Annotated in this window: 46 protein-coding genes (2 of these 46 cut by a window edge); 40 read left to right on the top strand and 6 right to left on the bottom strand. The window is 35.5% G+C overall.

Features of this window, described 5'->3' with window-relative positions; genetic code table 11:
• The 11 genes from OEV98_RS03995 to OEV98_RS03945 form a co-directional block, all read left to right on the top strand.
• Positions 1 to 553 carry the 3' portion of a site-specific DNA-methyltransferase gene (locus OEV98_RS03995; RefSeq protein WP_263071909.1) on the top strand. 1,172 nt of this gene lie to the left of the window's left edge, so only the last 553 of its 1,725 coding nucleotides appear in the window; the start codon falls outside the window, past its left edge; its stop codon occupies positions 551 to 553.
• A complete protein-coding gene (locus tag OEV98_RS03990; RefSeq protein ID WP_263071908.1) occupies positions 550 to 3,222 on the top strand; it encodes a DEAD/DEAH box helicase in 2,673 nt (890 codons plus the stop codon). Before OEV98_RS03995 ends, OEV98_RS03990 begins: the two co-directional genes overlap by 4 nt.
• Before the next feature lie 160 nt (positions 3,223 to 3,382).
• On the top strand, positions 3,383 to 3,604 hold the full coding sequence (locus OEV98_RS03985; protein ID WP_263071907.1) for a DUF7695 domain-containing protein: 222 nt from the start codon (positions 3,383 to 3,385) through the stop codon (positions 3,602 to 3,604).
• Positions 3,605 to 4,247: 643 nt separating this feature from the next.
• The gene (locus OEV98_RS03980; RefSeq protein WP_263071906.1) at positions 4,248 to 4,643 is read left to right on the top strand and encodes a hypothetical protein; all 396 of its coding nucleotides are present in this window, start codon (positions 4,248 to 4,250) and stop codon (positions 4,641 to 4,643) included.
• Between the two features lie 1,018 nt (positions 4,644 to 5,661).
• A complete protein-coding gene (locus OEV98_RS03975; RefSeq protein WP_263071905.1) occupies positions 5,662 to 7,629 on the top strand; it encodes an ATP-dependent nuclease in 1,968 nt (655 codons plus the stop codon).
• 8 nt (positions 7,630 to 7,637) lie between these two features.
• On the top strand, positions 7,638 to 9,542 hold the full coding sequence (locus tag OEV98_RS03970) for a UvrD-helicase domain-containing protein (RefSeq protein WP_263071904.1): 1,905 nt from the start codon (positions 7,638 to 7,640) through the stop codon (positions 9,540 to 9,542).
• A gap of 33 nt (positions 9,543 to 9,575) precedes the next feature.
• Positions 9,576 to 10,391: an abortive infection family protein gene (locus OEV98_RS03965; protein ID WP_263071903.1), complete on the top strand. Its 816-nt coding sequence runs from the start codon at positions 9,576 to 9,578 to the stop codon at positions 10,389 to 10,391.
• Positions 10,378 to 11,667 carry an AbiJ-related protein gene (locus tag OEV98_RS03960; RefSeq protein WP_263071902.1) on the top strand — a complete coding sequence of 430 codons (1,290 nt, stop codon included), beginning with the start codon at positions 10,378 to 10,380 and terminating at the stop codon, positions 11,665 to 11,667. The genes OEV98_RS03965 and OEV98_RS03960 overlap by 14 nt, the downstream gene beginning before the upstream one ends.
• A gap of 746 nt (positions 11,668 to 12,413) precedes the next feature.
• Positions 12,414 to 12,734 (top strand): ArsR/SmtB family transcription factor, encoded by a 321-nt coding sequence (locus OEV98_RS03955; RefSeq protein ID WP_263071901.1) that lies wholly within the window; start codon positions 12,414 to 12,416, stop codon positions 12,732 to 12,734.
• Complete coding sequence (locus OEV98_RS03950; RefSeq protein ID WP_263071900.1) at positions 12,727 to 13,425, top strand: SRPBCC domain-containing protein; 699 nt, start codon at positions 12,727 to 12,729, stop codon at positions 13,423 to 13,425. Before OEV98_RS03955 ends, OEV98_RS03950 begins: the two co-directional genes overlap by 8 nt.
• A gap of 549 nt (positions 13,426 to 13,974) precedes the next feature.
• Positions 13,975 to 14,172 carry a hypothetical protein gene (locus tag OEV98_RS03945; RefSeq protein ID WP_263071899.1) on the top strand — a complete coding sequence of 66 codons (198 nt, stop codon included), beginning with the start codon at positions 13,975 to 13,977 and terminating at the stop codon, positions 14,170 to 14,172.
• A gap of 120 nt (positions 14,173 to 14,292) precedes the next feature.
• Here OEV98_RS03945 and OEV98_RS03940 read toward each other — a convergent pair whose 3' ends face one another.
• Positions 14,293 to 15,126 carry an alpha/beta fold hydrolase gene (locus OEV98_RS03940; RefSeq protein WP_263071898.1) on the bottom strand — a complete coding sequence of 278 codons (834 nt, stop codon included), beginning with the start codon at positions 15,124 to 15,126 and terminating at the stop codon, positions 14,293 to 14,295.
• A 202-nt stretch (positions 15,127 to 15,328) separates the two neighbouring features.
• Between OEV98_RS03940 and OEV98_RS03935 the strand changes: the two genes are divergently transcribed.
• From OEV98_RS03935 to OEV98_RS03905, 7 genes are all read left to right on the top strand, one after another.
• Positions 15,329 to 16,324 carry a sugar-binding protein gene (locus tag OEV98_RS03935; protein ID WP_263071897.1) on the top strand — a complete coding sequence of 332 codons (996 nt, stop codon included), beginning with the start codon at positions 15,329 to 15,331 and terminating at the stop codon, positions 16,322 to 16,324.
• The gene (locus OEV98_RS03930) at positions 16,308 to 17,738 is read left to right on the top strand and encodes a sensor histidine kinase (RefSeq protein ID WP_263071896.1); all 1,431 of its coding nucleotides are present in this window, start codon (positions 16,308 to 16,310) and stop codon (positions 17,736 to 17,738) included. Before OEV98_RS03935 ends, OEV98_RS03930 begins: the two co-directional genes overlap by 17 nt.
• A 27-nt stretch (positions 17,739 to 17,765) precedes the next feature.
• Positions 17,766 to 19,328, top strand: a complete 1,563-nt coding sequence (locus tag OEV98_RS03925) for a response regulator transcription factor (RefSeq protein ID WP_263071895.1) — start codon at positions 17,766 to 17,768, stop codon at positions 19,326 to 19,328.
• Positions 19,329 to 19,692: 364 nt separating this feature from the next.
• Positions 19,693 to 21,312: a sodium:solute symporter family protein gene (locus OEV98_RS03920; protein ID WP_263071894.1), complete on the top strand. Its 1,620-nt coding sequence runs from the start codon at positions 19,693 to 19,695 to the stop codon at positions 21,310 to 21,312.
• 14 nt (positions 21,313 to 21,326) lie between these two features.
• On the top strand, positions 21,327 to 21,539 hold the full coding sequence (locus tag OEV98_RS03915; protein ID WP_263071893.1) for a hypothetical protein: 213 nt from the start codon (positions 21,327 to 21,329) through the stop codon (positions 21,537 to 21,539).
• 203 nt (positions 21,540 to 21,742) lie between these two features.
• Entirely contained in the window at positions 21,743 to 23,173 is a 1,431-nt protein-coding gene (locus OEV98_RS03910; RefSeq protein WP_263071892.1) for a DHA2 family efflux MFS transporter permease subunit, read from the top strand.
• Positions 23,174 to 23,519: 346 nt separating this feature from the next.
• Positions 23,520 to 23,885, top strand: a complete 366-nt coding sequence (locus OEV98_RS03905) for a hypothetical protein (RefSeq protein ID WP_263071891.1) — start codon at positions 23,520 to 23,522, stop codon at positions 23,883 to 23,885.
• A gap of 57 nt (positions 23,886 to 23,942) precedes the next feature.
• Here the strand turns inward: OEV98_RS03905 and OEV98_RS03900 are convergent, their stop codons facing one another.
• Positions 23,943 to 24,725, bottom strand: coding sequence for a hypothetical protein (locus tag OEV98_RS03900; RefSeq protein ID WP_263071890.1), 783 nt, complete (start codon positions 24,723 to 24,725; stop codon positions 23,943 to 23,945).
• A gap of 404 nt (positions 24,726 to 25,129) precedes the next feature.
• On the opposite strand from OEV98_RS03900, the gene OEV98_RS03895 reads away from it, so the two are divergent.
• The 12 genes from OEV98_RS03895 to OEV98_RS03840 all read left to right on the top strand — a co-directional run bounded on the left by OEV98_RS03895 (position 25,130) and on the right by OEV98_RS03840 (position 36,750).
• A complete protein-coding gene (locus OEV98_RS03895; RefSeq protein WP_263071889.1) occupies positions 25,130 to 26,044 on the top strand; it encodes an ABC transporter ATP-binding protein in 915 nt (304 codons plus the stop codon).
• Positions 26,041 to 26,898 carry an ABC transporter permease gene (locus OEV98_RS03890; protein WP_263071888.1) on the top strand — a complete coding sequence of 286 codons (858 nt, stop codon included), beginning with the start codon at positions 26,041 to 26,043 and terminating at the stop codon, positions 26,896 to 26,898. Before OEV98_RS03895 ends, OEV98_RS03890 begins: the two co-directional genes overlap by 4 nt.
• Positions 26,899 to 27,172: 274 nt before the next feature.
• Positions 27,173 to 27,727: a glycerol-3-phosphate responsive antiterminator gene (locus OEV98_RS03885; protein WP_263071957.1), complete on the top strand. Its 555-nt coding sequence runs from the start codon at positions 27,173 to 27,175 to the stop codon at positions 27,725 to 27,727.
• A 231-nt stretch (positions 27,728 to 27,958) separates the two neighbouring features.
• Positions 27,959 to 29,629 carry a glycerol-3-phosphate dehydrogenase/oxidase gene (locus OEV98_RS03880; protein ID WP_263071887.1) on the top strand — a complete coding sequence of 557 codons (1,671 nt, stop codon included), beginning with the start codon at positions 27,959 to 27,961 and terminating at the stop codon, positions 29,627 to 29,629.
• Between the two features lie 238 nt (positions 29,630 to 29,867).
• Positions 29,868 to 30,863, top strand: a complete 996-nt coding sequence (dhaK, locus tag OEV98_RS03875; RefSeq protein ID WP_263071886.1) for a dihydroxyacetone kinase subunit DhaK — start codon at positions 29,868 to 29,870, stop codon at positions 30,861 to 30,863.
• Positions 30,864 to 31,046: 183 nt separating this feature from the next.
• Positions 31,047 to 31,670, top strand: coding sequence for a dihydroxyacetone kinase subunit DhaL (gene dhaL / locus OEV98_RS03870; protein ID WP_263071885.1), 624 nt, complete (start codon positions 31,047 to 31,049; stop codon positions 31,668 to 31,670).
• Between the two features lie 2 nt (positions 31,671 to 31,672).
• Positions 31,673 to 32,068 carry a dihydroxyacetone kinase phosphoryl donor subunit DhaM gene (dhaM, locus tag OEV98_RS03865; protein WP_263071884.1) on the top strand — a complete coding sequence of 132 codons (396 nt, stop codon included), beginning with the start codon at positions 31,673 to 31,675 and terminating at the stop codon, positions 32,066 to 32,068.
• Between the two features lie 417 nt (positions 32,069 to 32,485).
• Positions 32,486 to 33,304 (top strand): MIP/aquaporin family protein, encoded by an 819-nt coding sequence (locus tag OEV98_RS03860; protein WP_263071883.1) that lies wholly within the window; start codon positions 32,486 to 32,488, stop codon positions 33,302 to 33,304.
• A 24-nt stretch (positions 33,305 to 33,328) separates the two neighbouring features.
• Positions 33,329 to 34,819: a glycerol kinase GlpK gene (gene glpK, locus OEV98_RS03855; RefSeq protein WP_263071882.1), complete on the top strand. Its 1,491-nt coding sequence runs from the start codon at positions 33,329 to 33,331 to the stop codon at positions 34,817 to 34,819.
• Positions 34,820 to 34,910: 91 nt separating this feature from the next.
• Positions 34,911 to 35,456, top strand: a complete 546-nt coding sequence (locus OEV98_RS03850; RefSeq protein WP_263071881.1) for a GNAT family N-acetyltransferase — start codon at positions 34,911 to 34,913, stop codon at positions 35,454 to 35,456.
• A 237-nt stretch (positions 35,457 to 35,693) separates the two neighbouring features.
• A complete protein-coding gene (locus OEV98_RS03845; protein WP_263071880.1) occupies positions 35,694 to 36,209 on the top strand; it encodes a type 1 glutamine amidotransferase domain-containing protein in 516 nt (171 codons plus the stop codon).
• A gap of 169 nt (positions 36,210 to 36,378) precedes the next feature.
• The gene (locus OEV98_RS03840) at positions 36,379 to 36,750 is read left to right on the top strand and encodes an iron chaperone (RefSeq protein ID WP_263071879.1); all 372 of its coding nucleotides are present in this window, start codon (positions 36,379 to 36,381) and stop codon (positions 36,748 to 36,750) included.
• Positions 36,751 to 36,842: 92 nt separating this feature from the next.
• Here the strand turns inward: OEV98_RS03840 and OEV98_RS03835 are convergent, their stop codons facing one another.
• Positions 36,843 to 37,763: an MBL fold metallo-hydrolase gene (locus tag OEV98_RS03835; protein WP_263071878.1), complete on the bottom strand. Its 921-nt coding sequence runs from the start codon at positions 37,761 to 37,763 to the stop codon at positions 36,843 to 36,845.
• Between the two features lie 477 nt (positions 37,764 to 38,240).
• Here OEV98_RS03835 and OEV98_RS03830 point away from each other — a divergent pair, with 477 nt between their 5' ends.
• Positions 38,241 to 39,524: a histidine--tRNA ligase gene (locus OEV98_RS03830; RefSeq protein ID WP_263071877.1), complete on the top strand. Its 1,284-nt coding sequence runs from the start codon at positions 38,241 to 38,243 to the stop codon at positions 39,522 to 39,524.
• Between the two features lie 131 nt (positions 39,525 to 39,655).
• On the opposite strand, the gene OEV98_RS03825 is transcribed toward OEV98_RS03830, so the two are convergent.
• A complete protein-coding gene (locus OEV98_RS03825) occupies positions 39,656 to 42,364 on the bottom strand; it encodes a chitobiase/beta-hexosaminidase C-terminal domain-containing protein (RefSeq protein ID WP_263071876.1) in 2,709 nt (902 codons plus the stop codon).
• A gap of 722 nt (positions 42,365 to 43,086) precedes the next feature.
• On the opposite strand from OEV98_RS03825, the gene OEV98_RS03820 reads away from it, so the two are divergent.
• Genes OEV98_RS03820 through OEV98_RS03810 form a run of 3 tightly spaced genes read left to right on the top strand, consistent with a single transcriptional unit; the run spans position 43,087 to position 45,422 of the window.
• Entirely contained in the window at positions 43,087 to 43,647 is a 561-nt protein-coding gene (locus OEV98_RS03820; protein ID WP_263071875.1) for a tyrosine-type recombinase/integrase, read from the top strand.
• Between the two features lie 44 nt (positions 43,648 to 43,691).
• Positions 43,692 to 44,186 carry a cation:proton antiporter regulatory subunit gene (locus OEV98_RS03815; protein WP_263071874.1) on the top strand — a complete coding sequence of 165 codons (495 nt, stop codon included), beginning with the start codon at positions 43,692 to 43,694 and terminating at the stop codon, positions 44,184 to 44,186.
• A gap of 9 nt (positions 44,187 to 44,195) precedes the next feature.
• Positions 44,196 to 45,422: a cation:proton antiporter gene (locus tag OEV98_RS03810; RefSeq protein ID WP_263071873.1), complete on the top strand. Its 1,227-nt coding sequence runs from the start codon at positions 44,196 to 44,198 to the stop codon at positions 45,420 to 45,422.
• A 189-nt stretch (positions 45,423 to 45,611) separates the two neighbouring features.
• Here OEV98_RS03810 and OEV98_RS03805 read toward each other — a convergent pair whose 3' ends face one another.
• Positions 45,612 to 46,502, bottom strand: a complete 891-nt coding sequence (locus OEV98_RS03805) for a formylglycine-generating enzyme family protein (RefSeq protein ID WP_456107217.1) — start codon at positions 46,500 to 46,502, stop codon at positions 45,612 to 45,614.
• A 368-nt stretch (positions 46,503 to 46,870) separates the two neighbouring features.
• Here OEV98_RS03805 and OEV98_RS03800 point away from each other — a divergent pair, with 368 nt between their 5' ends.
• Entirely contained in the window at positions 46,871 to 48,235 is a 1,365-nt protein-coding gene (locus tag OEV98_RS03800; RefSeq protein ID WP_263071871.1) for a glucoamylase family protein, read from the top strand.
• Between the two features lie 261 nt (positions 48,236 to 48,496).
• Here OEV98_RS03800 and OEV98_RS03795 read toward each other — a convergent pair whose 3' ends face one another.
• Positions 48,497 to 49,960, bottom strand: coding sequence for a sulfatase family protein (locus tag OEV98_RS03795; RefSeq protein ID WP_263071870.1), 1,464 nt, complete (start codon positions 49,958 to 49,960; stop codon positions 48,497 to 48,499).
• A gap of 175 nt (positions 49,961 to 50,135) precedes the next feature.
• Here OEV98_RS03795 and OEV98_RS03790 point away from each other — a divergent pair, with 175 nt between their 5' ends.
• The 5 genes from OEV98_RS03790 to OEV98_RS03770 all read left to right on the top strand — a co-directional run.
• Entirely contained in the window at positions 50,136 to 50,930 is a 795-nt protein-coding gene (locus tag OEV98_RS03790; RefSeq protein ID WP_263071869.1) for an endonuclease/exonuclease/phosphatase family protein, read from the top strand.
• Positions 50,931 to 51,144: 214 nt separating this feature from the next.
• Positions 51,145 to 52,116: a LacI family DNA-binding transcriptional regulator gene (locus OEV98_RS03785; protein WP_263071868.1), complete on the top strand. Its 972-nt coding sequence runs from the start codon at positions 51,145 to 51,147 to the stop codon at positions 52,114 to 52,116.
• An 11-nt stretch (positions 52,117 to 52,127) separates the two neighbouring features.
• Entirely contained in the window at positions 52,128 to 54,497 is a 2,370-nt protein-coding gene (locus OEV98_RS03780) for a beta-galactosidase (protein ID WP_263071867.1), read from the top strand.
• 64 nt (positions 54,498 to 54,561) lie between these two features.
• The gene (locus tag OEV98_RS03775; RefSeq protein WP_263071866.1) at positions 54,562 to 55,938 is read left to right on the top strand and encodes an ABC transporter substrate-binding protein; all 1,377 of its coding nucleotides are present in this window, start codon (positions 54,562 to 54,564) and stop codon (positions 55,936 to 55,938) included.
• 25 nt (positions 55,939 to 55,963) lie between these two features.
• Positions 55,964 to 57,671: the 5' portion of an extracellular solute-binding protein gene (locus tag OEV98_RS03770; protein WP_263071865.1), read on the top strand. The gene runs 1,280 nt beyond the window's last position; 1,708 of the gene's 2,988 nt are visible here — the first part of the coding sequence; the start codon lies at positions 55,964 to 55,966; the stop codon falls past the right edge of the window.

The following is a 57,671-nucleotide window of genomic DNA, read 5'->3' as shown; positions in this document are numbered from 1 at the left end:
ACATTGTTTAACCCATATTGTACCAAGACTTAAAAATGTTATTAGTGGAAAAGACCAAACCGGAATTAGCCAAGAAGAAGGTTGGAAAGGTGGGGGTGGATTTAGATTTTATAATTTAGCTCCAAGTCTACTTCAGAAAGATAAGTACGGGAATTGGATAATTAGTAAGGAATATAATGCTGAAATGTTGGCAGAAGGAATGTGTAAATTAGAAGGATTTAATTATAACCCTAATAAAAACGTATTTTGGAAACATGGCCAATCTACTGAAACAGATTACATTTATGTAACAACACAATTAGTAAATCAACAAATTGTTGCTGATATTGTTGATCAAATGGAAGAAGATGAAACCCTTTTAATTTGTTGTAAGGCGTTTAATGTGAATATGGATGATTTTCCAAATGTTACATTAAAGAAAATTCCTCAAATGGTGTTAAATAAATGTGAGTTTGGAAGAGACGATTATAGTTTAAATGTAGAACAATTACCAGTTATTGAGAAAGAGGCTGAACAAATAGAGTTGTTTGATAATGGGGGTGTAGAAGAATGAATAGGTTCGTTAATCAAGTTTCAAACCGTTTAAGTCTTAGATATCCACAACGGGATTCGTTAGAAATATTGGCGGAGGTAGTTGAAAGTATCGGACTTGAAAAAATTAAGTCTCCGGATGAATTGCAACAAAAGCTAGACACGGTTAAAACTCTCTTTCCTTCAGTAGAGGATTTTGAAAGGGAGTTCCCCTCCATCTGTTTTGCTTTAGCAACTGGTGTCGGTAAAACACGGTTAATGGGGGCTTTCATTTCATATTTATATCTTGCTAAGGGAATTAAGAATTTCTTTGTTTTAGCACCAAATTTAACGATATATGAAAAACTTATTCAGGATTTTACACCAAATACAAAAAAATATGTGTTTACTGGTATTTCACAATTTGCTTCACAGCCCCCGTTTGTAATAACTGGTGATAACTATGAACAAAGTGCAATGTTTCTATTAAATGAGGATTTAGTTAAAATAAATATCTTTAATATCTCAAAGATTAACTCTGAAGTACGGGGAGGGAAGTCACCTCGTATTAAAAGACTTAGCGAATATATTGGTGAAAGCTATTTTGAATACTTATCATCACTTCCAGACTTAGTATTGCTAATGGATGAATCTCACAGATATAGAGCTTCGGCTGGGGTTAAGGTATTGAATGAATTGAATCCGGTACTTGGATTGGAACTAACAGCAACACCTCAAGTTGAGAAAGGTCAACGTACTATACCTTTTAATAACGTAATTTACAGTTACCCTCTATACAAAGCTATGGAAGATGGCTACGTAAAGGAACCAACAGTTGCAACCCGTGAGAATTTTGATGTGTCAAATTATTTAGAGGATGAGTTGGAACGCTTAAAGTTAGAAGACGGAATCCTTGTGCATGAGGAAACAAAGGTAGAGTTGGAAGTATATGCAAAAGAATATAATCAATTAGTTGTAAAGCCGTTTATACTAATTGTTGCTCAAGATACTGATCATGCTGAGAGATTAATGAGTGTAATTAAAGGTGACGACTTCTATGACGGGAGATATAAAGATAAAGTTATTACTGTACATTCAAAACAATCTGGAGAAGAAAAGGATGAAACCATCCAAGAGCTTTTAGCTCTGGAGAATCCCTCTTCTAATACAGAAATAGTCATCCATGTTAACAAGCTAAAAGAAGGTTGGGATGTTACAAATTTATACACTATCATCCCACTACGCGCCGCAAATTCTAAAACATTAGTAGAACAGTCTATTGGACGTGGATTACGTTTGCCTTATGGAAAAAGAACAAAGGTTAAGGCTGTGGATAGACTGACTATCATCGCTCATGATCGTTTTCAGGAAATTGTTGATGAGGCTAATAATCCTGAATCTATTATAAAAAAAGGTGTTGTAATAGGTAGGGACGTTGCTAGTAGACCTAAAAAGGTTGTTTCGGTTGAATCCAATGTAAAACAAAGTATCATGCAAAAAATTGCAGGTGATGATATAAACAGTAAAGATGAAGCCGTAAAAAAACGTGTTGAAGTAAAACAAAATATTGCAGAGACTGCCCTTAGAACTATTCAGCGAATGACTAATATTTCAAGTAATTCAGAGTTGAATAAAGCTGAGATTAAAGAGAGAATAGTTCAAGAAGTTAAGGCTTCTTATCCAGTGGGACAATTAGAGTTGGCTTTTGATGATGATAAGACCGATGCAATAGAGGAAATTGTTGAAACAGTAACTGAATATATTGTTGAAAAAACAATGGATATACCAAAGATAATACTTCAACCGAAAGACGAAATTACTTGGGGATTCCAAGATTTTGATTTAAATGTTTCGGGAATTAATCTTCTACCAGTTACCCAAGAGATAATGTTGCAAGAATTAAGAACACGTAATCGGGATGTGCTTCATTTAAAAGTTGAAATTGATAGTAATGACCCATTAGAAGATTATATTATTTCTCGACTAATGGATTTTGATGATATCTCATATGAGGATCACGCAGATTTATTGTATAAGCTAGTTAGACAATTAATTGATCATCTCAGATCATATTTAAAAGATGATGAAGATGTAAGGAATGTATTAATGTATAATCAGCAGTTATTAGCCAGTAAAATTCATGCTCAAATGTTAGAACATTATCAAGAAGCAAAAGTTGAATACGATGTGGTAGTAAGAAGCGACTTTGAAGTACTTCGGACAAATACATTTTCAGTAGATATTCATGAGGAAGTTAGAGATTATCATGTTCCAGTAGAAGATCGTTCAGCAATAAGAGGTATGAGTTTTGGTGGATTCAAGCGTTGTATGTATCCAATTCAAAAGTTTGATGCAGAAAACGAAAGACGATTTGCAGTAATATGTGAACAAGATTCAACTGTTGAAAAATGGTTCAAGCCTGCATTGAATCAACTTAAAATTTATTATAACCAAAAGCAAACATATAACCCAGATTTTATAGTTGAGACTAAAAGCAAGAAATACCTTGTTGAATTAAAAGCAGCAAATAAAGTTGAAGGCGATGAAGAAGTAGAAGCAAAAGCTGCAGCAGCTATAGAATGGTGTAAACATGCAACTAATCATGAACTTCAACATGGTGGAAAGGAATGGGTTTACCTCCTAATACCGCATAATGATGTAAAGGAAAATATGACAATTGCTGGTTTAGAAGCAAGGTATAGTAGAAAATAATAGTAGCTAATCATTTTGCTCTTTCGCGCATTTTTATTTTTTAAACAAGGAGCTAATATTACTTATAATCTAAATACTAATTTACAAATACTATAGGGCAATAGAAGTAAATCCTTTTCTATTGCCCTAAAATAACAAGGAATTCGATAAGGATGATCTTATGAAAAAAATACTTGTAAACAAAGTACGCTGTAAAAAATGCAACGACATTATCGAGTCAAAGCATAGCAATGATTTTAAACGATGTAAGTGTGGTGAAATTTTTATAGACGGTGGTCGGGACTTTCAACGTTACGGATGGGGAATCAATCATTCTGAAGAAAAAGCTGAACTAGATGATTATATTGATTTTAGTTATTCGGTTTATGATGATAAGGTATGAAATAATTATCAATATCCGCAACTTTTCAAACAAAAATATCTATTAATCAGGTTCAAAGTTAGCTATAGAAATTTGACATTTACACGTTAAACTTTGAGGTTTATAAAGTATATTTGTCGGCTCGAAAGGTAGGTAATTTAAATAAAAAACATTGTATTAGTAAGGGGTTTGAGGCATCAGATATATGAAGTCGTTCATAGCTATAATTGGGTATATTAAGGTATACCCAATTATGTCTATGAAACTGCCCAAAAAGAGTATGGTATCTTCTGTTAGATACTAATAATGGTATCTAATATTGGAACCTATATTTTTTGAAGGCATAGATATTGACATCCTTCATAAGTGTAAGGTAATAACCACTTAGGAAAAAGGTGAAAATAACAACGCATGATAAAATGGCGATCATTAATAGTAACTATTAAAAGGACTATGATTAAATAAAAAGAGAAATTAGCAAGCATTTTGAACTAAATAGGAATAGATAAAGAAAAAAACCCTGCAGATTGCCTAGAACAATCCATTCAAAATCGGAATTGATTTGGATAAACGTTAGAATTAATTCCATTATAATTTTTAAAAAATACTATTCGAATTCATCATGTCCAAAGATATAATGATTTAAAATATTGGAGGTTACATGATGACATTAAATGAAGTAATTGTACGTTTAAACAATGGGACAACAATTGGTGCATTAGCAAGGGAATTAGGCATTCGAGAACGTGATTTAGAAAGAAAAATAAAAAATGCAGCTATAGTTTTTGATGAAGACAAAAAAATATGGAGATACATGGGTATTGCTGAAGTGGAATCATTTAGCAGAGGTGTAAAAGGAAAAATATTTGCTTTAGAGATAGATAGACCATTTATTAGCCCTAAAGAGGAACTTCAGCATCCACAGCCAACACTTAACAACGCTGATTATGAATACAGAATGTACAAAGACTATTTAAATATTGACCCGGAAGTTCTAACGGGGAAAAAGACATTCTTTTTATCAAATAGTAAAAAGCAGTGTTTGGCATTTTCTTATTGATCATAATTAGTGAAGTATAGGGGAAATTGATAAAGGATCATTGAAGTTTGGCGAGTAATTTGAAATAATAATATTTGCGATGAAGCGGCCTCTATGGTCGAAAAATTTTATGGTTTTTGGTAGGAACCATATAAAAGGAATGTCCTCCAGTTTCAATACTGGGGGACTTTTTTATTATCTTAACCATAATCGTAGTGATCCTATGGAAGTAACAACAAATAAGGACTTCAATCAGCTCTATCATCAGTTAAGTGAAATTATTATTTTAGGGGAAATTAATACAATGAAAAGGGTTAAAAAGAGGCAAAGTGTAAGATAGAATAATAATATATGATAGATTTTATCTACTTTTTCTTTTTACAAACAAATTTAATAGATGAACCTTTTGGGTTCAAGAATCAGTTAAAAATCATCGGTAGGATGTGTGACGAAAATAGTCGTAGCATTCCTACCGATGTTTTTTTATAAATAACTTTTTGGAGGGATTTTATTTGAATAAGTATTATGTAGTGAAATTGTCGGAGGAAAGTGATGTTAAGTTGGGTGTTATCGATGCGTTATCTCTAGAAGAAGCACATGGTATTGCAATATCCGTTATCAAAAAAAGATGAAGTCAGGGGAGACAATATATACTTTTCCGGAGAATGAGCCACTGGTGTTTGATGAGAACAATCGATTAGTGCTTCAAATGAAAAGAGTAATGAGCCTTAGTAGATGGTAATGACATAATGGTGTAATTTACTAGAGTTTATGAATTGAGAGTGGTATCTAGTAAGAGGAATAATCATAAAAATTAATGAAAAGTTGGCTTTGTATAATTTTGAAACAAGGCCATCTTTTCTTTGTTTATTCATGATAATTTACAATAAATTAGGATACTTTGAAATGGGTGTATTCCATTTGCTGTTCTTTGAAAATAACAATTTAGAGTAGTCTAATTTATCGAACATTGTAAAATAATGTATAATTAGATTAAATATAGACGTTATAAACAATATAAGATGGAGGGGAGTTTTCATTGATAATTACAAAACTTATAATAAATAATTTTAGAAGCTTTGGTGAGACAGAGAAGCAAATTAATCTATCAGATATCACAACATTAATTGGTAGCAATAGTTCTGGGAAAACAGCCGCACTTCAGGCTCTGCAAAAAATGTTTGGTGTAACTCAGAGTGAACGTAGACTTGTAAAAGGGGACTTTAATATTCCTAATGACGTAGATATAAATACAATAAAAGAATTGGGTTTATACATAGAAGTCAAAATTGAATTTCCTGAACTAGAGAATGAGGGAAATGATGGAGAGTTCAGTGTTCCACCATTTTTCTCACATTTCACTATAGATTCTTCAGATCAAAGACCATATGTAAGAATGAGATTGGTAGGTAATTGGTATTCAGATAATACTCCTGATGGTGATATTCAACAAAACTTATTTTTTATAAATGTTCCAGAAGGTGAGGAAGTTACAGAAGAATCTCTTCTCCCAGTTTCTCCCCATCAACGTTCCAAAATTCAAATGCTTTACGTTCCTGCCATTAGGGAACCAATGAAACAGTTAAAGAACGCTTCAGGGACTATTCTTTCAAGAATTTTAAAAAGTATCAGTTGGCCAGAAGATATGAACCAACAAATAAAGGATGAAATGAGTCCAGTTAATGATTTATTCAATAGTATTGAAGGCGTAGATGGAGTAAAAGAGATTATAGGAGAACAGTGGAAAAAATACCATAGTGACTCACGTTATAATGAGGCTAAACTTGAATTCAATAGTACTACACTAGAATCTATACTAAGTAAAATAGAGGTGCAATTTTCACCATCTGTTGAATCTAATCCTTATACTGTAGATAAGTTAGGTGACGGTTTGCAATCTTTATTTTATTTATCCCTAGTATCATCATTATTAGAGGTAGAGGAAAAAATTTCAAATAATTCAGGTGCAGCACTAACAATTTTAGCTGTTGAAGAACCGGAAAATCATATATCTCCACATTTGTTGGGGAAGGTAGTAGAAAACTTAAATGAGATATCCCAAATAAGCAATGCACAAGTACTGTTAACATCTCATAGTGAATCTATAATTAAAAATATTTCACCAGAAGAGTTATGTCATTTAAGAATTGATAAAACTACAGGTTCTACTGTTGTTAACAGTATTATACTGCCTAGTAAAAGTTCCGATGCATATACATATATAAAAGAAGCTATTAAAGCATATCCAGAAGTTTACTTTGCAAAACTTGTAGTTCTAGGTGAAGGAGATACTGAAGAAATAATTCTACCAAAATTATTAAAGGTAAAAGAAATTTCTTCATATGACACAGGAATTTCAGTAGTTCCATTAGGTGGAAGACACGTAAACCATATGTGGAGATTACTTAATCAATTAAATATCCCCCATATAACGTTGCTGGATTTAGATTTAGAACGTGGTGGTGGCGGTTGGAGTAGGATTAAGTATGTAATTAAAGAACTAATTGAAAATGGTTACGATAGAAATAAATTATTGAAAGTTAAAGGAGGGATTTTATCAGATGATGAATTTAATAAAATGCATGAATGGAAAATAGATGTACCTATTTTGTCATCATGGATATTAATGTTAGAAGAATACAATGTCTATTTTTCGAGTCCGTTAGATATTGACTTTCTTATGTTAGAAAGATTCCCGACTGAATATAAAAAAACAATGAGAATAGGACCTAGATTGCCAGATAAAGAGACTGAACCAGATAATTATAGAAAAAAGGTTATATCATCCATTCAAGCTACACTAAAAAATGAAAATGCAACTGGCTATACATATTCGGAGGAACAACATGAATTAATGGTATGGTACAACTCTCTATTTTTAGGTAGAGGTAAACCAAGTACTCATATTGATGCTATAGCAGGGTTATCCGATAGCGAGTTAATAGAAAAGTGTCCAGAAGTTTTCGAAAGATTAATCAATAAAATTAGAAGTTTGATTAGTTTGTAGGTGATGTAATGATAAAAGAGGAATTATGGAAACCTACAGATGGGATAGTTCTAGAGGAAGCTGCTAATCAAGTCGTAAGAAGTCAAGAAAATACTTTGGTAATTGCTGGACCGGGGGCAGGAAAGTCAGAATTGCTAGCCCAACGTGCTTCTTATTTATTGGAGACAAATATATGTAAAGATCCTCAAAAGATACTTGCAATCAGTTTTAAGGTTGATGCAGCTGATAATTTAAAAAAGAGAGTAGAAAAGAGAGTGGGGGGCGATTTAGCGAAGAGGTTTGAGTCCAGAACATTTGATTCTTTTGCTAAATCCATTCTAGATAGATTTAGACTAACGTTACCAAGCGGATGGCGTCCGGATGGAGAGTATAACCTTGTTTTTAATGATCGAGAAGTAATGGATATTGCCACTGGTTATATTAAAAAGGAACATCCTAACTTTCCAAATTGGCAATATGAAATAAAAACGGATCGGCTGGTGAGAAGTTTTACTAAAGATCCATTGCATTTACTTGGCGAAAGAGAAGATGATTTATATGGTTGGGTAACAAAAGAACTATGGAAAATAATGATAAAAGGAACTTCATCTCTTCAAAGTTCATTAACATTTCCTATGATATCTAGATTAGCAGAATATATATTAAACCTTAATTCATTTATAAACACTGCATTAAGATTGACATATAGCCATATCTTTTTAGATGAATTTCAGGATACAACTTATGTTCAATATGATTTACTAAAATCAGCGTTCTTGGGATCGAGATCTGTTCTAACCGCAGTTGGTGATGACAAACAAAGAATTATGGGTTGGGCAGGGGCAATGGCTGATTCATTTAAGGCATATTCTTCTGATTTTAACGCAACAAGTTTTCAATTAATTTTTAACCATCGTTCTGCTCCGAGATTGATAGAAGTACAAAATGTATTATCTCAAGCAATTAGTCATAATACTCCCCCTGTAAAGTGTACAGATAAATGGGAAAAAGATGATGGAGTTTGTGAAGTGTGGACTTTTAATGATTATATCCAAGAAGCAAAGCATATTGCGAAATTTTTAAGTCTTAAACTTCAATCAATTAATCCACGAGATATTTGTATAATTGTTAAGCAACAAGAGAGTGTTTATGCAAAGCAAATTATTGAAGAATTACAAAATGTGGGAATTAATTCAAGGATTGAAAAAGATTATCAGGATATATTGTCAGAAGAATATGTTCAGTTGATAGTAAATACCCTTTATCTTACGGTATTTAAAAATTCTCCAGCAAGATGGCAAGAAGTTATTAAACTAAAATCTGAGCTGGATGGAATTGATTATAATGAGGACTTGAAAGCAATGTGGGAAATTGAAGAAGACTTTCAAAAATTTATTTCTCTATTAAAAGGTAAAATAAATAGTATAAGTAACATATACAATGAAATACCTCAAATACTTGATGACATAATAGAATACTTTAGTTTAATTAAATTTAAAAATTACTATCCAAAGTATTTTGTTGGCAACTTATTAAAAAATACTAGGGAAAAATTTCATCAAAAAATAATAGATTCTTATGTAGATCATAGACAATGGGATAAAGCAATTGAAGATTTTTTAGGGGTTTATAGTATACCGATTATGACCATTCATAAAAGTAAAGGGTTAGAGTATGAATGTGTTTTCTTTATTGGTTTAGAAGATGATGCCTTTTGGAGCTTTAGGAGCCAGTCTGAATCTGATATGAGAGCTTTTTTTGTTGCATTATCTAGAGCAAAAAGTGAAGTATATTTTACGTTTAGTGAAATTCGGGAAATTATGAAATATAGGAAATTGCAAACAACATATCAGTCGAAATCTATAATTTCTTCGTTATATGATCTATTAATTGAAGCAAATGTAGTAACAAAAAATCTTACAGAAACCGTATAATGTTTTTAAATGAAAAATTAAAGGGGACGAAATATGCCTAATCTATCCCAAATTGAAAAAGGAATTTTTATGAAGTTGTTTAATAGAAGCGGTTATGTCCTGAATTTCTCTACAAACGACTTTGACGTGTTTACAATGGAAAGTGTTGGGGTTCCATTATGTGAGACGTATAAACTATCTAAGGGTAAATCTCTAATGGCTTATATTAACGAGGCTTCAGACTACAACACAGTAAAGTTGTTAAAAGATTTATTAGATTATTATGAAGTCTATTTTGAATACGAAATTGAAAACGACGGTGAGTATTCAAAAACGTATTACCGCTGCAAAGATATAATGGCTCGAATCTTATACAACAAAACCCCACTTGCTTCTGTTGTTGTAGAACTGAAGGAGAAATTTTCAAGTGCATATCTTTCTGCACAGATTGATTTAATGTTAAAAATGCAGTCTGAAAATCCAACTGAAGCAATTGGGAAAGCTAAGGAATTGGTTGAAAGCTGTTGTAAAACTATTCTTGATGAAAATGAAGTAGTGTGGGAAAAAAACTGGGATGTCGGTCAGTTGACTGGTGCAGCTGTTAAACTTCTCAAGCTAATGCCAAAAGATATACCCGATACAGCCCCGGCATCTGGTGAGATGAAATCCATTTTGGGCAATTTGCGCGCGATAGCTACAAATTTGGCAGCGTTGCGCAACCCTTATGGTAGTGGACATGGGAAAAGTGCTACATATAAAGGACTTGAAGAGCGACATGCAAAACTTGCAGTTGGCAGTAGCATAACGCTTGTTAGTTTTCTTTGGGACACTTATGAAAGTCGAGGTATTTTAAACCGTGAAACGAATTAGTGAGATAACAAAACGTGATATCCTCGATTTGTTCCAAAATGGCATTGAAATAGATGAATGGTTTGAAACAAAAAAAGTTACCTATCCTTATTTTGGTCGGATGAATGAGCTTGATTTTCTCAAAAGATTATATGATTTGAAAAGTATGCGGAGTTTGGATTCAAGGTTTCAGGATGCTGAAAGTGACATTTGGCAACATACGGTAAACAACGATGATTATCCATCCTGTTGGGTATTTGAGGATGAACGATTCCAATTGAAGAACGGTAGCGATGAAAAATACTTGAAATTTATTTGTGAGATTTTTCATCCAGCAGTTAGGTTTGAAAAAGGATATTGGAAGGAGTTTCTTGCTGAGGTAAACATATTATTGCAAAACGATGGATACGAACTTTATCCAGCAGCAAAAATATCTAGCCGGGATGTCTATGGGTGGAGAATATTTCAACCAGAAGAAAATAGTATATTTATTCCTTACTCTCAAAGAAATTTAAAAGCGATAAAAGAGAAAAGAATATCATTATCTATTAAACGTAATGCAAGAAATCAGATTTACCAACTTCTAGAAAAGTATAATGACATCTATCAGAAAACGGATGAAACAGGATTTTCGTATAATGTTTCAATAAGCGAAGAAGTTTTCAATGATTTACGTCAGTTTTACACTCCTAAATGCTATAATGATCAAAAGCAATATGTGGAAACCAGTAGCCTACAAGATTTTGTATACCACAGTTCGCCTTTCTGTGTAATGGATACGATAGAATTTTTTGTGAAGCATAGCTGTTCCAACGAATTCGAAGCGCAACTTAATGCAATATTGAAGCTGAATGATCTTGATTTGAAATTAGATAACGGAAAAATTGTAAGCACTTTCGACAATCATATAAAAAAAAGCACATTAGTTTTAATTGAAGAGGCAGGACTCAAAGAGTTGCTTCAGGAAGCCATTCAGTATTACGATGAAGGAAATTTGAAAATTGCCGTTGAAAAACTCTGGGACGCTTTTGAAAGACTGAAAACATATTACTCTCCCACATTAGATAAGAAGAAATCGATAAATAGAATTATTTGCGATATGAGTAACAATAAAGAACCGTATAAAATGATGTTTGAAAAGGAATTTCATGAACTTACGGCTATTGGTAATAACTTTAGAATTCGTCATCATGAAACTACAAAAACAGATATTGAGGATAATAGACACTATGATTATTTTTATAAAAGATGCCTATCATTAATTTCGGTTGCAATTCAATATTTGAATATTGGATAATTAATGTAAATATAGTCTTTCCGGGTACGTAGCTCTATATATGTTATTAATATCTAAACAACACGCACTGAACTAACCGGACATAATTAAGTAAACGGTAAATTCCACTGCGCTTGCTATTGATTTTTTACAGATAGCTCTTTTACAAGTTGATAATGGAGAAATAAGAAGTTGAAACATCCATCTTGGTTCACATCAAAATTATATTACACAAATTTTACACATAGCAATTACAAAACATTGTAAAATCAATACTTAAAGACCTATCTCGACCCCGACCACCAGTATCACCCAAAAGCAATTCTGCAAAAGAGGCTGGGACATAATAATTGATGTTTAAATGTAAGACGAACAATAATTCGGATAGCGGAGGAAATATACGTAGACTCCTGCGGGAAAAGCATGAGCCGAAGACCCCGCACGAAGCATAGCGGAGGAGGCTAAGGCCATGCCCGCGGAAAGCGAAGTATATTTCCGGAGCGAATTTACCTACTTAACTTTGTTCGGATTCTCTTACATAAAAATACTTTTTTTGTCCCAGCCTCTTTTAGTGCGTACTGCTTATTGTCAAAAAATCCACTGCAATTTTGGCATATTATATAAGTATGGAAATGGGGTTTATAATGCTGACGAGTAGATTCGTTTAATAAGAAAAAATATTTAATTTTAATAATATTGACACCATTAATCAAAACCTATACAATATATATAACCATAAGGTTATATGAAAAAGGCAGGGAATGAGAGTGGCAGATATTTATCGAGCACTTGGTGATTCAACGCGTAGGCGTATTTTGAGTATGCTTAAACAAGGAAACAAAACACAAAAGGAAATTGTCATGGCGTTTGATGTTTCTCAGCCAGCAATTAAGAAGCATTTGACTATTTTGCTGGAAGAAGAAATGATATCAGTTAGCATGAAAGGAAAATATCGTATCTATTCGTTAAATCATACCGCTCTTCAAAATGCCTATCAAGAATTGCTTAATCACATCGGAGAACTACTGGATGATCAACTCATAAGTTTAAAAAATTATGTAGAAAAAGGAGAGTTTCAAGATGAATAAGGTTAAGGATTCAGTTAAAAGAGAAATTGTAATTAATGCCCCTTTAGAACAAGTTTGGGATGCACTTACGAAGGCTGAACATTTGAACCGTTGGTATACAAAATCGGCAGCGATAGATTTTCGGGTAGGTGGAAAAGGTTATATGAATCATGGTTGGGGGGCAACTACTGAGGGGATATTTACCGAAATTGATCCAATGAAATGTTTTGTACTTCAGAGCATGGATGGGGATTTTACTACCATTACTTCTATCGAAAAGGTTGAGAATGGTACTCGGGTGAGTATAGAATATCAAGCTTCTTTTATTGCTGAGATTGATCAAGGTACAAAGGAAAATATGTTATTTGGTACGGGGCAATTTTTAGAAAATCTGAAGAGTGTATATGAAAAGGGAACAGATATCCGTTCAAGCTTTTGGAAAACTTCAATTGGTATTGCACACGCAACAGAACATAGCAATAGTGGTACAAGAGTTTTGAAAGTAAAGGATGATTCAGTTGCTTTAAAAGCTGGAATTAAACCGGAAGATATTATTGTTGAGGTCGATGGAGAAGAAATTGATGGATACGATTCATTTGAACGAACGTTGAATAACAAAACTGTCAATTCTATTGTTACCTTAACTATCATTAGAAATAATGAAAAAATCCAATTAAACTGTCTTGTTGATGCATATCCAATAGCCTATTAACAATCCAATAAAAGAGTATAATTGAATAGTAATCTTCAAGAGCAAAAGCACTGCATTCTTTTCTGAATGATGCAATGCTCCTTATTGTTTCATCAAATTATAAAATGAGATTCTGAATAGCTAATTATATGTAGATGGATTTTTGGAAGGATTTAATAATCATACGAAAGTCATTAAACGAAAGCATTGAGGGAACCACAATGATAATTTAATGATTGGGTCACCTTATCGGTATCCTTTTGATATATGTAAAATAAGAAAGACGGCTAACCTCCGTGTCACCAAAGGTCAACCGTCTTTCAATTACAAAATACAATTTAGGAGAGATTGAAACGGTGTCACGCATTTCAATCTCAATAGTTAATATCACGTTGATTAAAGTTTAATATAAAATATATAATTGTGCAAGCATTAATCGGAGTTACATAAAGACGATAGTTTAGTAAATGAGCAAAAAAAATTTTCACACTACTTTATGTTTGCTTGTGTTTTCCTATTGATTATAATATAAACTGAAAAATGAAGTTCTGTTACGAGGAGGATTGTGCGATGGTCAAGAAGCCTTTTTCTGTTCGTATTGAACCTTATGAATCCAATCGGTTTCGGGCATTAGCGACCGTTTTAAACTTAGATGGTGCAAAGTTATTATCTGAGTTAATCACATTAAAAGAAGAAAAGCTCTCAAAAGAAGAAAAGGAAGCATACGATAGTTTATTAAAATTATGGAAAGATAAAGAATTAAGGTGATTCCTAAAGGCATGACTGTATCATGAAGGAGCATTTATTACAATGCTCCTTCACCATAGGTATCCTTATTATGTAAAAGTTTCGATGACATAAAGGAAACAGGTAATAAACTGAGCAAATTTAAACCTGAACAAACTCCGAAATCACATCCCTAAAATTTTCCCGGTCTTCAATATAAGGATGATGACCACTTTTCAAAACTCGAATAGTTGAATTTTCAAATTTAAAGTTTTGATAAACAGGGCCAACAGCATCATCAAATTCACCTGCAATGATTAATACTGGTACTTTTATTTTAGGTGTTAGTAAAGTAAAGTCTTGGAAAAATTCTTTTGATGAAAATACATATTGTTGAAATTTAGGGTCACTATTCAATCCTGCGTCTATTTTATCTAAAAACTTCTTATTTTCAAGTTGTACAAACTGGAAATTAAAATACGTTTCTTTTTCGATTAGCATGGAAAGGATGGAATTGAATTTTTTCATAAACTCGTCAATATTATTTCTTTGTAATGCTTCTTTATTAATCCCTAATTGTTCGGAACCTTTGTGAATTTGATGTTCAAAGGAATCTAACATATTTAACGTTGCATTTGTTAAGATTATTCCCTTTGTTCTTTCAGGGAATCTATAAGCATAGTTAACTGCAAGTATTCCGCCAAATGAATGCCCTATTACATACCAATTATCAAAACCTAAAAATATTCTAAGTTCTTCCATATCATCAATTAATCTATTTAACGAATAATTTTGTGCAGGACTATGCTCCGAACGACCACATCCTCTTTGATCCAAATATACTAATTCTAAATCCTTTTCTAATAAATCCTCGGAAAAGTATTGAAATGACTTGCTCCAATAACCAGGCCCTCCGTGCAGATAAATACAAGGTTGTCCGGTCCCGCTTTTTTCATAATATAGCTTTAATCCATCACTTGTTATATATTCCATCATCCAGTTCCACCTTTTTTAATTATGTGAAAAACAGACCTACTAAATATATTATTTTTCTTAATTTTAACACTACTTAACTTCTATATGTATAAAAAAACCATTCCCAATTAAAAATTCCCACTCCAGACTCCGCGGACATCTATTCTATTCACTAAAAATTTATTATTATAGTAATATAGTGTCAAGTCTTAGGAGGATTATCATGTCCCATAAACGTTGGACGATAGGTTTTATCATTTTATTTGTGCTATTTCTTTTATTGTTTATTAAATTTTTCATTGTGTCCTTTAACATTCAAGATTCCGTTCAACAATTGATGTCCACCAGCAATTCTCCTTCAGCGCCGAAGCATGTGGTGCTTGTTTCCCAAGAATTGGATAATCCTTATTGGCGAACGATTGAAGAGGGAGCGCGGGTGGCAGCGGAGGAGCACAATATTCAATTACAATACACAGGTCCCATCCGAATCAATCAAGAGGAGCAATTGGAATTTCTTGATCAAGCAATTGCAGAAAAGGTAGATGGCATCATTATCCAAGGCGCTAATAATCCATTATTTGATGCTTTAGTCAAGAAGGCTAGCGCCAATAATATTCCTGTGATAACCGTTGACTCCGATGCGCCGGATACAGAAAGAATTACATATGTTGGAACAGATAATTTTGGTGCCGGAAAAAAATTAGGGGAATTAACAGTTGAATTACTTGGGGAAAAAGGTGAGGTTGGCTTCATTATTGGGAGTGACACGGCAGAAAACCATAATCAGCGGCTAGAGGGATTCTTATCCGTTCTAGAAAACTACCCAAATATAGAAGTAGTCGATATCCAAACCTCTAATATTTCGCAAATCCAAGCAGAGCAGCAGGCAGAAAAGATGCTCATGCAATACCCTACGATCGATGCAATGGTTGGAACGAGTGCTTTAGATGGCTTCGGTATTGTCCAGGCAATGGAGAAAGTGAAAAGGGAAGATATCAAAGTGATTGGATTTGATGATGTGGAAGGTACAAAAGCAGCCATCCAACAAGGGGAAATCGATGCGACAATCGTTCAACGTCCCTATAATATGGGGTATACGTCAATTGAGCTGCTAGCTGACTACTTTGATGGGATGCAAATACAGTCACGTAACTTTACCGAAGTAAAAATAGTAAATATAGATAATGTAGTGGAGTGGGACGATGACCATTCGAACTAAGCTATTTATTTTTATTCCGTTATTAGTTATTTTCTTAAACATTATTTTCTTTTTTATCTTCCAAAGCAGCAAGCAAATGCAAGATAGCTATAATGTGATGATGGATCGTATTCTTGATTATAAAGAAATAACCGACGAAACGAATGTAAATCTTCGCAGCTTAAACCAATATCTCGTTTCACCAAATGAAAGAACGCTTAATGATTTTAATCAACACAAACACACTTTAGACGAGCTTCAAGCAAATGTAGTACAGCACAGTAGTGACAATAATAATCTCGAAATAACGAACTTTAAAAATATGCTTCGCACGTTTATTGAACAGGAAGAAGCGGTTATTCAAGCATTAGAGCAAGGGAATCTTGATGATTATACGTATTACTACTCCGAAGCGGAGAAAACCGCACAATATATTAAAGAGAAGGAACAAACACTTGTCGATTTGGAGCTTAATTTTTATCAGCCACTTTATAACAAGATTGTTGCAGATAGCAAACAGTTAAATCAGCTCGGAATCACCTTGATTTTTGCAACAACGCTATTAAGTATTTTAATTGCAATCGGGCTATCCCGAAGTATTACGAATCCAATAGGTCGCCTTGTTCGTACGGCAAAGCATATAGCAAAAGGAAATTTCTCTACGTCCTTTCCTCCGGTTAAAACAAATGATGAGATACGGATCCTTTCTGATACATTTCAGCAAATGGTAGAGAATATCCACAATTTGATGCAGAAAAATATTGAGAGTGTTGAAAAGGATCGGTTAGTAAAAGAGCTAGAATTAAAAGCGTTGCAAAACCAAATAAATCCACATTTTCTTTTTAACACATTAAATGTAATTTCACAGCTTGCCTTTATTGAAGGGGCAGATAAAACAAGTGATTTAACGGTATCTGTTTCAAATCTACTAAGATATAATTTACGAAAATTAGATAAGCCGGTAACACTTGCTGAGGAATTGAATCACGCCCGGGAATACTTTATCATTCAAAAAGCGAGATTTCGCGACCGTGTCCAATTTATTACGGAAATAGAGGAAGCAGCATTAAAGCAGGTCATTCCTTGCCTGACGCTACAACCAATCCTGGAAAATGCATTTGTTCATGGCATTGAGCACTTAGAGGATGGTGCAGTTATTACGATTTGTGTGAAAAAGCAAGCAGATCATGTTTTTGTTTCTATCGCGGATAATGGTGTAGGGATGGACGAGGAGATGAGACAAGCATTGCTACGATTAGATGAAAAGGAAATACCTGCGAACCATTCCACAGCTGGGCATACGACAGGCTTAGGAACGAAAAATGTCTTTAAACGACTTGAACTATTTTATGAAAAAACGAATCTAGTCAATATAAAGAGTAAGCAGAAGCAAGGTACCGTAGTTGAATTTAGACTGCCACTTAAAACAGTGTAACGAAAAAATGTTAAGGAGTTGATTTCCTTGTATCGGTTACTAATTGCAGATGATGAAGCCATCGAAAGGGAAGGACTGGAGCTGTTAATCGAGCGCTTTTTTCCCAATACATTTCAAATTTACCATGCAATAAATGGGAGAGCTGCGTTAGAAAAAGTAGATCAATACAATCCAGATGTGATTTTAATGGATATTAAAATGCCTGGGATTGATGGCTTAGAAGCAGCGAAACAAATCCGGGAAGGAAATTCGCGAGTGAAAATACTGCTGATTACAGCCTATGATTATTTTAATTATGCAAAAGAGGCAGTCTCTATCGGTGTGAAGCATTATATATTAAAGCCAATGAAACGCGAACAAGTTGTAAATATCCTTGAAAATTTAGTACGAGAATTAGATGAGGAGCGCGAGAAAAGACATAAAGATCTTGAGCTTAAAGAAAAGCTTTCGGAGCTACTGCCAATAGCGGAAACAGAAGCTGCGATTATGCTAACAATCAATTATGTGAATGAACTAGATTTTCAACGGTTAACGACGTTAATGGATTTTCCTATGAATCGTGGCTATGCGCTAATTGTTTCTTTTGAAGAACTCGATGGGAAACAATCCCAAATATATGATAAAAGAATGATTTATGACGAGATAAAAAATAGAATCAAGTCAATGCATTCCTGTCTTGTAGGACCGATTATTGGCGCAAGAATGACTATCTTTTTACGAGACTCTGAGCATGTTAAAGATAACCGAACAGAAGCAATTGAACTCGGAAATAAGCTGCGGACATTTGTGAAAGACCGTTTCCAGCAAAATATTGTGATTGGTATTGGGACAATCCGAGATGGATTTGATGGATTACGGCGCTCCTACCAGGAAGCAGCATTAGCTGTTTCTGAGAAAAATGCATTTGCAGACGTGCGTCATGTTTCCGATATTCATTTGGCACCGAAATCGAAAATGTTTCGTTTGGAAGAGGAACAGCAATTATTTGAAGCATTGTCGAATATGGATATATCGCTTGCCTTACATCGCTTTGACGATATGTTTAATCAACTGTTAATCCATGTTGATCACGAGCTTGAGGCTAGTCAGCAGGCAGTGCAAAACTTGCTTGATACAATTACCCATCACTGCTTGCAATACGATATTATTTTAGATGCAGTGCCTTCGACGAAAAATACAAAGAATATTAGTCAAATCCGCCAGCTAATGGTTCAGCATATTTATTCAATTGTGGAGGCAGTAAAACAAGTGAAAGGCAACAAAATGGCAATGACAATCGAGCGGGCAAAAGAATACATTTTGCAAAATTACAAACAAGATATTTCGATGGAGCAGGTGGCGGAATATGTTAATTTAAGCTCCTATTACTTTAGTAAAATGTTTAAAAGTGAAAGCAATCAAACCTTCACCGAATATTTGACAAATATCCGTATTCGACAGGCAAAGGAACTAATAGGAAATGTTGATTATAGTTTAAAGGAAATTTGCTTTGAAGTAGGCTATAATGATCCGAACTATTTCAGCCGTGTCTTTAAAAGAGTAACGGGAATGACGCCAACTGAATATCGGCAACAATTGTTTGTATCTTAATAGATTTGGGAAGTTCCATGAAAAAAGTTTAAGCGATTCACTTTCAGGAACCTCATTGTGCATAGGAGTTCTCTATTAATTAAAACTGGCGTAGCGTTTTTTTCTACGCCTATTTGGTTATGAAATTTGTATGATTCTCTACAAGCAGTTTACTTACAAAAGTAGCATTATTTTGTCAGCGAACACAAAATAATGCTAGAAGCGAAAGCTCTTACATAGTGAATTTTCTAATTACAAATGCGTGCTGGTGAAAGCCAAATAAGTCAAGGAACTCTCTTCCATTTTCTTCAAGAATATATGGTACGATTTTTATGTAAGCGAATTCGTACTTATTTATTCTGCTATGTTAGAGAGGAGAAGGTTTATGGATCAGGCAATATTTCATCCGAAATTTATAGATTATCTCATAATTGGTGTATATTTTATATTTGTAATTTTAGTTGGTGTCGCACTGAAAGGAAAAATGAAAACAGGGAACGACTTTTTCTTATCCGGACGTTCCATTCCAGGATGGATTACTAGTTTAGCATTTTTATCTGCTAATTTAGGGGCATTAGAAATGCTTGGAATGGTAGCAAGTGGTTATCAATATGGAATAATGACGGTACACTATTATTTAATTGGTGCAATACCGGCGATGGTGTTTCTCGGAATTTTCATGATGCCATTTTATTATGGTTCAAAGGTTCGTTCCGTACCGGAATATTTAAAGAAACGTTATAATGAAGCTACAAGAGGATTTAATGCAATTTCCTTTGCGGTGATGACCGTGCTTATGTCAGGAATCAGTCTTTATGCAATGGCACTTATCCTGAAAGTTTTATTAGGATGGTCCATGACATTAAGTATCGTCTTAGCTGCAGTAATCGTATTAATTTATGTAGGTATCGGTGGATTAACTTCCTCTATCTACAATGAGGTTATTCAATTCTTTCTTATTTGGATTGGTTTGTTACCGATTACAATTTTATCGTTACGTGATGTAGGCGGTTGGAATGGTTTATTAGATAGATTACCAGAAAATTTTTCTCATATTTGGGAAGGTACGGCAACAGCTGCTGGTAATGGAATGAGTGTTGACTTTTTAGGAATCGTTCTTGGATTAGGTTTTGTTTTATCCTTTGGTTATTGGACAACCGATTTTCTTGTGGTTCAACGGGCAATGGCCGCAAAAGATATGGCTGCAGCGCAGAACACATCGATTATTGCTTCATTTCCGAAGATGTTAATGCCAATTCTTACGGTAGTGCCTGGTATGGCAGCGATTCTTTTACTTCCGCAATTAGGACCAGATAGTTTACATGGAAATTATGATATGGCACTTCCATTATTAATGGCTAAATATTATCCAACCGGTTTATTAGGTTTAGGTATTACGGCATTGCTAGCGTCCTTTATGTCCGGTATGGCTGGTAACGTAACCGCATTCACGACGATTTGGACATATGATATTTACCAAGCATATATCAACAAAAAAGCATCCGATAAACACTATTTGTTCATGGGAAGGATTTCTACTGTTGTTGGGATTATTATTAGTATAGGAACTGCCTATATTGTTATGGGCTTCCCGAATATGATGGATTATATGCAAACATTATTTGGCTTCTTTAATGCACCATTATTTGCGGTATTCTTACTAGGAATGTTCTGGAAAAAAGCATCTCCATGGGGTGGTTTCTGGGGACTACTCTCAGGTACACTAACTGCAGGTATTCTTTATCTCTTCTTACCAGAGGATTTTTATGCTAGTGCAGCTGCAGGTAATTTCTGGCGTGCATGGTGGGCATTCTTTGCGGCCATTGTTATTGAAATTATAGTAAGCTTATTTACGAAACAAAAGAAAGAATCCGAATTAGTTGGGCTTGTGTATGGATTGACGGAAAAAATCAGTCATAAGCATCTACCATGGTACCGTAAGCCAACCGTTCTCGGTTCCATTGCTATGATCGTATTTATCGCATTAAATATTTGGTTATTTTAAGGGAGGCGAATGGTTTGAAAAAAAATATATTTTTAGATCTTAGGATAAATATTGGCCTAGTCCTTACCATAATTGGCCTTTTAATTACCATCACTGGTATCGTTTCTTCTCCAACAAAAGAGGCGCTAGATGGGCTAAATATTGATTTAATATGGGGCATTGTAACAACTGTTGTTGGGTTATTCTTTCTCGGCTTATATTTAAAAAATCCGAATATGGATGAATGAAAGAAGGGGCTGAACCATTTTTTGGAGAAGCCCTTTTTTCATTAAGATTGGAAATCAAAATAAAAGAAAAACGCCGGTGCTAAAACTTAATAATCTTTACAGTTTTATTAAATCATTTCAATAGCTTATTACTAACAAATCATGTATTCTTTATAAAGCAAATAAAAATACCAATGGTAAAGAGTAGAGAGAGGGGATGTTAAGTGGAAAAATTAAAATTTAACCGGAAAACGATTGTTGCACTTTTGCTTGCTGGGTCGTTTATTGCAATATTGAATCAAACATTAATGATTACAGCAATCCCTCCAATTATGGAGGAAATGGGGATTACACCGAATACTGGTCAATGGCTGACAACCGTTTTTATGCTAGTGAATGGTATTATGATCCCTGTTAGTGCATTTTTATTAGAGAGGTTTACGACTAGGCAGCTATTTATTACCGCGATGAGTGTTTTTGCTGTAGGTACACTTTTTGCAGGAGTTGCACCTAATTTTAGCATGCTGTTAATTGGGAGGGTAATCCAGTCTGCTGGTGCAGGGGTAATGCTACCACTTATGCAGACAGTATTTTTAATGATTTTCCCAGTTAATAAACGTGGATCAGCGATGGGCTTAATTGGCTTAGTCATTTCATTTGCTCCAGCAATTGGTCCTGCATTATCTGGATATGTAACAGAGCATTCTTCTTGGCGAGTATTATTCTTTATTATTTTGCCTATTGCGATTATTGATATAGTTGTCGCCTTTTTTGCATTAAAAAATGTAACGGAATTGCAGAAGCCAAAACTAGATATTCTGTCCGTCATTTTATCTTCCTTTGGATTCGGTGGACTTCTTTACGGGTTTACTTCTGCCGGAAACAATGGCTGGACATCACTCTTGACGGTTCTGTCACTTAGTATTGGTGCAGTAGCGCTTATCGCATTTATTTTAAGACAATTAAAATTAAAACATCCAATGCTGGAGTTCCGTGTCTTTACGTATTCGATTTTCCCACTAGCGGTTGCTATCGGAATGATTACCTTTATGGGCTTAATTGGCGTCGAGACATTAATTCCACTTTACATGCAAAACATGCGAGATTTTTCTGCTTTTGAAGCGGGAATTGCATTATTACCAGGGGCATTAATTACTGGCTTAATGTCACCGATTACGGGGAGAATATTTGATAAATTCGGTGCGAAAAAACTAGTAATGATCGGATTAACAATTGTTACGGTCTCATCTTTTGCATTTATCCGATTAGATACCTCTACCTCCTTAGCATTTATGACGATTATGTACAGCATAAGAATGCTTGGTTTATCGATGGTCATGATGCCAATTGCAACAGCTGGATTAAATCAATTACCAGTTCGATTACTGCCACACGGAGCAGCGATGGATAATACGATGAAACAAATTGCTGCATCTGTTGGAACCGCAATTCTTGTGACGATTATGACAACATCTGAGGAATCAGCAGCAAATCGAGCAATTGTGAATCCAGATATTTACGGTGCAAATGTAGCGTTTATAGTAGTTGCACTGTTATCACTTGTTGGATTAATTATCGCTTATTTTGTAAAAGAAAAAGGAAAATCACAAGAAGAACTAGATAGATTAGATAGAGAACGGACAGCAGAAATTTAATCATATTTTGAATTTTATAGTATGATAATAAGAGGCTGGGACATAACAATTGATGTTTAAATGTAAGACGAACAATAATTCGGAAGCGAAGTATATTTCCGGAGCGAATTTACCTTCTTAACTTTGTTCGGATTCTCTTACATAAAAATACTTTTGTCCCAGCCTCTTTGATTTTATTTTTTTCTTGATAAGTCCTAAAAAATCAAAAAAATAAGAGTAAATTATAGTGAGAATTGAATCCAATAATGAAAAATAAAAAAAGCAGCGAAAATAAAAAAATAATGAGAATAAGTTGGGGAAAGATAGGCAAATTAACGTAGTATCTTATGAAAAGGAGATTAAAGACATGGCGAAAAATGCCCAACAAATTCTTAATCAAATTACTCAACTTGCTGGTCAATTACAACAACAGGAGTCTGTAAATGCACAAACATTACAAGGGCAAGAGCTTAGTGCACAGCAACAACAGCAAATGGCTCAATTAGAAGATACTGCAGCTCAAAAGCTTCAACAAATTCAACAATTGCTTCAGCAATATCAACAGCAAAGCCAATCACAACAAGGATTTCAATCATCAGCAGCTAGTAACCAAATGACTGGTACACAATCTGTTTTCCAACCAGGTTTTGCAGGAACAAATGCGGAAGAAGTTAGACAGCAAAATCAACAATCTGCACAAAACGCTAATGATGGCGGAAATACCTTTAGCTAAATTCAAAATCCCCTTTCATTTTCATGAAAGGGGATTTGATTGATTCTACCTGTATATTTATTTTTCTTCAATGACTCCACCAGCTACCCCAGTTATTGCCATAATTTCAATGACACTTTCTGTAGTAGGCGAGCCATCCCAATATGAATCTAAAGCATTTATAAACCAATCTGCATCGGCACTAACTTTTAAATCACCGGCTTCAGCCATATTCGCAAGGGCTTCTGATAGAAGAGAGAATTTTTCCTCGTATTCTAACGTTACCCAATCTGAACCAGTGGCAGTTTGAGCATCTAAAGATGTCTGTTCTTCGTCTCCAGATTTTTCAGTATTGTTATCTGCTAGAGGATCAATATATATTCCGTCTGCTGCACTATTATCAAAGACGATTTCATCATCTGCCCAAAATAAATCAGAAGTACTATTTGGATAATATTCTACTCCATAGGAATGGTTAGAGGTAGTTAAATCAACTCTCCCGATATAGCAATCAATCTCTTTTCCACAATAAAATTCACTGTCTCCAGAAATTTCCCCACCGTTTTTTTGCATTAATTCCACTATGTTTGCAAAAATAGTATATTGCTCCTTAGTAGATAGTTGATCAAAGGAGTCATTTAATTTCCCATTAATATCATACCAATAATAAGGTTCTTTTCCAGATTCTCCTCTTTCCGTTTCTACAGCTTCTATAGAGACTACATATTTACTAAGTTTTTCATTATTAGAGATATCAGAAATCATTTTGTCGATGTTTTCTGTAGTAAAACCACCGTCACAACCATTTAAGATAATGCAAAAGATAATTATGGATACTAACTTAAACAAGTGCTGTACCAATTAAATCCCTCAATTCTATTTCCTTTTTTAAAAGTAAAATACTTTATGTTTCAGATAACTATATTATTATAATAATATAGTTTATACCGCGAAACGAATCAATGAAAATATTGTAGACTATAGTAAAAAAATCTAGTTGAAGAGCAATAAAACTATTTTTTGAAGAAGCTTTAAAGGTATTACATTTTGTTTTGAATGTTTTACTACGAGAATTTTTAGTAGTAATCAAACTATTTATGGAATTACATATCATTTCTATATTTCTGACTATTTGTTATTAACTAAAAATTTACATTTATATATTAAAACTTCTGCTATAATTAAAGTGGATTTTGTGTTATCGCTAGTGGTGAATATCGTTTAGGTAACAGTCTTTCAATAAATTATTAAGGAGTACATTACATATGAACAAATTAATAGAAGTATCCGGTCTAAAAAAATCGTACGGTAGGATAGAAGCTGTAAAAGGCATTGATTTTTATGTGGAAGAGGGATCACTTTTTGCTTTTTTAGGACCAAACGGGGCTGGGAAATCGACTACTATTGATATTATTAGTACCTTATTAAAAGCAGATGGAGGGACTATTTTCATAGATGGTTATCAAATTGGTACGGATGATAGTAAAATTCGAGCAGAGCTAGGGATTGTTTTTCAAAACAGTCTTCTTGATGACTTATTAACGGTGAAAGAAAATTTAGAGTGTAGAGGGAGTCTTTACGGGTTAACGGGAAGTGAATTAAAGGAACGATTGGAATATGCCATTGATCATACAGAGGTTCGGAGCTTTCTCCATCAGCCTTATGGGAAATTATCTGGTGGTCAAAGAAGGCGAGCGGATATTGCCCGGGCATTAATTAATCAGCCGAAAATTTTGATTCTTGATGAGCCAACCACTGGACTAGATCCGCAAACAAGACAGCGGGTGTGGGAAACAATTCGTCAAATTCAAAAGGAAACCGGGATGACGGTAATGCTTACTACCCATTATATGGAAGAAGCGGCAAAGGCAGATTATGTAGTGGTGATTGACAACGGGGAAATTGTTGCAAAAGGTACCCCGTCACAGTTAAAAGATAAATATACATCAGATTATCTAGAAATCTACGGATCTGATATTGATAAACTAATCGAGATTATTGAACAAGCAGAATATGAATATGAACGAAAATCAGATACTTTAACGATTAAATTAGCATCGACTATGGAGGCACTACCAATTTTGGAGCAATGCAAGGGAGCAATCAAAGGGTTTCAAGTAGTGCAAGGGACGATGGATGATGCGTTTCTGACGATTACTGGGAGAGGGTTAAGAGAATGAGATATTTAATAAAAAGAAATTTATTGTTATTTTTCCGTGATAAGGCTAGTGTATTTTTTTCCCTTCTCAGTGTACTGATTATTATTGGTCTGTATTTACTGTTTTTAGGGGATGTCATGAAAAGTAATTTGAAAGAAATGAGTGAGGATGCAGGGATATTAATGGACTCCTGGATTATGGCAGGAGTTATTGCAGTCGCACCGATAACAACAGCATTAGGTGCGATGGCGAGTATGGTGGAGGATAAAAAATTAAAGATATATAAAGACTTTGCTGCATCCCCGATCAAGAGAAGCAGTTTAGCAGCGGGCTATATTTTTAGTAGCTTTATCATCAGTTTTATAATGACACTCGTCACGTTAACTTTTGCAGAAATATATATTATGGTAAATGGTGGCGAACTGATTACGTTGTCTGCCTTAGCAAAGGTGTTGGGAATCATCCTTCTTTATGATTTTGCATTTGTCTTTGTTATTTACTTCCTAGTGAGCTTTTTCAAAAGCAGTAACGCATTTTCGGCTGCAGCCACGATCGTTGGAACATTAATTGGTTTTTTAACGGGAATTTATATACCGATTGGGAGTTTACCAGAAGCTGTCCAGTTCATTGTGAAGCTATTCCCGCCATCACATGCTGCCATGCTCATTCGTGATGTCATGATGCATCCGATTGAGCAATCCGTTTTTGCAGGTGTACCAGAGACTACTGTCGACGATTTCCGCTTATTGATGGGATCTCAATTTGAAATCGGGGGTCATGTCATATTATGGTGGCAAAGTATTTTGTATTTGTTAATCATTGGGATTTTATTCTTTCTTCTCTCCTTATGGAAAATGTCACGGAAGGATGGATAGAATTTACTTTACTCGGTAGCGAAAAAATAGTTCTTCTGGAAAAATCTAAGTAAAGGATTTATTCCATACCGTGATATCTCATGCCACGTTAGCATAATCTAAATAATGTAAATGATTATAATAGAATATGGTAAAATATTGATATGGAAAAAGTATACCATTTTATCAATTAATGGATTATTTACATTTGGGAGTCTTTAAAGGCATTTAAAAAACTTGGGCTTTTATGAACCCAATATTAGCTGAAATTGTTGCACTAGTTGGTGGTGATAAAATGACATATCATGGACAGAAGATCTTACCTGCGATTCGGTCGATGAAGGATTTTGAGAAATTTTTAAATTCCCCTTATACTTATGGAGTTTTACTTGAAGTTCATATTAGTCGGGTAAAAGGTGTGATTGAATATGCAAATCGACAAGGAAAACAACTGTTTATCCATGTCGACTTAATCGATGGTCTGGCACATAATGAGGCGGCTACCGAATTTATTTGTCAAGAATTTAAACCGTATGGATTAATTTCTACGAAAGGCGGGGTAATTGCTACTGCTAAGCAAAAGGGCATTGTTGCAACCCAGCGAGCGTTTATTATTGATTCCAATGCGTTGAATAAAAGTATTCATTTGGTAAAAAAAACAGAACCGGATATTATTGAGGTTTTGCCAGGACTTATTCCAAAGGTAATAACGAAAATAAAAAAAGAAACGGGAAAAATTATTTTTGCTGGTGGTTTGATTGAGACAGCAGAGGAGATTGAGTTAGCACTTCAATACGGTGCATCGGCGATTACTACGTCGAATACTCAATTATGGGATATCATGAAGTAAAAAAAGTTATTCGCTTTCATTTTTATAGTGGCAATATGAGAAACTATTTGTTATAATGAAATCAAGTTAATAGTTCGGTTGGAGATTTGGAGAGACCACGCAACATTTTAGTTGTTTACTAAAGTGATTGTTGTGGTCTCTTTTTGTATACTTCAGCCATTGTAATAGATAGATGATTTATCAGGAATACTTATCTTGGTGGAAAATATAGGAATAGAGGAGAAGATAATCATGACTATTCAGCTTTCCGGAAAAAACCGTTCGAATATTTTAACAGAAATGGCTAACGAGAATTACGATTTATTTATTATTGGAGGTGGCATTACCGGTGCAGGTATTGCATTCGATGCAGTTACCCGTGGGATGAAGGTAGCACTTGTAGAAATGCAAGACTTTGCCGCTGGTACGTCCAGTCGCTCGACAAAGCTTGTACACGGTGGACTTCGTTACTTAAAACAATTTGAAATCGGCATCGTTAAAGAAACTGGCAGGGAGCGGGCAATCGTTTATGAAAATGGCCCCCATGTCACAACACCAGAATGGATGCTGCTTCCGTTTCATAGTGGTGGAACATTTGGACCATTTACGACATCCATCGGCTTAAAGGTATATGATTTTCTTGCGCAAGTAAAAAAATCGGAACGTCGTTCAATGTTATCTGCTGAGGAAACATTAAAGAAAGAACCACTTGTGAAAAAACAAGGCTTAAAAGGCGGCGGCTATTATGTAGAATATAAAACCGATGATGCGAGACTGACAATTGAAGTATTAAAGGGTGCCGTTGAAAAAGGTGCTACCGCAATCAACTATACAAAAGCAGAAAAATTTATATATAATGATGCGAAAAAAATTGTTGGCGTCGTAATCCGCGATATGTTAACAGGAGAAACATATGAGGTAAAAGCAACAAAATTTGTCAATGCAGCAGGTCCATGGGTCGATGATGTACGTAGCCTTGATTATGCGAAAAATAATAAGCAATTACGGTTAACGAAAGGTATCCATCTTGTCTTTGATCAGTCGGTGTTCCCATTGAAACAGGCTGTTTATTTTGATACACCAGATGGTCGGATGGTATTTGCGATTCCTCGTGAAGGAAAGACATATGTAGGGACAACTGATACGTTTTTTGATCAAGATAAAACATCACCGAAAATGAATGCTGCAGACCGTGATTATATAATTGAAGCGATTCATTTTATGTTCCCTGATGTTAAAGTAACAAAGGATGATGTCGAATCGAGCTGGGCAGGTGTACGACCACTCATTTATGAAGAAGGAAAGGATCCTTCAGAAATTTCCCGAAAGGATGAAATCTGGACAGGAGAGAGTGGGCTAATAACCATCGCAGGTGGAAAATTAACAGGCTATCGGAAAATGGCAGAGGATGTTGTCAATCTTGTAAGTAAACAGCTTCAGGAAAAAACAGGACGTACATTTAAGCCTGGCCAAACATTGCACTTGCCAATCTCTGGAGGAGAAATTGGCGGTTCCAGTAATCTGGAAAAATTTGTTGAATTAAAAGCTGAAGAGGCGAAGCAATATGGTCTTACAAAAGAAGAAGGAAAACAGCTTGCTAGGAAATATGGAAGCAATGTCAATCAATTGTTCCAATATGCACAGGAGTGTCAAGCATCTGAAGCAGAAACATTGCCACCAATGGTGTATGCACAATTCATGTATGCGCTAGACAATGAAATGATTGTCAAGCCTACTGACTTCTTTATTCGCCGAACAGGTGCATTATTCTTTGCGATTGATTGGGTCCGTCAATGGAAAACACCAATTATTGAAAAGATGGCAGTAATTTTGGAATGGAAGGAAGAAGAAAAGAATAAATATATAGAAGAATTAGACCAAGCAATTTTAGATGCTACTGTACCTGTTGACGAACAAAAATAATCGAATAACATCATTCGATAGCTTTACCAATTGACGGATGCTACTTTGGAGGAACTAAGGATAACAGGCTCCCAGAAATTTCTCCTTGTGTGTATGATGGATAAAAAACATGTACAGATTGCATGTAAAAATTTATCTAAAAATCCTCCATAGTAACATCCAATATTTACCAAATAACAAACAGGAAGCCTATCGAATTTGTTAAATAAAAATTAAGAAACTTTTGGGAGGCAATGCAATGAAAAAACTAGTCAATGATCCAAATCAAGTAGTAATCGAAATGATGGAAGGAATGCTCGAGGCACATCCAGAGCAACTAAAACGAATTCCTGGCACTACCGTATTGGCTAGAAAGGATGCCCCAGTACAAGGAAAGGTAGGGTTAGTTAGTGGCGGTGGTAGTGGACATGAGCCTGCCCATGCAGGATATGTCGGAAAAGGGATGCTTGATGCAGCAGTGTGTGGTGAAGTATTTACCTCCCCAACACCCGACCAAGTATATGAAGCGATTAAAGCAGTGGATAGTGGAAAAGGGGTTCTATTAATCATTAAAAATTATACTGGGGATATTATGAACTTTGAAATGGCAGCAGAGATGGCAGAAGCAGAAGGTATCCAAGTGGCTAAAGTAGTTGTGAACGATGATGTCGCTGTGGAGGATAGCACCTACACAACCGGTCGCCGTGGGATTGCTGGAACGGTTCTAGTGCATAAAATTGCTGGTGCAATGGCAGATTCAGGTGCTTCATTAGCAGAAGTGGAAGCGGTTGCGAACAAAGTGATTGCAAATGTACGCTCCATGGGAATGGCATTAACCCCTTGTACGATTCCGGCTGCAGGAAAACCAGGTTTTCATTTAGGAGAAAATGAAATGGAAATTGGTATGGGAATTCACGGGGAGCCAGGCATTGAGAAAAGTGAAATTCAATCAGCAGATAGTGTTGCAGAAACGTTAACAAATAAGGTTTTAGAAGATTTAAAGCTTGAGAGTAATGATCAGGTTGTCCTCATGGTCAATGGACTTGGTGGCACACCTGTAATGGAATTATATATTGTAAACCGCAAAGTAGCACAACTACTAAAGGAAAAATCTATCCATGTGCATGAAACACTTGTCGGAAATTACATGACATCACTAGAAATGGCCGGCTGCTCCGTCACGATATTAAAACTCGATCAACAACTACAAGAGCTATTTGACGCCAAGGCAGAAGCAATTGCTTATAAAAAATAAAGCATAAGTTCTTAAAGATCGCTGTTATTAAATAGGAAATATTATATGAATTGCTGAATAGATGATTACACGTAGACTCCCGATCGCCCGAATGGATGCGCGGAGTATACTCAGTCTGCGGGCTACTAATAACTACAATCTATAAGAAAACTACAAAATAAATAAAAACAAGGGGAGGAACAAATGACATTAACAGTGGAAACGGCAATTAAATGGTTGCATTTCGTAAATGAAGAAATACAAGCAAATAAAGAATATTTAACAGATCTCGATCAAGCAATCGGGGATGGCGACCATGGCTTAAACATGGCAAGAGGCTTTCAAGAAGTTTCCCTTAAGCTAAACACTGCGAACTACAATGATTTAGCATCACTCTTTAAAGATGTCGGCATGACATTATTATCAAAGGTTGGCGGAGCTTCTGGCCCACTATATGGAACCGCTTTTATGCGACTATCGATGGCATTAAAGGATAAAAGCAAAGCAACACAATCCGAATTTTCAGAAGGATTGCAGGCTGCCTTAAATGGCTTAAAAATGCGAGGCAAAGCCCAGCTTGGGGATAAAACAATGATTGATGTATGGGAACCAGTAGTGGAATTTTTGAAAAATCATGAGCAGGTTACCGGTAAGCAGCTTGCCGATTTAGCGAAAGAAAAGATGGAAGCAACAAAGGATATTGAGGCAAAAAAAGGACGAGCAGCCTACTTAGGCAAACGATCGATTGGCCATCTTGATCCTGGTGCAGTCTCCTCTTACCTATTATTTTCATCACTAAGTAGAACTTTTTCTGAAGGAGAAATATAAAAATGGATTTTGTTAGTTTAGTATTAATCTCCCATAGTGAAGAAATCGTGGTCGGCTTAAAGAAGCTGATCAACCAAGTCCAACCAAATGTAGCGATTGCTATTGCTGGTGGTGTGGATGGAGAAATTGGCACAAATGTATTTCATATTAAAGAAGCTATTGAATCGGTTCATTCCGAAAAAGGAACAGTTGTCTTCTTTGATCTTGGTAGTGCATTGCTTAATGCAGAAATGGCGATTGAAATGGTGGAAGGCAATGAAAATATTCGGATTGCCGATGCTCCATTATTAGAAGGTGCTTATTTTGCTGCAGTGGAAGCGGGATTCGGACACTCCCTTCGGGAAGTAGTCGCTAGTGGCGAAGCAGCAAAATCCTTTCAAAAGGTTCCAGATCTATAAGCCATTAAGTTGTCAAATAACATTAATAAAACGCTATTTATTGGGCAGGCTGTTATCAAGTTGATTGTTAAATGTTTGAAGAACGGACGGAATGCACATAGACGCTACGAAAAATGGAATGCTCCATCTAAACAAATCTTTAGAAAACAGCCACACATTAAAAATATAGAAAAGTAATCTGTGTACGAAAAATAAATAACTTACTATTTTTCAATAAACAATTGACAACGCTTTCATATTTTGGTAAGCTACTAGTAAGTTAATAATTGTGAGGAGTACGGGAGAACACACAGATTACCTTAAGATGATATTAAGGCTATTTCTGTGTGTTTTTTTATTCGCTATAATCATATATACTTGTTACTATCCTGACAATTATTTACAAATAAATAATCACAATAAGGGAGGAATGTAATTATGTCACCATTTTTAGGGGAAGTTTTAGGTACTGCTGTATTAATTCTTTTCGGTGGCGGCGTTGTGGCCGGTGCCAGTCTAGACAAAACGAAATCAAATGGAGCTGGCTGGGTTGTTATTTCACTGGCTTGGGGTCTTGCTGTTACAATGGGTGTATATGCTTCCGGACAGTTTAGTGGAGCGCATTTAAATCCGGCTGTAACCATTGGGCTGGCGCTTGCAGGTGAATTTGCATGGGCAGATGTACCATCGTATATTTTAGCGCAAATGATTGGTGCATTTATAGGAGCTGCTCTAGTATTCTTCCATTACTATAAACATTTTCAAGCAACTAGTGATCAAGCAACAAAGTTAGGCGTATTTTCAACTGGCCCAGCCATTCGTCATACATTTTCTAACTTAACTTCTGAAATTATCGGGACATTTATTTTAGTATTAGGTATATTATTTATCGGTGCAAATAATTTTACGGAAGGTTTGAATCCGCTTGCAGTTGGTTCATTAATTGTTGTAATCGGTATGGCACTAGGTGGTACAACTGGATATGCGATCAACCCAGCACGTGATCTAGGTCCACGTCTTGCACATGCCCTTTTACCAATTCCGAACAAAGGATCCTCTGATTGGAGTTATTCCTGGATTCCAGTAGTTGGCCCAATTATCGGTGGAGGACTTGGTGCATTAACATACAACGCATTGTTTAAAGGTGAATTTTCCGTATTATTTTGGGTATTTTTACTTGTTACCATAGTGATTATTGTATTATCTATTACAACTAAATCTGAAGAAGCTAATGTAAAAAATAATTTATCTCATTAATAATGAAAAATAGGGGGTATTAGAATGGAAAAGTATATTTTATCGATTGACCAAGGAACAACAAGTTCACGTGCTATTTTATTTAACAAAAAGGGAGAAATCGTCCATAGCTCACAAAAGGAATTCACACAAATTTTCCCGCAACCAGGCTGGGTAGAACATAATGCCAATGAAATTTGGGGCTCTGTGTTAGCGGTAATTGCAGGCGTACTATCGGAATCAGGTGTAAAACCGGAGCAGGTGGCAGGTATTGGGATTACGAACCAACGGGAAACAGCAGTTGTTTGGGATAAAGAAACCGGAAACCCTGTATACAATGCAATTGTTTGGCAATCTCGCCAAACGGCTGGTATTTGTGAAGAGTTGAAGGCAAAAGGATATAATGATCTTTTCAGTGAAAAAACAGGTTTGTTAATTGATGCATATTTCTCTGGCACAAAAGTAAAATGGATTTTAGACAATGTGGAGGGTGCTAGAGAAAAAGCAGATCAAGGAAAATTATTATTTGGTACAATAGATAGTTGGTTGATTTGGAAACTATCTGGCGGTCGTGCACATGTTACTGACTATACGAATGCTTCCCGTACATTAATGTATAATATTTTCGATTTACAATGGGATGATGAGCTATTAGAAATTTTAGGTGTGCCGAAGAGCATGCTTCCTGAAGTTCGTCCATCATCTGATGTGTATGCTAATACTGTCCCACATCATTTCTTCGGTAAGGAAATTCCTATTGCTGGAGTGGCTGGTGACCAGCAGGCAGCATTGTTCGGTCAGGCATGTTATTTAGAAGGAATGGCAAAAAATACTTACGGTACCGGTTGTTTCATGTTGATGAACACAGGTGAAAAAGCTGTACGTTCAGAACATGGACTATTAACAACAATTGCATGGGGATTAGATGGTAAAGTCGAATATGCATTGGAAGGTAGTATTTTCGTAGCAGGATCCGCAATTCAATGGCTACGAGATGGATTGAGAATGTTTAAAGATGCGAAGGACTCTGAAAGCTATGCAGAAAAAGTAGCATCAACAGATGGCGTATATATGGTTCCGGCATTTGTTGGACTTGGAACTCCGTATTGGGATAGTGATGTTCGTGGAGCAGTATTTGGATTAACAAGAGGAACTACGAAGGAGCATTTTGTACGCGCAACTTTAGAATCATTAGCATATCAAACAAAGGATGTATTATCCGCTATGGAAGCAGATTCTGGTATTGCTTTGAAAGCACTACGTGCAGACGGAGGAGCGGTAAAAAATAATTTCCTCATGCAGTTCCAAAGTGATATTTTAAATGCTTCAGTGGAAAGACCAGTAGTAAATGAAACAACAGCACTAGGTGCAGCATATTTAGCTGGTTTAGCGGTAGGCTATTGGGAAAGTAAAGAAGAAATTGCGACCCAATGGGCAGTAGATAAAACATTTGAACCAAAAATGGAAGAAGCAGACCGGGAATCTCTATATGCAGGTTGGAAAAAGGCCGTTCATGCGACAATGGCTTTTAAATAATCGCTAAGTATAAGAAAAAGAAAAGGGCAGCCCAAAGTTAAATCATGACTTTGGGCTGCCCTTTCAATCGATTAAGTAATAAGGAAGTGGTATGTGGATGGAACGAAAAACATTTATTGTAAATAACTTACAATATTTAATTAGGTATGCAGCGGAAAATGATGCAAAGAGCTTGTCTGAGCTAAGATTACAAATTGATGGAGAAACGGAAAATCTAGATAGAGAAAAAGGCGAGGCATACATAGATGAAATAGGCTTTAGAAAACTAATTAATAAGGATACGAAAAGGTCTAATCACCTATTTTTAGTTGCAGAAGTTAATGATAGAATTGTAGGGTTTTCCAGATGTGAAGGGAATCAATTGAAAAGAACCGCACATAAAGTTAAATTCGGTGTTTGTGTGTTAAAGGAGTATTGGGGAAACCGAATTGGTAAAAGTTTATTAAACGAATCGATCTGTTGGGCAGACTCCAATGGAATAAAGAAAATCACATTAAATGTTTTGGAAACAAATGAAAAAGCAATAATGCTTTATAAAAGCTGTGGCTTTGAAGTCGAGGGTATTTTAAAAAATGATAAACTTCTATCCGATGGTACTTACTATAATACGATCGTAATGGGAAGGTTTAATTCTTAACATAAAAGAGTCAATATACTATGATTGAAAAAATGTAGATTTGATTTCCCTCGCCACGTAACCAAAAAATGTTAATAGGATGAAGTCAGGAAAATTGAAATCATAAAATTGGATGATTATACTAAGGAATGTAGTATAGGAAACTACTAACGGTTTCTTTTTCTCTGTCAAGATGGATGAAAATTTCATTTTACGGGGAAGCTATTTTTTGCGAAAAAATATGAAGAGGTGAATACGATGGGTAAAAAGATTGCTGTAGTGTTAACAGATGAATTTGAAGATGTGGAGTTTACATCTCCGGCGAAAGCATATGAGGAAGCTGGCCATCAAGTTACCGTCATTGAGAAGGAAAAAGGAAAAACAATCGTAGGGAAACATGGCGAAAAGGTTTCTGTTGATGCTTCAATCGATGAAGTGAAACCAGAGGACTTTGATGCATTATTGATTCCTGGAGGATTTTCTCCTGATTTATTACGTGATGATGATCGATTTGTCGCTTTCGCGAAAGCATTTATGGATGCGAAAAAGCCTGTATTCGCTATTTGTCATGGCCCACAATTACTTATTACGGCTAAATCACTAGAAGGTCGGAAGGTTACTGGGTATAAATCAATTAAAGTAGATCTTGAATATGCAGGTGCAAATTATGTTGATGAAGAGGTAGTTGTTTGCTGTAATCAATTGGTGACAAGTAGAACACCAGATGATCTACCAGCATTCAATCGTGAATCATTAGCTGTACTTGCGAAGTAATAATTACATGCTATAAAGGAATTTGACATTTTATAAAATAGGACCTAACTTAAGCTAGTAATTTTAATTGCTTAGGTTAGGTCTTTTTCAATTGCTGAAATTGGTTGTGATTGTATTGGGGAGCTGTTAATTTTAATAGAGAAATAAATGACATAATGGAGGGGGAACGATGGAAATTTTCGGAAAATTTATTGGGCAGATTGATAACCAACAGCATCGTGCACGAACGGAAGCGGTTTTAGGTTGGGTTGCTAAGGAATTTCCAAATTTAATGCCAATCATTAAATGGAATCAGCCGATGTTTACGGATCATGGTACATATATCATTGGTTTTAGTGTTTCGAAGCATCATTTGGCTGTTGCCCCTGAATTGGCAGGGATTAACTACTTTTCTGAGCAAATTATGGCTTCTGGCTATGAGCACAGTAAGCAGCTAATCCGGATGCCATGGGATCGACCAGTTGATTATGATTTACTAAAAAAAATAATAGAATTTAATATGATGGACAAGGCAGAATGTACAACCTTTTGGAGGAAATGAAAAATGGGTATTTAATCCGTTCTCATTTGCTTTATTGCCTTCTATGTTTGTTTTTCAAGCTTATTCTTGTTGGCTTTGAATACTAGTAGTATTCAAAGCCAGTATGTTTCACCAATGCGCAATTTTATTAATTGAGAAGCATCTAAATGTAGTCTTCCCCATTCTGCTTCTAATCTTGAAATGGCCGCTTGGCCAGTATCGTCTGCCAAGTGATAGGTTCCATAATGCATCGGGATAAATTGTTTCCCTTTTAATTCTAAAAATGCCTTTACTGCATCTTCAGGGGTTATATGGCTTTCCTTCATAAACCATTCTGGCTCATAGGCACCAATAGGCATTAGTACTGTTTGGATGGAAAATTTTTTTGCAATCTCTTGGAAGCCACGAAAATAGCCTGTATCTCCTACAAAGTAAATAGAATGCTCTTTATTTTCTATAATCCAGCCGCCCCAATGAGACGTGTTTGTATCTGTTAATGTTCGTTTCGTCCAATGCTGTGCTGGCACAAATGAAAACCTTACATTACTATGCTCAAACGAATCATACCAATTGCTCTCCATCACCTTTTTATATCCTCGCCTTTTAAAAGCATGACCTAATCCAACGGGAACATAATAGGTTGGATCACCTTTCAATTTTTTTATCGTAGGAAAATCTAAATGATCATAATGCCCATGCGATATTAATACAACATCGATTTCAGGTAAGGCAGCAAGTTCTATTCCTGGTTCAGTTAAGCGTTTCTGAAAACCCATGCGCTTTGCCCAGACTGGATCGGTAACCATATTGACACCATTCATTTGTATGAAAAAGGTAGAATGCCCAATCCAAGTGATAGAAGGCTGCATCCGATTGCTATTTAATTTCTCTATTTCCTTAAATGGTGCCTGCTCTATTTTGATATGAAGATCCTTTTTATTGTTTCTGCGCTCCTTCTGCCAACGGTAAAGATCAGCAAATGTTTTTTTAGTACTGACGTTATCTAAATTGGTAAAGCGTGTTTTTCGTGTCATCATTTACCTCCAATAATCAATGGTACGTTCAAAGGATGAACGTAAGATATGTAGGTGAGTTTGGCATAAGCTAGGATTTCTAGTTATAATGTAACATTTTTAAATGTAGCTATATAAGTATATTGAATCAGATTCGAATAGGTTTGTAGATTTTTTTAGTTGCAGAGACTATCGAAAGACAAAAATGGCCAACAGAGACATAAATAATTTCTCTACTTATCTTAAATGAAATAAAAATATTGAAATAACCACATCAAGTATGGTAAAGTAGTTCAAAATTAGAGGTGAAAACAATGCTAGCTTTTCTTACAATTCTTTCATTGGCACAATTTCATCATCATATGAACTAGCTTTGCTATTCGATTTTAAAAAAAATCGTAAATAGGAAGGCTATTACTCATGAAACCGCATGGATAAAGTGAAAAACTTTAATCTAGAGCGGTTTTTTATTTTATCTAAATAATTGGAGGGAAAAAAATGAAAAAAATCGCTTATCAAAATGTAAAAGGAACACAAGATTATTTACCAAATGCAGAGGTAATAAGAAGAAGCATTAGAAGGACGCTGGAGGATACATTTATTCAATACGGCTGCAAGCCTTTAGAAACGCCAATTTTGAATTATACCGAGCTGCTTGCCTCCAAGTATGGTGGTGGGGCGGAAATATTGAAGGAGATGTATACTTTAACAGATAGAGGAGAGCGAGATTTGGCTTTACGCTATGATCTAACGATTCCGTTTGCTAAAGTAGTTGCAATGAATCCAACTTTACGAATGCCCTTTAAACGATATGAGATTGGGAAGGTTTTTCGTGATGGACCAATTAAAGCAGGACGTTTTCGTGAATTTACCCAATGTGATGTCGATATTGTTGGCGTCGAATCGCAAGTAGCGGAAGCAGAGCTAATGATGATGGCAGTCGATGCTTTTCGGAAATTAGACTTAGAGGTTGTTATTCAATATAACAATCGGAAACTATTAATTGGGATGCTAGAGGTTTTTAATACCCCTGTGGATAAAATTAATAGTGTCGTGTTGATTTTAGATAAGCTAGAAAAAGTTGGAGAGGCAGCGGTTATTTCGGAGCTGATGGAACAAGGACTTTCTTCTACTACTGTCCAGTCAATTAACCGATTTTTTAATGATAAAAAAAATACTCGTTTTGCGTACTTTGCACCTTTTGCTAAACAAAATCAGCTTGTTCAACAAGGATTGCAAGAATTGCAGGAGCTAGAAGCATATTTAGCATACCTTGATGTAAAAGATCAATGTGTATTTCAGCCATTTTTAGCAAGAGGACTAGAAATTTATACGGGGACGATTTATGAAGTGTTTTTAGCAGATAAAACGATTAAGTCGAGCATAGGGAGCGGGGGCAGATACGACTATGCGATTGGTGGGTTAATGGGAACAGGTGAAAAATTCTCTACTGTTGGTATTTCCTTTGGTTTGGATGTCATTTATACTGCTATTGCTTCAAAGGAAAACAAACAGGAAGAATCGACTGTCGATTTTTACATTATCCCAATCAATACTTGGAAGGAATCATTATTCGCAGCGGCAACGTTAAGAAAACAAGGCTTTACCGTTGAATTGGAGCTGGGAAATAAAAAGCTCGGTAAAGCGTTGGATAGAGCTAACAAAGAGAAGATTCAAAACGTGATAATTATTGGCGAGGAGGAAGTAAAAAACAATCAATGGAAAATCAAGAATATGATAACAGGGGAGGAGCGAGAAGAATATTTTCTTTTTAATAAATAAGCTAGTTATGCAAAAATATAGCATTAATTGGTTGCTAGAGGCGGGAATCGGCTGCATGATGAATTGTACTCTATATGGTGGAAAAGGATAGAAAAAGCCTTTGCCCTATGAAATAGGACAAAGGCGAGATTTTAATGCTTCCCTTTTTTATTTATATCTGGAACGTTGTTCGCAAATGATTGACCTATAAAAATATTATCTAGATGATATACACCCGTATCATCGAATGCAATTCGAATTTCTACTATCTTTGACATATCGGCATCCCCTGTAAGCGAGTTAAGAAGGACATGGATTTTTGACCATTCTCCAGAACGGGCAGTTGTGTTTGCCTGCGTTTTTCCGGATGATTGGTTTCCATTTTTATCGATTACTGTGATTGTAGCTATTTGATTTTCTCCAGTTTGCTGATACACATCCACCATTAAATATTTTGGGTAGGAATTTTTTGCATCAGAAAGATCAAACGTCTTTTTGTCCGGAGCCATTAAACTGAAATAGTTTTCGCTCGTATCGCTACTAGCGGTAATTTCTAATTTAACGGATGCTTCTCCTGCAGATTTATTAGTGACATCTAAAGAAGCAGCAACAGTTTCCCCTGTAACAAATTCAGTATTTGCATCTAATCCTTCAAAATTTGCAAGTAAACTCCGTTCATCACTTTCTCTCATGGCAGGGCTAGCATAGTTACGTAAAATATCGGCAAAATAATCGTTTCGAGTATATGCCTGCGTTGTACTAATGCTACTCCACTTTTCCTTAATTACTTCGAAACTATCATTATAAATATTTACTCGTTCTGGTTCACCAGTATATAATCCCCAGCTAGTGCCATTTCCCGTTGCCTTATATGTCCAAGTGGAGTAGCTCCATCCTTGTTCTTCAAAAACTTTTAATGCATAATCCCAGCTTTGGATGTTATTAAACATCGTAAATTCGCCTACATATAGAGGCACATCATAATTTGCTGCATTCACTAATTTTACCTTTGAATCGATAAAATTCTTTTGGGAACTGAAGCTGTCAATATTATCCCAGTTATAAAAATGATAGGAATATGCTACATTTTCCCAATGATATAATTCAGGATTTGGTAGGTTTGCTGGATCCCAAATTGCCTCAATAAAGAGGACATGGTTCGTATCTACACTACGAACAGCTTGGTAAAGCTGATCATAAAATGTAAATTGCTCGATACCAGATGCACCACCTGGTTCATTTAACAAATCATAGCCTGCCACATATTTTTCATCTTTATATCGTTTCGCTATTTCAGTCCAGAGATAGATGGTTTTTTTCATATTTTCTTCATTTCCATAGAGATTACCTTTATCTGGATAGGTAATATCACCGGAATGATCCTTCCCATTTTGAGAGCCAGGTGCTCCATGCATATCGAGAATAACATATAACTTCCGTTTGGAAGCCTCTTTTATAAACCAATCCAATCGCTTAAAGGCAGATTCCTTCAAGGTTCCATCCTCATTTAACATATCAAAATAGGTAAATGGTAGACGAACCGAATTCATCCCCTCTGCTTTTAGATTGTCAAAATCATCCTTCGTCCAATAATGATCCTGATACACATCTAGTAGCTCCCAGGCAGCATCCTCCCCAAAACGGTCAGTTAACGTATTAATCGTTGTTAATAGGTCAGGAGAGTCGGTAGGTGTCATCCATTGTTCCATGACAAGCCAGCCACCAGCATTTGTTCCGCGTAAAACTACTTCATCCCCAGAACCAAAATTGGTGCGCAATGTTTTTCCATTTGCTTTTAAAAATGGCGTCGTTTTTTTCGAAATGGTATAGGTAAATACCGATACATCACTTTGAATACCGTCTTTTATCGTAATCGCTTTCAAAGTGGTGTGTTTCGAAATCGTAATCGGTGCTGTATATTCCTTTGATGACACAGTTGGCGTACTACCATCGAGCGTATAATAGATTTTTGCATCGGAAACGATTGTCGATAAAGAAACGACTTGCGGCTCTGCATAAGTGCCGGAAATTGGCGTTGCCATCGGTTTTTGCGAATCACTATCAGTATGAACAATGTATTCATACGTACTGACATCACTATAACTATCGTAGTCAGGATTGTAGACAACAGCCTTCAAAGTAGTGTTATTGTCAAATCTTAATAATCCACTATACTGTGTGGAAGATTTATCTGGTGTGCTACCATCCGTTGTATAAAAAATTGGGAAGTTAGAATGCTGTGATTTTACTTCTACCACAACATAATCTTCATATTCACCAGATGGTGTTGCCGTCGGTGCCACTAATGGCACTGGCGGATTTTTAGTAGAAAAGTAGATATCATCAATATAATATACACCACTGTTCCATTGGCCAATTCTAACCTCGGAAACATTTGCCAAATCAATGCCACTGAAATTACTTAAAGGTATTTGATAATATACCCATGTATTCTTTGTCGTACTTGGCGATTGCCATCCGAAAGAAGTTGATTTTCCAGATGCATCTGTTAATGACACTTTGATTGTATTCGATCCTTGTGTATCATTAATGGAAAAAATTAAATACTTCATAGCCGAAGCATCGACAGCACCATCTTTGGCAGCAATACTTATGCTTCCCGCGGTTTCATTCGGATCGCCACTAGCTAATACTTCATACTTAAGCGAGTTGTTACCGCTAAATACATCTTCACTAGTTATAGTACCTCTTGTATTTGCTGTTTCTGAGAAGATTGGGCTGTCCCCTTCAAAATCTTGGAATAAAACGTCACCCTCCGAAATTTCTGCATGAATTGGTGCAGGAATTAAGGAAATGATTAATAGTAAAGATAAAAAAATCGGGAATACTCTTTTCTTCATATTTAATTACACCTTCTTTATTTAGTATTTGTAATAGAGTAAGACGTAAAAAAGAATTGCACGTTAAACTTTATGTAAAGCGACCACCCCCTTAAAGCAAAGGATATAATAAAAAATAAAAACGTTTTTATTTTTTGGAAAATAAGGATAGAATTTTATTTAGCTGAAAAACAAATGAGTTTACTTCAATCATTAGTTACATAGAAAACTACTATTTTATAAAAATCTGGAAAAGAAATTCCATTATTCTTGTATTTTAATTATGCGATGAAAAAAATAACCGATTAAAAGCAGGAAAACACATAAGAATCGAGTATAAAAACGTTTTTATTTTTGTTAAAAAGTAACCAATTCTCATAAAGAAAATCGGTTCAATAAGTAATGAGGGTTGTTAGTTAAACAGAATTTGAATACTTTCAATAAAGTACTCAATAAACTTAAAATACCACTAAATGTAATCGTTTTCAATAATATTTTAAAAAACATTTCGACTTTTTTCGCCAAATCATTTGCTAGGTTTGTAGAATGGGTACACTATATGGGTGGAAATAGATTAGAAGTAGTTTCTGCTGCAATAAGTTACTGCCAAATAGCTCCTCCTTTATTTTTTATAGTGGATGAATACCACCATGTTTACTTTTTATCGAGGGATATCATTTGTATGTTACAAAACAATATAATATAATAGTATTAAGTAACATTAATTTAAGGAGAGTTTTCAGATGGAATATGTGGAAGCACTTAGAGATACAAAACAAATCGATGCGATAAAGAGATATTTAAAGAAACATTCTGAGCGGGACTATGTACTATTTGTCATGGGGATTAATACAGGGTTAAAAATTACCGAGTTGTTGGAGATAAAGGTAGGCAATGTTATGGATGCAAATGGAAACTTTCATGAGTTCTATACCTTGCCTTTAAAAGACGGTGCCCAGGAAATTTATCTTAATAGTAAAGTGAAAAGAGCTGTACTACCTTATGTCCTTTCACATGATCTGCAACCAGACGATTATTTATACCAATCCCCAAAAACAAAGAAGCCTATCACTCGCCAACAAGCGTATCGGATCATCCATCAAGCAGCAGAGGAGGTTGGAATTCCAGGGAAAATTGGCACCAACTCGATGAGGAAAACATTTGGATTCCATGCATATAAACGCGGCGTTGCAATTTCCTTACTGCAAAAGCACTTTCACCATTCATCGCGGTCAGAAACATTAAAATATATTGGTATCTCTAAGGAAGATAATTTGAAAGCGAAAATTGATGTAAATCTTTAATCCTTAAATTTATTACTGACAATTTTAAAGGAGGAAAAGGGAAGATGAATATTCGAGAAAGTGAACTTCCAGGAATTGGATATAAGTTTGAAATTATTACGAAAAACCAAGATAAGCTAGTTATTGTCATTCATGATGATGGAAGAAGAGAAATTTATCATTTTGATGCAGCAGATTATGAAGAAGTTGTTAGTAATGTGACATTAAATGATGAGGAAGCTAGACAAATTGCAGGGATTTTAGGTGGAATGTCCTATAAACCGAAAGCATTAGAAACAGTAGACTTTGCTTTTGACGACATCATTATCGAATGGTACCAAGTGGAACCGAATGCACCTGCTGTTAATCAAACAATTGGAGAGCTGGACATTAGAAATAACTATAGTGTAACAGTAATCGCGATAAAGAAAAAGAATGAGAAAAAAACAAACTATCCTGGTCCAGATACAGTGATTGAAACAGGCGATACATTAGTTGTTTCAGGAGAAAGACATCAAATAAAAAATTTAATAAACCGTTTATTATGTGGGAAGGGGTAATGAATATAGATGAATCATTTAGTATTAGAGGTTGGTACAGCACTTGTCTTGGTTGCTGTCGGATCAATTATTGCCAACAAACTTAAGTTTTCGATTATTCCTTTCTTAATTGTCCTTGGGATGATCGTTGGTCCACACGCACCATCATTTGGTATTATTGATTTAACTTTTATTGAAAGTGACGAGATTATTCATTTCTTAGGACGTATTGGGGTTCTATTTCTATTATTCTATTTAGGCTTAGAGTTCTCCGTTGGGAAGCTGATGAAATCTGGGAAAAATATTGTCGTCGGTGGAAGCATCTATGTGGCGATAAACTTTGTATTAGGATTAGCATATGGATTTTTGACAGGGATGGAATGGATGGAAATCCTCATTATTGCTGGTCTAGTCAGTGTATCCTCTAGTGCCATTGTTGCGAAAGTTTTAGTTGACTTAAAACGAACGGCAAATCCAGAAACAGAGCTTATATTAGGTATTATTTTATTTGACGATATATTTTTAGCTCTATTTTTAACGACAATGTCTGGAATTTTACTTGCAGGTTCAACCTCCGTCCTTGGAATTATTACTTCCGTTCTTATTTCGGTAGGCTATATGCTCCTATTTTTTATCATCGCCCGCAAAGGTGCACCATTATTGAACAAATGGCTAAATATTAAATCAGACGAGATTTTTATTATTGTGATCTTTGCTATTTTATTTTTTGTTGCTGGTTTCTCAGAGACACTTCACGTTGCTGAAGCAATTGGTGCATTGCTATTAGGGTTAGTATTTTCTGAAACAGAGCATCGAGATAGAATTGAGCATTTAGTTGTTCCGTTTCGAGATTTCTTTGGCGCAGTATTTTTCTTTAGTTTTGGATTAAGTATTGATCCTTCGACATTAGTGGATGCGATTTGGTTAGCTTTAGGTGCGGCAGCTATTACTATTATAGGAAATTTTGTTGCAGGGTTGATTTCTGGAAGAAGAGCAGGATTATCCCATAAAGCTTCTACTAATATCGGATTAACGATAATGGCTAGAGGAGAGTTTTCTATTATTGTAGCGAATTTAGGGATAACTGCAGGATTAAATTCGATATTAACACCTTTTACCGCTCTGTATGTCCTCATTTTGGCAATTGCTGGTCCACTATTAACGAAAGAAAGTAAGCCGATTTATAAATTTTTAAATAAGATTTTCAAGTGGAGTATGGAGAGAGAAAAGAAAAAAATAGAAGTCCCGGGAAATTGAAGGAAATAAATAACCAAATCAATTAATAGATTAATAACGGTAGAAGTCCAAAATATACAAGCCATTAACCCTGTTGCTTGCATATTTTGGACTTTTATTATTAAGCAGGTGTTGTTTATTACTATGTATAAATAACTGGCAGACTATAAACTATGCTTTCCCGAATTCAAGTTAAAGATCGAAATATTGTTACACTCCATTCATTACACAGCGGAAACCTATATTCCCAGTTGCACTTTCTACGGTGTTGCTTGTTCTAGCGGAGACGCGATAACGATTGCAATAGGAATCATGGCAAAGATACGAACCACCTCGCATTGTTTTGAAAATATGCGGAGGTTCAAATTGTAAGCTTTGCTTCGGAGGTGCAAATTTTTCATGAAAATCATTTTGGCACCATTCCCATACATTGCCGGCTAAATTATAAATTCCGTAATTATTTGCCTCGAAGCTATCGACTGGTGCAGTACTAATGTATCCGTCTGCTTTTGAATTCTTGATTGGAAATGTCCCTTGCCATATATTACATTTATGGATCCCATTAGGTGTTAGCTCATCTCCCCACGGGTATCGGTTCCCATCAAGTCCACCTCTTGCAGCAAATTCCCACTCGATTTCAGTAGGTAATCTTTTTCCCGACCATTTACAGTAAGCAATTGCATCATTCCATGAAATATGGATTACTGGATGATTTTCTCTGCCAATGGTGGAAGAACCAGGACCTTCTGGCATGTGCCAGCAAGCTTTTTCCACTGCTAGCCACCAAGGGGTTTGTGATGGAGCGGGACTGTTTCGCTTCAACTTTTCTGGGAGAAGTAAATGGAATACATAGGACCATCCATATTTTTCTGATTCGGTAATGTAACCAGTTTCCTCAACGAATTTTTGAAATTGTGCATTCGTTACTGCAAAAGTATCGATGTAAAAAGGTTCCACCGTAACAACCGTTACTGGCCCTTCTGAATCCTTCTGAAATCCTTCGTTAAAGTGGTCACCCATTGAATAGCTACCACCTTCTAAATAAATCATGTTTTCTAGATTCGCTTTTGAAATAGTAGCACTATCGAATACGGATTTCATTTGATTGCTATTTCTCTCATTCTTCGGGATACAGCAATCGTTGCTATTTGGAATAGTAATATTTTTCGATGCTGGTTTACAGCATTCCTGACTCATTTTGAAAACCCCTTTAAAAGTATACAATTTGTTTATTACTCGGAAAAACTGTTGAAAACGGATTCATGGATTGATATAATTTATTCTAATTGAAACGTTTCGACAAAACAACAATAATTGTAAAAAATGAAGAAAGTAATACTTGAAAATTTTGCCCAACTTTTTTTAAGGCTGTTTTCTAAGATTAGTTGTTATTTATGTGATGGGGTTAACTGCATTTTTTACATAAATGGAAGTATGGGTAATTATTATAGAAACAAGGTGATTATAATTTGAATAAAAAGATACTAATAGCTATATCAAGTATTGTTATCGTTATTCTAGTCGTTGCAATAATCGTGTTTAGTTTGAATAATAGGCAGGCAACTAAGATTCCATTGGAAGGGGAATTTGAAGAGGAACTATTTTCCATAGCGGAGGATACGTATCAATTTTTCTCTACCTATACGAATCCAGATACTGGTCTTACAGATGATCGTGTGGATGTGAACGGGGAAACTGTGACATCTGGCCATACATCTCCTACGAATATTGCAATGTATATGACAAGCACTATTTCTGCAGCCAAGTTAGGGATTATTTCAAAAGCGGATGCGAAGGATAATATTAAAGTGGTAGTCAATACTTTAGAGAAAATGGAAAAATGGAATGGTTTATTTTATAACTGGTACAACACAAAGGATGGCTCTGTTAAAAAAGACTGGGGACAGTTCATTTCTACCGTTGATAATGGGTGGTTAACGGCAGCACTAGTTGTAACGGGACAATATTTTCCAGAACTAAATAAATTGACAGAGCCAATGATTGAAAAAATGGATTATGCAAAATTATATGATCCACAGGTTGGACAATTATGGGGCGGCTATGATGTAGCACAAGGTAAGTATACAGACTCTCACTATGGGATGTTATATTCTGAAACAAGATTAGCAAGTTATATATCTATCGGAAAAGGGGATGTACCGGAAGACCATTGGTTTAAGCTATATCGCACATTCCTTCCAAAGGATAATTGGCAGTCGCAGCAACCAGAGGGTGAGTATGTAAACATTAACGGTATCAATGTTTATGAAGGTCACTATGAATACGAAGGTATTAAGTATGTTCCGAGCTGGGGAGGAAGTATGTTCGAAGCATTAATGCCAACGCTTTATTTGAATGAAAAAGAACTAGGAACGAAGGCACTAGGTTTAAATGATGCTCGATATGTAGAGGCACAAATAAAGTATGCGGAAAATATGAACTATCCAGCTTGGGGATTCTCACCTGCAGCAACGCAAAATAGTTACCAAGAATTTGGCGTGAAAGAATTAGGAACAAGCGGCTATGAGGATCGGGCAACTGTTACTCCGCATGCATCCATACTAGCATTAGATTACGCACCAGAGGAAGTCTCTGATAATATCAAAAAATTAAAAGAACTTGGTGTCTATGGAGAACTTGGATTTTATGACACAATCAATCTGAAAACAAATAAAGTTGCAAAAACATATTTATCGCTCGACCAAGGAATGATAATGATCTCCATTACTAACTATTTAACAGATGGTAGTATAAGAGATTATTTCCATAAAGACGAAATAGGGAAAGATCCAGAGCATTTATTAACGGATGAAGAGTTTTCCATTGGTCAATAACTTGCTTTTTATAAGAGGGTAATATAAAAAACAGAAATGATTCATTTGACAGCAGGTTATATATCCTCCATTAGAGGATATATTAAAGGAATGTGGAAAACAGTTTCCGAAGCATGTAATTTAGCCTGTAATAAGTAACCGAGATGAATGAATGGTTTATTTGTGGAAGTGAAAGGGAAATTTAAAAATGCTGTGAAATATTCTCGAGAAAAAAGCAGGAAGCATTTGATAAAAGAAGGTGTCCATGGGACACCTTCTTTTTTACGCATTTACTTTATTATTAGAATAGCGCTGTTCCAAACGATCTGCTGCAACATTCCGTCCCATTTTCCGAAGTTTATTTATATAACCTTCCAATGCAAAGTCAACTCTTGTATGGAATGGTCCACCTTCATGAATGACTTGCCACATCGGGTCCACTGGTGAGTCAGATATTTTCATTTGCTCACTCACCCATTGATCTAAAAAGCGTAATCCTTTCGCAACAACCTCTGGTTTTTCATTTATGAGATTCGTCGTTTCGTGTGGATCGTTTTCAATATCAAATAACATAAGGTCTGGGAGATCCTTTAAGCCGTCATGGTATGTTCGAATTAAGATCCAATGATCGAATCGAACAGCTCGTTGACAGCTCCATGCTTGTTGACTCAGTACAAGAAATTCGCGTCCAGTTGATTTCCCTTCTGTCAATGCTGGTAAAAAGCTTTGTCCATCCCATTTTATGCTTTGACGGCCATTTACGAATTCGGTAAACGTTGGACCGAAATCGATTTGATAATGGAAATCATCATCCACATGTCCTTGCTTAATTCCAGGTCCAGCAATGATGCATGGGATGCGGCTCGTAATATGATCTGCCGTTTGGTGATCGCCATATACGTTTAACTCCCCTTGATTTTCCCCATGATCAGCAGAAATAATGATGATTGTATCCTCAAATAATCCTTCCTCTTTTAACGCATTAAAAATTAACCCGATATGATCATCGACATGGCGAATAGCAGTGTCATACCCATCTATCCAGTTTTTAAAATCTTCACGGGAACCTATTTCAGCAGGCAATCCTGGCCATTGATTTCCTCTAGGTAAATCTCTTGCACTCATCGGTCCGTAGCTATTCCGTTGTGCTTCAATAATTTCTTCTGTTAACCAGTCCGGAGCAGGATCATTTTTAAATGGATTTCCATAATCTACAGGCGTGCGATATGGTGTATGTGGGTCCCAAAAATTAAGATATAAAAACCAATCCTGTTTTTCCGTACCTCTTTCTTTTATCCACCGAATTGCCTCTTTCGAAACATCACCTGCGGTTTCTCCTGCATGCTTACCAGTATCATGCACTTCTAGAAATCCTTGTAAAATATGCCATGCTGCATGTCTACCAGCAAAAGGGCTAATAATCGCGGTATGTAAACCTTTAAATCGTAAAGTATCAACCCATGCTTGATGCTCCGTATGATGATAGTTGAATGGGCGATCACTACCGATTGGGCGTATATCTCCTTGTAGTCCACCATGATTTACGAGTCCATTATGAATACCGAATTTAGAACTGAATAAAGCTGTTCGTGAAGGTGCACATGGTGCATCTGAGGCATAATAATTTTCGAATCGAACACCTCTTTCTGCAACACTATCAATATTCGGAGATGTAGACCGTTGATAACCATAGCTTCCTAGATGGTCAGGACGTAAGGAATCAACATCAATATACAGAATTTTCATACCTTTCTTCCTTTCTAGAACTAGAATATTTTGTAAGCATTTTCAGAAAAATGTACAAAACCATTATATATAGCTTAGTTAAACGTTTCAACAAATACTTGCATTTTTTCATTGAAAAGATAAATAATAGTCAAGTAGATAGCTGTAAGAAGATAAAAATGAAGGAGGAATTAAGATGGAATTTTCGGTAATGACCTATAATTTACGAGTAGATATTCCAAACGATAGGCTGAATGCGTGGAGCTTTCGACAAGAAAAAGTAGTAAAGATGATAGAAAAGCATAAACCGATAATCATTGGAACACAAGAGGGTCTACTTTATATGTTAGAAGCGCTAGAGGAAAATTTACCAGAATATGAATGGATTGGTGAAGGACGACGTGGCGGGAAAAGGGACGAGTATTGTGCAATATTTTATCAAAAGCAATTACTGCAAGTAGTGGATAATGGCCAATTTTGGTTATCTGAACAGCCACTAGTTGCTAATAGTATTAGTTGGGAAAGTGATTTTCCGAGAATTTGTACGTGGGTTAGATTTCGCTTTCTAGCGGATCCAATGCAACAATTTATTGTGTATAATACCCATCTAGATCATATCAGTCAAAAGGCAAGAGAAAATGGTATTCATTTAATCTTAGAAAAAATAAAAGAGCATCAGGAAAAAACAAATCTTCCAATCATTCTTATGGGTGATTTCAATAGTACCCCAGAAAATAATGTGATTCGCTTTCTTCACGGAACACAGCCTATTCATAATGTTGTAACTGAATTACGTGATGCTTATGAAAAACTACAGGGACAACTAGGAAGTACGTATCATGCGTTTGAAGGTGTTAAGGATGGAGAGCCTATCGATTATATTTTTGTCACAAACAATATTCAAGTACTGGAAACGAAGATTGATAGAGATAAAATAGAGAATAGTTTTCCTTCGGACCATTACCCAGTTATTACACGAGTACAGCTTTAAGTACATCATTTATTAGAAATTTGTAGAAAATCGTCGAACTGTGGCGACTAAGAATATTAAGGATTGGGAAATAACTTTCCATTTTTTTTGAAAGTTTTGGTTGCAAACGATTTCAGCTGGGTATATAATCAAGTTGTCGAAACGTTTAAATTGATGTTTGATTTTTTTTGTAAGTAAAATTGAAACGTTACAATTTTAGGGGGCTGATAGATAATTGGCAACTTTGAAGGATGTGGCAAAACGCGCAGGAGTGAGTGTTTCGACAGCATCCTACTCTATCAATAATAGTTCTTTAATTTCTGAAAAAACGAAAGAAAAAGTCCGCAAAGTGGCAAACGAGATTGGTTACCGTCCGAATGGACTGGCGAAAAATCTTAAAGAGCAAAAGACAAATATTATTGGTCTATTTTTAAGTGGTTTTACCGGACCATCATTAAACGATATGGTCGAAGGTGTTCAAACAGAAGTAATGAAAAATAATTACGAGCTAGTTGTTTGTGCCTCTGTCGATTCTCATCGTTTGCTAGTGGAGAGCTATGTAGATGGTGCAATCATATTAAACTATCATATTGAAGATCAATTATTAACATCAATTGTAAATGAAAAAACACCATTTGTTGTACTTGACCGTAAATTGGACAATCCTTTTATAAAAAATGTGTTGATTCCAAATGAAGAAGGATCCCGAATGATTGTTGATTACTTAGTAAGTAAAGAACATAGTCGAATCGGTTATATTGCCGGGGCAAATTATTCATTTGATGGGGAACAGCGTTTAAATGGGTTTCGAAAAAGCTTAGATGAAACTGGTTTGCAATTTAACGAAGCAGATTTAATTCGTGCAGATTTTACAGAATATAGTGGCTATCTAGGCATGAAAAACTATTTGCAAATAGCCTCAGGAAAAATTCCGACAGCATTTGTTTGCGGGAACGATGAAATGGCAATTGGTGCAATTCATGCATTACAAGAAAATCATTTCAGAGTACCAGAGGATGTAGCGGTTATTGGGTTTGATGATATTACTTTATCCAGGTATGTTAGCCCATCACTGACAACGATAAAAGTTCCTAGAAAGCAATGGGGAATTATTGCAGCACAAACTTTATTCCAAATGCTTGATAAAAAATATGATTTCGACCCGATGCCATTACCAATAGAATTGGAAAGTCGAGAATCAGGTTGACGAGGTGTAGTATGATTCGCATCGAAGGAAAAAATATCGTAATCAATGGTAACAAAACCCTTATTTATGGTGGCGAACTTCACTATTTCCGTGTTCCACAAAAGGAATGGAGAAATCGAATTAAACAGTTAAAAGAAGCAGGATTAAATTTGGTAAGTACATATGTACCTTGGAAATTCCATGAAATGGAAGAGGGTTCTATAGATTTAACTGGTAAAACAAGACCAGAACGTGACCTAAAGACATTTCTTGAAATCGTCAAGGAAGAGGGAATGTACTGTTTAGTACGCCCTGGCCCATATGTAATGGCTGAGATTATTGATCATGGTGTTCCATCATGGTTTATCGATAATTATCCAGAAGCGGTAGCGAAGACAAGGGAAGGTGCAATCCACCCGACAAGAGTAGTAAGCTATATGCATCCTCTTTTTCTAGAAAAAGTAAAAAAATGGTACGCGCACGTTTGTAATATTGTCAAAGCCTATCAAATTACGAATGGTGGTCCAGTTATATTCTTCCAATTAGATAATGAGGTTGGAATGTTTCATTGGGTAACTAATACACCAGATTTTAATCCGGAAACCATTAAATTATTTAAGCAATATTTACTGGATCAATTTCCAGATAAGACCGATTTTGAACGAACGTTTCAATTTCCAACGGAACAGCTTTCGACGTCATTGGAGCAACTAGTGAAAAGACCAGAAAAGGAAAATGCCTATCCGCTACGAAATGAATTTAGTTTATTTTTACGAAAGCATTATCGAGCTTTTATTGAATACTTGAAAAAGCTGGCTGATAATTTTGGAATTCAAGTCCCATATGTCGTTAATATTCATGGCTTTCATACGATTGATTTATTGAAGCGGGGTACAATGTATCCAATCGGTATTTCACAGCTGCTAGAAGTAGCAAAAATTGAAAATGTTTTAATGGCTGGTGACTATTATATAGGGAATATCGAATATGACAATTATATTGATATTGTTTTGGCAAACGCTTTCACAAAATCGGTTCAATGGAGTGAACAACCACTCTTCTCTGCCGAATTTCAAGGTGGAAGCATTCATGATAAGCCAAGACTACAGCCAACGACTTTTGACTTAACGACTAGGCTTTGTGTGGCGGATGGTATGAATGGTATTAACTACTACATGTTTGTTAGTGGTGAGAACTATGAAAATATCGGAATTCACGGTAAACGACATGAATGGCAGGCACCACTTGGGATTAAAGGTGAAAAACGTCCGCATTATTCAGTGATTCAGCATTTAGGATCCATGTTCCAAGTGTTTGAGGAAGAACTTGTAGATACGATTCCAGAGGTCGATACGTATTTAGGATTTTATCCTGATTATTTTATGACTGACTTTTATGATGAATATACAAAAGAAATGATAGATTCGATACAACATGAGCGGGAAGCTTACTTATTTAATGGAATAGCAAAAGGACTTCGCAGTAATAATTATATATTTGATGCTTACAATCTATTAAATGAGGAAGAATTGGATCCGTTACAAATTCCGACCCTTTGGGTATTTTCAACCAAATGGATGGACGAAAATATTCAAATGAAGCTGATGAATTACTTGGAAGCAGGCGGCAATTTAATTCTATTTCCAAAAATCCCAGAGAAAGATATGAAAAATCGACCATGTACTTTATTAAAAGATTATCTTGGGATTCAAGTGAAAGGCGTTAAGCATGGTGGGTTTGCGACAGTTGGAGCAATAGAAAATGTAAGTATCTATCAAGCAGAAATTTATGACCAAACCGATGGAGCATTCGCTTGGATAGAAGAGAACAATCGCGATGTCATCGCTTTTGAAAAAGAAATCGGTACAGGAAAAGTGATTGTGTTTGGTGTTGGGCTGGAGCTAGATTTTGAATATAAGCGAGAGATTATTGAGGAACTAGCAAAAGCAGCTGGGATTCACAAAAGATTGGAAAGAGATGATGAATTAGATATTACTGTAAGAAATCATCCAAGTGGAAGGGAATTTTTCTTCTTAAATAATTTTGATGAATATGAGAAGACGAGTGCCATTGTCTATAAGGGTGAAACTTTATTCCATGGGAAATCATTAAAAATTCCTGCAAAAACAGGGCTAATGCTACCTAGAAATGTTCATATCCACGATGATTTATTAGTGGAGATGGCAACTGGGGAAATTTTTGAGGTTATTGTGGAAGCGGACAAGCTAACATTAACAGTTAAAATCGTTCAAGAGGAAGAAGAATTTGTTATTGCTTCATCTCGTTGGATTCCACATTCCGAAAATAATGAAATCCAAGTAGAAACATTGGATTCCAATCGATATAAAATTCGAATCTGTTCTGTAAAGAAAATCGAACAGATACAATGGTTTGCAAAATAGTGTAAGGAGATATCTGAAAGGATATTTTCTATATAAATTATAATCCAAAGAGGAGAATACCAATATGAAAAAACTTGTATCACTATTAATTGCATTTTCTTTCATTTTTGTAATGGCTGCATGCTCTGGTAATTCAGATGAAGCAGGTAAAAAAGACGGAGATACTAGTAAAAAAGAAGAGCAAGTAACAATCAAGTATGCTAACTGGAATCTTGGTACAGAAGAAGAAAATAATATTGAACGCCAAATGATTGCAGCATTTGAAGAAGCATATCCAAATATTCATGTGGAAATCGATCAATCTATCGATTCTGCTGATTGGAATGGCTCATTATCTGCAGCAGCAAGTGCAGGTAAAATGCCGGATGTTTTTGCAATGTCTTCCTTACCATTGGCATTATCAAATGATTGGGTAATGGATATTACAAGTATTGCAGAAGCAGATGAAGAGTTTGCTAAAGTTTCAGAAACAGTACAACAGTCTATTAAATTCAACGATAAATTAGTTGCGGTTCCTTTTGCACAACATATGCTTGGTTATTATGTAAACAAAGATTTGTTTAACGAAGCAAACCTTGACTATCCAGAATACGGTGCATCCGTAGAAGAATTTGAAGCAGCAATTAAAGGCATTACCGATATTAATGCAGGGGTAGTTGGTCTAATGGACGCAAACAATATTCCTGATTGGTATCCAGCAGCAGTTAACCCAGATATGGGATGGTTTACTTACAAAGACGGTAGTTATTCCCTAAATAGCACAGAATTTATTAGTGCAATGAACTTTGCGAAAGAATTAGAAACAAACTCTTACACATACAATTCCTTAACAGAGGATCAAAAAGCAAACTTTAATGCGCAAGATGCTGGACAAGTATGGTTAAATGGTGGAATTGCAATTAGATGGGATGGAACTTGGGCAAATGCAAGTTATGCAACAGAAGCAACTTTCGACTTTGACTTCCTTGGACTACCTGGAGGAAGAACAGCAATCACAAATGACTTATTAGGAATTTCTGCTACAACAGAACATCCTGAAGAAGTATATACATTTGCTAAATGGATGTCCTTTGGTAAAGATGGATTCTTCAAACGTTTAGAAATTGCAGATGAAATGGGTATTCCAGTAAACTCCTTACCAATTAGTACTGACCAAGAAGTAGTAGATGAGTATTTTTCTCGTTTAGATATCCCTGGTGTACGTAAAGCTTATGACAATATTGATACCGCAATCCTAGAACCATTCAAGACAGTTCCTGGCTACACTGAATCAAGATTTGATGGCACTACTGGTGTGAAAGTGGGCGAATTTGAAAATGCAACAGCAGGTCAATTAATCACTTCATTCATTACTGGTGATTTAAAGGTTGAAGACTATGCAGCACAATTAGAAGAATTAGCAAATGCAAAACATGATGAAGTTTTAGAGTCCATGCAATAATGTGAAACTAGGGAGGTTTGATAGTATGAGTTTCAAAAAGGCAATAAGTTTGATACTGATACTACTACTAGTTATGCCGCCATTTACATCTCATGCGGAAGCTAATGGTAGTACAGATCAACCAGCAGACGAAACTGCTGATCAAACTGCTGAAATTCAAAATACCGAAACAGTAATAGAAGACCGCTATCATACAGTCCTAGAAAAATGGGAAAAGGAAGGGGTTACGAACGTCTCTAATTTTGAGACGTTTGTAGCTCCCTCCAATTTTTTGAATTCGGATGATTTGAATCTTCTTTCTAGTGAAGAAAGTATGGGGTATGGAGATAATGTAATCCATTGGAACGATCAAAATCCATCACTGTCATTGGAAGTAACAGTGCCATCTGACGGTTTGTACGAGCTTTCATTTGATTATTATCCGATTGGTAATGAAGTGATTCCAATTGAGGGATCTGTTCTTGTAAACAGAGAATATCAATATTATGAAAGTCGACGAATTGTTTTTCCAAGTGTATGGAAAAATGCACAGGATGAATTTGAAAAGGATCGTTTTGGAAATGAGATTATTCCAAAGCAAGTATCCTTAACCGATTGGAGACAAATCTCTGCAGAGGATGCTAGTCATTTACAGTCCCAGCCACTTAAATTTTTCCTAAAAGAAGGAAGTAATGAAATCACACTTTCCCATTTAAGAGGAGAAATGTTAGTAGGAAAAGTATATGTACATTCCCCAACTAGGATTCCTTCGTATAAAGAATATACCGATCAGCTTCCAGATGGAGAAGAAGGTAAAGAATTAATTATTCACGAAGGTGAAATTGATTATACAAAGAACAGCTCCTTTATAAGACCAATTGCAACAGTAGATTCATCGGTCGTACCGAATGATCCAAAATATTTATTATTAAACTCAGTAGGTGGAGAGTCCTGGGAAGAAAGTGGTCAACAAATTAATTGGAACGTTTCAATTAAGGAAGCGGGATATTATCGATTAACATTTAAGGTAATTCAAAATAAAACTACTGGTGGTACTGTTTTCCGGAACGTTTTAATTGATGGGGAAATTCCTTTTTCTGAAGTAGCCCATTATCCATTTGAATTTAATAAAAAGTGGACAAATTCTACGATAGATGATGAAAAGGGTGACCCGTATTTATTTTATTTTTCTGAAGGAGAACACGAAATATCACTACAGGCAGATGCTTCTCCAGTTAATCGAACGATTAATACGATTAATCAAGTTATAACCGAAATGCAGGATTTATCTTTATCTATCAAAAAGTTAACTGGAAATCAGGATGACAAATCAAGAGAATGGAATATTACAGAGTTTTTCCCTGATATAGAAGCACAATTAGATAATTGGGCGAATCGTTTAGATGAAGAAAGCAAATACCTGAAGGAATTATATAACGGTGACGATTCACAAGATATTGTTTCACTAAATTTAGCTGTTCAAAAGCTGAGAACATTAAATGAAAAACCTAATGAAATTCCAAATCGATTAACAGAGCTTACAGAAGGCTCATCTTCTGTTACACAGCTGTTAGGAAATTTATTATTAGAACTACCAAAACAGCCACTGTTAGTGGACCGTTTTTATGTGCATGGCGATCAAGATATACCAAAGGATCGTGCATCATTTTGGAAAACGGCAGCATTTAATATTAAACGATTTGTACAATCTTTCACAGCTGGTAACTATTCAGCGGATGGTGCAGATGAAAATA

This window comes from Perspicuibacillus lycopersici, assembly GCF_025660475.1.
GTDB classification, from domain to species: Bacteria; Bacillota; Bacilli; order Bacillales; family Caldibacillaceae; genus Perspicuibacillus; species Perspicuibacillus lycopersici.
The sequence above is the reverse complement of the archived record's forward strand: the minus strand, read 5'-3'. Positions and strand labels throughout refer to the sequence as shown.

Bases quoted from the DNA above. Each gene is read 5' to 3' on its own strand.
- OEV98_RS03970 (WP_263071904.1), top strand. From the start codon at position 7,638: ATGATAAAAGAGGAATTATGGAAACCTACAGATGGGATAGTTCTAGAG.
- OEV98_RS03930 (WP_263071896.1), top strand. From the start codon at position 16,308: ATGACCATTCGAACTAAGCTATTTATTTTTATTCCGTTATTAGTTATT.
- OEV98_RS03990 (WP_263071908.1), top strand. From the start codon at position 550: ATGAATAGGTTCGTTAATCAAGTTTCAAACCGTTTAAGTCTTAGATAT.
- OEV98_RS03890 (WP_263071888.1), top strand. From the start codon at position 26,041: ATGAGATATTTAATAAAAAGAAATTTATTGTTATTTTTCCGTGATAAG.
- OEV98_RS03980 (WP_263071906.1), top strand. From the start codon at position 4,248: ATGACATTAAATGAAGTAATTGTACGTTTAAACAATGGGACAACAATT.
- dhaK (WP_263071886.1), top strand. From the start codon at position 29,868: ATGAAAAAACTAGTCAATGATCCAAATCAAGTAGTAATCGAAATGATG.
- OEV98_RS03920 (WP_263071894.1), top strand. From the start codon at position 19,693: ATGGATCAGGCAATATTTCATCCGAAATTTATAGATTATCTCATAATT.
- OEV98_RS03780 (WP_263071867.1), top strand. From the start codon at position 52,128: ATGATTCGCATCGAAGGAAAAAATATCGTAATCAATGGTAACAAAACC.
- OEV98_RS03825 (WP_263071876.1), bottom strand. From the start codon at position 42,364: ATGAAGAAAAGAGTATTCCCGATTTTTTTATCTTTACTATTAATCATT.
- dhaM (WP_263071884.1), top strand. From the start codon at position 31,673: ATGGATTTTGTTAGTTTAGTATTAATCTCCCATAGTGAAGAAATCGTG.
- OEV98_RS03940 (WP_263071898.1), bottom strand. From the start codon at position 15,126: ATGATGGAATATATAACAAGTGATGGATTAAAGCTATATTATGAAAAA.
- OEV98_RS03775 (WP_263071866.1), top strand. From the start codon at position 54,562: ATGAAAAAACTTGTATCACTATTAATTGCATTTTCTTTCATTTTTGTA.
- OEV98_RS03965 (WP_263071903.1), top strand. From the start codon at position 9,576: ATGCCTAATCTATCCCAAATTGAAAAAGGAATTTTTATGAAGTTGTTT.
- OEV98_RS03790 (WP_263071869.1), top strand. From the start codon at position 50,136: ATGGAATTTTCGGTAATGACCTATAATTTACGAGTAGATATTCCAAAC.
- OEV98_RS03810 (WP_263071873.1), top strand. From the start codon at position 44,196: ATGAATCATTTAGTATTAGAGGTTGGTACAGCACTTGTCTTGGTTGCT.
- OEV98_RS03815 (WP_263071874.1), top strand. From the start codon at position 43,692: ATGAATATTCGAGAAAGTGAACTTCCAGGAATTGGATATAAGTTTGAA.
- OEV98_RS03945 (WP_263071899.1), top strand. From the start codon at position 13,975: ATGGTCAAGAAGCCTTTTTCTGTTCGTATTGAACCTTATGAATCCAAT.
- OEV98_RS03880 (WP_263071887.1), top strand. From the start codon at position 27,959: ATGACTATTCAGCTTTCCGGAAAAAACCGTTCGAATATTTTAACAGAA.
- OEV98_RS03985 (WP_263071907.1), top strand. From the start codon at position 3,383: ATGAAAAAAATACTTGTAAACAAAGTACGCTGTAAAAAATGCAACGAC.
- OEV98_RS03935 (WP_263071897.1), top strand. From the start codon at position 15,329: ATGTCCCATAAACGTTGGACGATAGGTTTTATCATTTTATTTGTGCTA.
- OEV98_RS03895 (WP_263071889.1), top strand. From the start codon at position 25,130: ATGAACAAATTAATAGAAGTATCCGGTCTAAAAAAATCGTACGGTAGG.
- OEV98_RS03845 (WP_263071880.1), top strand. From the start codon at position 35,694: ATGGGTAAAAAGATTGCTGTAGTGTTAACAGATGAATTTGAAGATGTG.
- OEV98_RS03840 (WP_263071879.1), top strand. From the start codon at position 36,379: ATGGAAATTTTCGGAAAATTTATTGGGCAGATTGATAACCAACAGCAT.
- OEV98_RS03805 (WP_456107217.1), bottom strand. From the start codon at position 46,502: ATGAAATCCGTATTCGATAGTGCTACTATTTCAAAAGCGAATCTAGAA.
- OEV98_RS03835 (WP_263071878.1), bottom strand. From the start codon at position 37,763: ATGACACGAAAAACACGCTTTACCAATTTAGATAACGTCAGTACTAAA.
- OEV98_RS03830 (WP_263071877.1), top strand. From the start codon at position 38,241: ATGAAAAAAATCGCTTATCAAAATGTAAAAGGAACACAAGATTATTTA.
- glpK (WP_263071882.1), top strand. From the start codon at position 33,329: ATGGAAAAGTATATTTTATCGATTGACCAAGGAACAACAAGTTCACGT.
- OEV98_RS03860 (WP_263071883.1), top strand. From the start codon at position 32,486: ATGTCACCATTTTTAGGGGAAGTTTTAGGTACTGCTGTATTAATTCTT.
- OEV98_RS03885 (WP_263071957.1), top strand. From the start codon at position 27,173: ATGACATATCATGGACAGAAGATCTTACCTGCGATTCGGTCGATGAAG.
- OEV98_RS03850 (WP_263071881.1), top strand. From the start codon at position 34,911: ATGTGGATGGAACGAAAAACATTTATTGTAAATAACTTACAATATTTA.
- dhaL (WP_263071885.1), top strand. From the start codon at position 31,047: ATGACATTAACAGTGGAAACGGCAATTAAATGGTTGCATTTCGTAAAT.
- OEV98_RS03950 (WP_263071900.1), top strand. From the start codon at position 12,727: ATGAATAAGGTTAAGGATTCAGTTAAAAGAGAAATTGTAATTAATGCC.
- OEV98_RS03795 (WP_263071870.1), bottom strand. From the start codon at position 49,960: ATGAAAATTCTGTATATTGATGTTGATTCCTTACGTCCTGACCATCTA.
- OEV98_RS03905 (WP_263071891.1), top strand. From the start codon at position 23,520: ATGGCGAAAAATGCCCAACAAATTCTTAATCAAATTACTCAACTTGCT.
- OEV98_RS03820 (WP_263071875.1), top strand. From the start codon at position 43,087: ATGGAATATGTGGAAGCACTTAGAGATACAAAACAAATCGATGCGATA.